Annotated in this window: 49 protein-coding genes and 1 other RNA gene (1 of these 50 running past the window's edge); 26 read left to right on the top strand and 24 right to left on the bottom strand. The window is 56.8% G+C overall.

Annotation, left to right across the window (positions count from 1 at the left end; all coding sequences use genetic code 11):
• Both NR114_RS21940 and NR114_RS21935 read right to left on the bottom strand, forming a co-directional pair.
• Positions 1 to 706, bottom strand: the 5' portion of a protein-coding gene (locus NR114_RS21940; protein ID WP_234529025.1) for a MipA/OmpV family protein. Its footprint begins 107 nt before the window's first position; 706 of the gene's 813 nt are visible here — the first part of the coding sequence; its start codon is at positions 704 to 706; its stop codon lies beyond the left edge, outside the window.
• Between the two features lie 13 nt (positions 707 to 719).
• Positions 720 to 953, bottom strand: coding sequence for a hypothetical protein (locus NR114_RS21935; RefSeq protein ID WP_128865167.1), 234 nt, complete (start codon positions 951 to 953; stop codon positions 720 to 722).
• 187 nt (positions 954 to 1140) lie between these two features.
• Between NR114_RS21935 and NR114_RS21930 the strand changes: the two genes are divergently transcribed.
• Genes NR114_RS21930 through NR114_RS21920 form a run of 3 tightly spaced genes read left to right on the top strand, consistent with a single transcriptional unit; the run spans position 1141 to position 3749 of the window.
• Positions 1141 to 1809 carry a response regulator gene (locus tag NR114_RS21930; protein ID WP_234529024.1) on the top strand — a complete coding sequence of 223 codons (669 nt, stop codon included), beginning with the start codon at positions 1141 to 1143 and terminating at the stop codon, positions 1807 to 1809.
• Positions 1806 to 3212 (top strand): ATP-binding protein, encoded by a 1407-nt coding sequence (locus NR114_RS21925; protein ID WP_256814497.1) that lies wholly within the window; start codon positions 1806 to 1808, stop codon positions 3210 to 3212. Before NR114_RS21930 ends, NR114_RS21925 begins: the two co-directional genes overlap by 4 nt.
• 6 nt (positions 3213 to 3218) lie before the next feature.
• Positions 3219 to 3749: a GNAT family N-acetyltransferase gene (locus NR114_RS21920; protein ID WP_128865169.1), complete on the top strand. Its 531-nt coding sequence runs from the start codon at positions 3219 to 3221 to the stop codon at positions 3747 to 3749.
• Positions 3750 to 3753: 4 nt separating this feature from the next.
• Here NR114_RS21920 and NR114_RS21915 read toward each other — a convergent pair whose 3' ends face one another.
• The 9 genes from NR114_RS21915 to NR114_RS21875 all read right to left on the bottom strand — a co-directional run bounded on the left by NR114_RS21915 (position 3754) and on the right by NR114_RS21875 (position 17849).
• The gene (locus NR114_RS21915) at positions 3754 to 4719 is read right to left on the bottom strand and encodes a zinc-binding alcohol dehydrogenase family protein (RefSeq protein ID WP_256814496.1); all 966 of its coding nucleotides are present in this window, start codon (positions 4717 to 4719) and stop codon (positions 3754 to 3756) included.
• Positions 4720 to 4854: 135 nt separating this feature from the next.
• The gene (locus NR114_RS21910) at positions 4855 to 8139 is read right to left on the bottom strand and encodes an autotransporter domain-containing protein (protein WP_234529021.1); all 3285 of its coding nucleotides are present in this window, start codon (positions 8137 to 8139) and stop codon (positions 4855 to 4857) included.
• Positions 8140 to 8379: 240 nt separating this feature from the next.
• Entirely contained in the window at positions 8380 to 11259 is a 2880-nt protein-coding gene (gcvP, locus tag NR114_RS21905) for an aminomethyl-transferring glycine dehydrogenase (RefSeq protein ID WP_020828493.1), read from the bottom strand.
• 86 nt (positions 11260 to 11345) lie between these two features.
• The gene (gene gcvH / locus NR114_RS21900) at positions 11346 to 11732 is read right to left on the bottom strand and encodes a glycine cleavage system protein GcvH (protein WP_020828494.1); all 387 of its coding nucleotides are present in this window, start codon (positions 11730 to 11732) and stop codon (positions 11346 to 11348) included.
• Positions 11733 to 11776: 44 nt separating this feature from the next.
• The gene (gene gcvT, locus NR114_RS21895; protein WP_048760857.1) at positions 11777 to 12874 is read right to left on the bottom strand and encodes a glycine cleavage system aminomethyltransferase GcvT; all 1098 of its coding nucleotides are present in this window, start codon (positions 12872 to 12874) and stop codon (positions 11777 to 11779) included.
• A gap of 549 nt (positions 12875 to 13423) precedes the next feature.
• On the bottom strand, positions 13424 to 14626 hold the full coding sequence (gene ubiI, locus NR114_RS21890; protein WP_234529020.1) for an FAD-dependent 2-octaprenylphenol hydroxylase: 1203 nt from the start codon (positions 14624 to 14626) through the stop codon (positions 13424 to 13426).
• Positions 14627 to 14712: 86 nt separating this feature from the next.
• Positions 14713 to 15891, bottom strand: a complete 1179-nt coding sequence (ubiH, locus tag NR114_RS21885) for a 2-octaprenyl-6-methoxyphenyl hydroxylase (RefSeq protein ID WP_234529019.1) — start codon at positions 15889 to 15891, stop codon at positions 14713 to 14715.
• A 4-nt stretch (positions 15892 to 15895) separates the two neighbouring features.
• Positions 15896 to 17209 carry a Xaa-Pro aminopeptidase gene (gene pepP, locus NR114_RS21880; RefSeq protein WP_234529018.1) on the bottom strand — a complete coding sequence of 438 codons (1314 nt, stop codon included), beginning with the start codon at positions 17207 to 17209 and terminating at the stop codon, positions 15896 to 15898.
• A gap of 61 nt (positions 17210 to 17270) precedes the next feature.
• Positions 17271 to 17849: a YecA family protein gene (locus NR114_RS21875; protein WP_041414927.1), complete on the bottom strand. Its 579-nt coding sequence runs from the start codon at positions 17847 to 17849 to the stop codon at positions 17271 to 17273.
• A 321-nt stretch (positions 17850 to 18170) separates the two neighbouring features.
• On the opposite strand from NR114_RS21875, the gene zapA reads away from it, so the two are divergent.
• From zapA to NR114_RS21860, 3 genes are all read left to right on the top strand, one after another.
• On the top strand, positions 18171 to 18500 hold the full coding sequence (gene zapA, locus NR114_RS21870) for a cell division protein ZapA (protein WP_012146623.1): 330 nt from the start codon (positions 18171 to 18173) through the stop codon (positions 18498 to 18500).
• A gap of 41 nt (positions 18501 to 18541) precedes the next feature.
• A non-coding RNA gene (gene ssrS / locus NR114_RS21865) (6S RNA) lies at positions 18542 to 18724 on the top strand.
• 28 nt (positions 18725 to 18752) lie between these two features.
• Entirely contained in the window at positions 18753 to 19361 is a 609-nt protein-coding gene (locus tag NR114_RS21860; protein WP_234529017.1) for a 5-formyltetrahydrofolate cyclo-ligase, read from the top strand.
• A gap of 46 nt (positions 19362 to 19407) precedes the next feature.
• Here the strand turns inward: NR114_RS21860 and serA are convergent, their stop codons facing one another.
• A complete protein-coding gene (gene serA / locus NR114_RS21855) occupies positions 19408 to 20646 on the bottom strand; it encodes a phosphoglycerate dehydrogenase (protein ID WP_020828501.1) in 1239 nt (412 codons plus the stop codon).
• Between the two features lie 324 nt (positions 20647 to 20970).
• Positions 20971 to 21627 carry a ribose-5-phosphate isomerase RpiA gene (gene rpiA, locus NR114_RS21850; protein ID WP_122080148.1) on the bottom strand — a complete coding sequence of 219 codons (657 nt, stop codon included), beginning with the start codon at positions 21625 to 21627 and terminating at the stop codon, positions 20971 to 20973.
• A 202-nt stretch (positions 21628 to 21829) separates the two neighbouring features.
• On the opposite strand from rpiA, the gene NR114_RS21845 reads away from it, so the two are divergent.
• Positions 21830 to 22723, top strand: coding sequence for a LysR family transcriptional regulator ArgP (locus tag NR114_RS21845; protein WP_020828503.1), 894 nt, complete (start codon positions 21830 to 21832; stop codon positions 22721 to 22723).
• Between the two features lie 438 nt (positions 22724 to 23161).
• On the opposite strand, the gene NR114_RS21840 is transcribed toward NR114_RS21845, so the two are convergent.
• From NR114_RS21840 to NR114_RS21830, 3 genes are all read right to left on the bottom strand, one after another.
• The gene (locus tag NR114_RS21840) at positions 23162 to 23893 is read right to left on the bottom strand and encodes an oxidative stress defense protein (protein WP_071844535.1); all 732 of its coding nucleotides are present in this window, start codon (positions 23891 to 23893) and stop codon (positions 23162 to 23164) included.
• A 122-nt stretch (positions 23894 to 24015) separates the two neighbouring features.
• Positions 24016 to 24633 carry an arginine exporter ArgO gene (gene argO / locus NR114_RS21835; protein ID WP_020828505.1) on the bottom strand — a complete coding sequence of 206 codons (618 nt, stop codon included), beginning with the start codon at positions 24631 to 24633 and terminating at the stop codon, positions 24016 to 24018.
• Positions 24634 to 24755: 122 nt separating this feature from the next.
• Entirely contained in the window at positions 24756 to 25574 is an 819-nt protein-coding gene (locus NR114_RS21830) for an IclR family transcriptional regulator (protein WP_115058082.1), read from the bottom strand.
• A 362-nt stretch (positions 25575 to 25936) separates the two neighbouring features.
• On the opposite strand from NR114_RS21830, the gene NR114_RS21825 reads away from it, so the two are divergent.
• The 13 genes from NR114_RS21825 to NR114_RS21765 all read left to right on the top strand — a co-directional run bounded on the left by NR114_RS21825 (position 25937) and on the right by NR114_RS21765 (position 39836).
• Entirely contained in the window at positions 25937 to 27490 is a 1554-nt protein-coding gene (locus tag NR114_RS21825; RefSeq protein ID WP_115058081.1) for a sugar ABC transporter ATP-binding protein, read from the top strand.
• Entirely contained in the window at positions 27483 to 28565 is a 1083-nt protein-coding gene (locus NR114_RS21820) for an ABC transporter permease (protein ID WP_046372694.1), read from the top strand. Before NR114_RS21825 ends, NR114_RS21820 begins: the two co-directional genes overlap by 8 nt.
• A 15-nt stretch (positions 28566 to 28580) precedes the next feature.
• On the top strand, positions 28581 to 29681 hold the full coding sequence (locus NR114_RS21815; protein ID WP_046372693.1) for a substrate-binding domain-containing protein: 1101 nt from the start codon (positions 28581 to 28583) through the stop codon (positions 29679 to 29681).
• A 12-nt stretch (positions 29682 to 29693) separates the two neighbouring features.
• A complete protein-coding gene (locus tag NR114_RS21810) occupies positions 29694 to 30554 on the top strand; it encodes an SMP-30/gluconolactonase/LRE family protein (RefSeq protein ID WP_061069032.1) in 861 nt (286 codons plus the stop codon).
• A 256-nt stretch (positions 30555 to 30810) separates the two neighbouring features.
• Positions 30811 to 31809 carry a 3-dehydro-L-gulonate 2-dehydrogenase gene (gene yiaK, locus NR114_RS21805; RefSeq protein ID WP_046372691.1) on the top strand — a complete coding sequence of 333 codons (999 nt, stop codon included), beginning with the start codon at positions 30811 to 30813 and terminating at the stop codon, positions 31807 to 31809.
• Between the two features lie 13 nt (positions 31810 to 31822).
• Positions 31823 to 32293 carry a YhcH/YjgK/YiaL family protein gene (locus NR114_RS21800; RefSeq protein WP_046372690.1) on the top strand — a complete coding sequence of 157 codons (471 nt, stop codon included), beginning with the start codon at positions 31823 to 31825 and terminating at the stop codon, positions 32291 to 32293.
• Between the two features lie 119 nt (positions 32294 to 32412).
• Positions 32413 to 33708, top strand: coding sequence for an MFS transporter (locus NR114_RS21795; RefSeq protein ID WP_234529016.1), 1296 nt, complete (start codon positions 32413 to 32415; stop codon positions 33706 to 33708).
• Entirely contained in the window at positions 33708 to 35186 is a 1479-nt protein-coding gene (locus NR114_RS21790; protein WP_306217762.1) for an FGGY-family carbohydrate kinase, read from the top strand. Before NR114_RS21795 ends, NR114_RS21790 begins: the two co-directional genes overlap by 1 nt.
• A gap of 9 nt (positions 35187 to 35195) precedes the next feature.
• Positions 35196 to 35852, top strand: coding sequence for a 3-keto-L-gulonate-6-phosphate decarboxylase UlaD (gene ulaD, locus NR114_RS21785; protein ID WP_116691795.1), 657 nt, complete (start codon positions 35196 to 35198; stop codon positions 35850 to 35852).
• A 1-nt stretch (position 35853) separates the two neighbouring features.
• On the top strand, positions 35854 to 36714 hold the full coding sequence (locus NR114_RS21780) for an L-ribulose-5-phosphate 3-epimerase (RefSeq protein WP_116691794.1): 861 nt from the start codon (positions 35854 to 35856) through the stop codon (positions 36712 to 36714).
• Entirely contained in the window at positions 36708 to 37409 is a 702-nt protein-coding gene (gene araD, locus NR114_RS21775; RefSeq protein ID WP_234529581.1) for an L-ribulose-5-phosphate 4-epimerase, read from the top strand. Before NR114_RS21780 ends, araD begins: the two co-directional genes overlap by 7 nt.
• A 175-nt stretch (positions 37410 to 37584) precedes the next feature.
• On the top strand, positions 37585 to 38283 hold the full coding sequence (locus tag NR114_RS21770) for an RluA family pseudouridine synthase (RefSeq protein ID WP_234529582.1): 699 nt from the start codon (positions 37585 to 37587) through the stop codon (positions 38281 to 38283).
• 203 nt (positions 38284 to 38486) lie between these two features.
• Positions 38487 to 39836 carry an aromatic acid/H+ symport family MFS transporter gene (locus NR114_RS21765; protein WP_256814495.1) on the top strand — a complete coding sequence of 450 codons (1350 nt, stop codon included), beginning with the start codon at positions 38487 to 38489 and terminating at the stop codon, positions 39834 to 39836.
• 90 nt (positions 39837 to 39926) lie between these two features.
• Here NR114_RS21765 and mscS read toward each other — a convergent pair whose 3' ends face one another.
• Positions 39927 to 40796: a small-conductance mechanosensitive channel MscS gene (mscS, locus tag NR114_RS21760; protein ID WP_020828520.1), complete on the bottom strand. Its 870-nt coding sequence runs from the start codon at positions 40794 to 40796 to the stop codon at positions 39927 to 39929.
• A gap of 205 nt (positions 40797 to 41001) precedes the next feature.
• On the opposite strand from mscS, the gene NR114_RS21755 reads away from it, so the two are divergent.
• The gene (locus tag NR114_RS21755; RefSeq protein ID WP_020828521.1) at positions 41002 to 41670 is read left to right on the top strand and encodes a DUF1345 domain-containing protein; all 669 of its coding nucleotides are present in this window, start codon (positions 41002 to 41004) and stop codon (positions 41668 to 41670) included.
• A 56-nt stretch (positions 41671 to 41726) separates the two neighbouring features.
• Here the strand turns inward: NR114_RS21755 and fbaA are convergent, their stop codons facing one another.
• The 4 genes from fbaA to NR114_RS21735 all read right to left on the bottom strand — a co-directional run bounded on the left by fbaA (position 41727) and on the right by NR114_RS21735 (position 46458).
• The gene (gene fbaA, locus NR114_RS21750) at positions 41727 to 42806 is read right to left on the bottom strand and encodes a class II fructose-bisphosphate aldolase (protein ID WP_020828522.1); all 1080 of its coding nucleotides are present in this window, start codon (positions 42804 to 42806) and stop codon (positions 41727 to 41729) included.
• A gap of 117 nt (positions 42807 to 42923) precedes the next feature.
• On the bottom strand, positions 42924 to 44087 hold the full coding sequence (gene pgk / locus NR114_RS21745; protein WP_020828523.1) for a phosphoglycerate kinase: 1164 nt from the start codon (positions 44085 to 44087) through the stop codon (positions 42924 to 42926).
• 71 nt (positions 44088 to 44158) lie between these two features.
• Positions 44159 to 45175 (bottom strand): erythrose-4-phosphate dehydrogenase, encoded by a 1017-nt coding sequence (gene epd, locus NR114_RS21740; RefSeq protein WP_020828524.1) that lies wholly within the window; start codon positions 45173 to 45175, stop codon positions 44159 to 44161.
• 323 nt (positions 45176 to 45498) lie between these two features.
• The gene (locus NR114_RS21735) at positions 45499 to 46458 is read right to left on the bottom strand and encodes a LysR substrate-binding domain-containing protein (RefSeq protein ID WP_162488645.1); all 960 of its coding nucleotides are present in this window, start codon (positions 46456 to 46458) and stop codon (positions 45499 to 45501) included.
• A gap of 79 nt (positions 46459 to 46537) precedes the next feature.
• Here NR114_RS21735 and NR114_RS21730 point away from each other — a divergent pair, with 79 nt between their 5' ends.
• The 5 genes from NR114_RS21730 to NR114_RS21710 all read left to right on the top strand — a co-directional run bounded on the left by NR114_RS21730 (position 46538) and on the right by NR114_RS21710 (position 53262).
• The gene (locus NR114_RS21730) at positions 46538 to 47617 is read left to right on the top strand and encodes a tartrate dehydrogenase (RefSeq protein ID WP_234529584.1); all 1080 of its coding nucleotides are present in this window, start codon (positions 46538 to 46540) and stop codon (positions 47615 to 47617) included.
• Positions 47618 to 47996: 379 nt separating this feature from the next.
• Positions 47997 to 49595, top strand: a complete 1599-nt coding sequence (locus NR114_RS21725) for a BCCT family transporter (RefSeq protein WP_234529585.1) — start codon at positions 47997 to 47999, stop codon at positions 49593 to 49595.
• Between the two features lie 41 nt (positions 49596 to 49636).
• Positions 49637 to 50761: an aromatic ring-hydroxylating dioxygenase subunit alpha gene (locus NR114_RS21720; protein WP_020828528.1), complete on the top strand. Its 1125-nt coding sequence runs from the start codon at positions 49637 to 49639 to the stop codon at positions 50759 to 50761.
• 44 nt (positions 50762 to 50805) lie between these two features.
• Positions 50806 to 52254, top strand: a complete 1449-nt coding sequence (locus NR114_RS21715) for an NAD-dependent succinate-semialdehyde dehydrogenase (RefSeq protein WP_234529586.1) — start codon at positions 50806 to 50808, stop codon at positions 52252 to 52254.
• A 42-nt stretch (positions 52255 to 52296) separates the two neighbouring features.
• Positions 52297 to 53262, top strand: a complete 966-nt coding sequence (locus NR114_RS21710; RefSeq protein ID WP_176984380.1) for a PDR/VanB family oxidoreductase — start codon at positions 52297 to 52299, stop codon at positions 53260 to 53262.
• 42 nt (positions 53263 to 53304) lie between these two features.
• Here NR114_RS21710 and NR114_RS21705 read toward each other — a convergent pair whose 3' ends face one another.
• From NR114_RS21705 to NR114_RS21695, 3 genes are all read right to left on the bottom strand, one after another.
• Entirely contained in the window at positions 53305 to 54375 is a 1071-nt protein-coding gene (locus NR114_RS21705; protein ID WP_046372679.1) for an ABC transporter ATP-binding protein, read from the bottom strand.
• Positions 54368 to 56137, bottom strand: coding sequence for an iron ABC transporter permease (locus NR114_RS21700; protein WP_256824852.1), 1770 nt, complete (start codon positions 56135 to 56137; stop codon positions 54368 to 54370). Before NR114_RS21700 ends, NR114_RS21705 begins: the two co-directional genes overlap by 8 nt.
• An 82-nt stretch (positions 56138 to 56219) precedes the next feature.
• The gene (locus NR114_RS21695) at positions 56220 to 57275 is read right to left on the bottom strand and encodes an ABC transporter substrate-binding protein (protein ID WP_369982361.1); all 1056 of its coding nucleotides are present in this window, start codon (positions 57273 to 57275) and stop codon (positions 56220 to 56222) included.
• Positions 57276 to 57671: the final 396 nt, after the last annotated feature.

The following is a 57671-nucleotide window of genomic DNA, read 5'->3' as shown; positions in this document are numbered from 1 at the left end:
GAAAGGCAATTTCTGGCGTCAATTGGTAGTTCAGCACGCCGGTAAGCGTGGCTTGCTTAAAGCCGCTACCCGGTCGATACGCGGCGAATGACGTTTGCTGCGCCTGTTGCTGCGTCACGCCAAAATAACCACGCTGGTAACCCTTTTTGGCCCAGGTGGTGCTCAAATCGGTTGAAAACGTCAATGCCTCGCTCAGCGGATAAACTGCCGCGATACCCAGATCGACGTATGCAGTATGCCCCAGGTCCTCATCCCCATAACGCCGTGCTTTGGTGGCCTGCATCCCCTTAACGTAAGTGCGAAAAGGGTCAAATTTATAGCTCAGCTCAATACCGGCTTCAAAAGCGCCATCCAAATTGCCCATGCCTTTCAGCCGCTTGTTGTGACCCCGTAGCGTTTTCACCTCTTCATCCCGTCCACCGTCATAACCCGCCAATAGGGCTATACCGAAGGGCCCGGATAACGGCAACTGCCAGCGAGCACCGTTTTGCAGCCCCAGGCTGAAGTCACCCCAGGCAGACTTCTCGTAACCGGCCTCAATATCGTACAGCGGCACCGCACTGTAGTCTGAAGCTCCCTGATAGTCCGGCGCCACGGCCATGCCGCCGCTGAATTTCAATGACGCCTCTGTGCCATCTTGCGTCAGCCCCTGCAGAGGGAATAACACCAATAACGTCGCCGCGGAATAACCCAGGGTATTTTTCACCGTATCTGCCTTATTATTTAATAAAGGGTTGTAGCGCCACCAGGCGCCGCAATTGTTTTTTAATGCGTGGTTTTAAGCTTTTATAAAAATCCGATGACTCCGTATGCTGAATAAGAGGCAGGGTGGGTAACAATGGGCCGCCACGATCCCCATCTTGCGCATCGACGTGGAAAGACAGCATGGTCAATACCAACAATAAAATTGCGCCTAAGCGGGCAGCCTTCATTGAAAGATTGTCGATACGCATTTTTTCCACCTGAATGATTTATTCAGAGTCGAGCGTACTTGAAAAAGGACGGTGCTCCCTTAACGTCAAATTAATCCCAGATTAAGGTTTGCTTAAGAAGGGGTGAACAAACAGGAGTGCGCCGTTGTCTTCCCCTTGCGGTTGTAGTTATATAGCCGCCAGCGCCGTGACATAAACCGGATACCCCGTGAACATATTGCTTGTGGAAGACGATCTGCAATTGGGCAAAGCCCTGTGCCGTGCTTTGGAGCTGGCCGGGTTTGATTTGTGCTGGGTGCGGCTAATCCATGATGCACAACATAAATTGTCTGAGGGCAGCTTTGATTTAATGCTGCTGGATCTCACCCTGCCCGACGGCGATGGCTTGAAAAAACTGATCGAGTGGCGCGCCGCCGGCCAAAATATTCCGATCATTATTCTCACCGCCCGTGACCGCATTGAAAGCCTGGTCAACAGCCTGGATTCCGGCGCAGATGATTTTCTGGCAAAGCCTTTTGCCCTGCCTGAGCTGATATCCCGCGTAAAGGCGGTAAACCGGCGCATGGCGGGGTTTGCCTCCCAAACCTGGAGCCTGGGCAACCTGTATCTGGACCCGATGAACCACCAGGTCACGCTGGACGACGAACTGCTGCTGCTGTCGAAAAAAGAGTACCGCCTGTTGCACGAACTGATGCGTTGCGCCGGTACCGTGGTGCGTAAGGCCGCCCTGGAACAGCGTCTGTTCGGCAATGGCGATAATGTAGAAAGTAATTCTCTTGAGGTGCACATGCATAATCTGCGACGAAAAATTGGCAAGGAGAGAATTATTACCGTACGCGGCATAGGGTATTTATTGAAAAAAGAGTCTCAGGGATGATTAGCTTCAAATCCTTTTTCATGCGAACCATTGTTTTCCAGGTAATGGCCATACTGGTGCTCTGGGGAGTATTGCTGGGCTGGGTAAAATACCTTTATTATCCAGATGCTGAAAAGTACCTGGATAATCAGCAACGCATTGTCGCACAAGGCATCGCCAATATTCTCGATAAGACTGATATCACCGACAACAATTACACCGACATCATTAAAGATATCGAAGTCATGTATATCGACTCGATTAAAAACGGCATGCAAGACGAGATAGATTATCGCCCGTTATTCGTTGTTTACGACAGCAGTAATCGGATGATCTACGCCTCGCCGCAACAGGACAAAGCATTATTCCTGCCCCCTTCAGTGCTGTCCGGCACCATCAGTTACGCCAACGTGAAGTGGCATATCGCCGGCAGTTGGAGCGATAAACAAAAATATCGGGTGATTGTCGGCGAATCCTTTGACAACCGGACCACCATTTTCGGCAATCCGGCGGAAAGTACCGCGATCCCTTTGCTGGTGATCCTGGCGGCGATCATTGTCACGCTGCTGATCACCGCCTACTTCAGCCTGCGGCCGCTGCGGCAAATTGCCCGTACCATCTCTGACCGTAAACCAGGCAATTTATCGCCGATCAATGTACGGGCGCAATATCAGGAAATTCGGCCTGTGGTGCTGGAAATCAATAAGCTGATGACGCGTATCGATGCCGCCAACCAGCGGGAAAAACGCTTTATGGCGGATGCCGCCCACGAACTGCGCACCCCGATTGCCGCCGTGCTGGCACAGCTGCACCTGTTGACCCAGGTGGCGGATAAAACCGAACGGCAGGAAATTATTGGCGACATGCAACAGGGGCTGGATCGCGCCGCATCGCTGTCGCGCCAGCTGATTGATCTGGCCAAGCTGGAGTCGGAAGACTTCCCACTGAAGATTGAAGCAGTGGATATCTACGCAGAAATCAGCAAATGCATTGCTCAACACGTGCCCTACGCAATGGAGAAGAACGTTGAGCTTTCGCTCGAGGGCAGCGAAAACGTGGTGATCAATACCGATCGCCATTCGCTGATCACCATCTTTACCAACCTGCTGGAAAACGCCATCAAATACGCACCGCCCGGCGGCAGGATCGAAGCCAACATCCGTTCGTTGTCCCCCTTGGGCTGCTATATTACCCTGCGTGACAATGGCCCCGGCGTGAGCCGGGAATACCAAAAACGCCTGTTTGAGCGTTTTTATCGCGTGCCTGGCGTCCAGCAGACAGGCAGCGGCCTGGGGTTGGCCATTGCCAAAAACCTGGCCGATAAAATCGGGGCGCAGCTAAGGATCACCGAAGGGCTTGATGAACGCGGCATCGGGTTTGTCATCGACCTACCGGAAAGTTACCTGATATCGACGGAGAACTAACCCCCCATGACCGATCCCATTTTACTGCAGCAGCACCAGCTTGATGCGCTGTGGCAGATCGACCGCAGTGAAATTATTGATACTCTGTATCGCCTGCAAGACGGGGAGTTACAGCCTTACAGCGACTATTACGATGTACGCGGCTGGGATCCACACGATCGGGAAACCTATACGCCGATCCATGAACAATGCTTTGCCCGCGGCGGGGCATTTTTCGCCCTGTTCGAAAAAGGTCAGATTGTCGCTGCTGCGGCGGTAGATACCTTGCCACGCGGCCCGCAACAGGACTTGCACCAACTGCTGTTTTTCTACGTCGGTGCCGCCCAACGCGGTAAAGGGCTGGGCAAAATCCTGTTCCGCCGTTGTCTACAGCAGGCCAGAAAAGGCGGGGCTCAGGGGCTGTACGTCTCCTCAATCCCCAATAAAAACACCGTGGATTTCTACCTGTCGCAGGGCTGCCAGGTGATTGATCAGCCGGATGCAGAGCTGTTCGCCCGCGAACCGGAAGATATCCACCTGGTTTGCTATTGCCGCTAGCCGCCTATTGGGCAATACGGATCACCGAACGCACGTCGCTTTTCTTGTTCAGATCCCAGACTTCAGCGATCTCTGATAAGCAGTGCTCCTGGGTTTCGACCGAAATCTGCCCTGCCGCCGCCAATGCCAGAATTTCGCTGGCATATCTTTTCATTTCAGCCACCGGCGGGAAGTTGCCGGTGCCGCTGCCCATGATTTGTAGTTGATTACTGCGCAACACCGCCGCCGGCAGTCGGATATCCGGCCCGGCCATCGATCCGACGTTGACCAAACGTATGCCGCGTCCACCTGCGTAGGAAGACAAATCATGGTTGTTAAGCGTCGCAAGCAAGGCTTCGGTCGCTGCCCCCCAGATATAATCGACAATCACCTGATAGCCATGCGGCCCCGCTGCGGCGGCGAAAGCCTGTGTCAGTGCAGCCCCTTCCAGTCCAAGATCGACCGTAGCATCAACGTCCAGCGCATCCAGCACGCTCTGGCGGCGACCGGCTGCGACAATTCGTCCCGCCCCCGCCTGACGTGCAGCCGCCACTGCCAGCTTGCCTGACGTCCCGGTCGCGCCAACAATCAGCACCGTTTCACCGGGCTGTAACTCGGCACGCCAGTGCAGTGGCAGCCAGGCAGCAAACGCCGGGTTAATCAACGCGGCGGCGGTAGCATCATCCACCCCTTTCGGCACCGGCACCGTCCAGGAGGCGAGCGTTCGTTCTGCCAGCGCGCCGTGCGGTTGGCGGAAGGAGGCAAAATAGACCCGTTGACCGTCCGGCGCGTAGCCAACGCCATCGGTGCCGGGCACGATCGGCAGGACCTTCGGGCTTGAGTAATGCGTTCCGGCCACTATGGCGCGATCCAGTTGTTTGATGCCGGCCACGCTCACCGCGATCACCGTTTCCCCTTTACGCGCTACCGGTTCGTCGATATTGCCAAACACCGGTGCCTGCCCTAATGCGTTTACGATTGCTGCTCTCATCATGGATCCTCACGCCGTTCAGATGGCCCTGCGGCGATAATTGAAAAGGGACACTGCATCATGCCGTGTCCCTTGATAATACATCTAGCCGAAAAGTGTTATTGAAATTCGCTCAGCGGCAAGCTGGTTTAAACATCAGAAGCGCCAGGTTACGGCAACGTTACCCTCTAATGAATGACTGCCCTGGCGTAACAGTTCGCTGGAAACGCCGGCGCCCAAAGAGACCGCCTGGTTGAGTTGATACTGCACACCGGCCTGTGCGGCCAACGTATCACGCCCGGCCAAGGTGCTTTCGCTATCAAAGGCAGAGGCGTTATACCCCACAAATTGAGCGCGCTGGGTCACTTTGTTGCTTAACAACTCATGCTGCCAACCCAGGCGCAAAGTGGCTGACAATGCCTGCGAGCCCTGCAACGGCTGCTGGTACAGTGCCTCCACGCCGAGCGTGCTTTGCAGCGAGTCGGCGTAACGCCCCTTAATCTGCAGCGGCGCGGTACCGAACCCGGACTCTTTGATTGTGCGATGAGTGGTCGCGGTATAGTCCAGCGCCGCGACCGGGCCGAGGCTGAAGGTATCGCTTAACGCAAAATGATAGCCGCCGCCCAAGGTCAATGACCCATTCCAGGCCGTCCAGTGACTTTTGCTGGTACCGCTAATGCCGGCAACATCAAACTGGCGCTTCATCTGATTATCCTCCGCCCCTATGCGGCCCAGACCGTAGGCGAAAGGCCCGGCCATCACGTCCTGCGCATAATTGAACTGCATCCCAACATCAAATGAGGTGCTGTTCGTACGTGCCCGATCGGCGCTTTTGGCATTGACCGTTTGCCCGCCGACCGCCGCGTGGAACCCGGTGGTCAGGCCCGCTACCAGCCCGTTACGTTTCTCGGCACCGAACAGCACGCCATAACGCGATGCGTTGTAACCGGCGATATTGCCCGTATTATTTTGCCAATTGCCACCGCCGTAAGGCAGAGCAAAGCTGATCCAATCTGGCTCGTCGCCGGTGGGTGCCAACGTCAGATTGCGTTCCGGTGCAGTCAAGGCACGGGTTAACTGGCGTTCGCGGTCAAATGAGGTCTGAATCAGGCTGTTATAAGCCGACGGCTCCAGTTGAGCCAACGCGCTATTCACCTGCCGGCCTTCGGGGCTGGAGAAGTCCAGCGCGGTCAGTAACGGCCGCAGGTCATCCCCCGCCGTCGCCGCAGCATGGGCTAACGCCAGACCCACATTTCGTTCATTTGCAGTCTGCGCGTACTGGCTGTAGGCCGATGCGTCACGGGTTGCGCTGATTTGATATTGCCCGTCCTCCAGTGGCGCCACCCGGAAGCTCAGCGTCGGTGACTGTGCCTGAATGCTCAACTGCTCGAATTCACCGCTGACCTGGCCTAATTGCAGCAGGGAAGCACTGTTCATCTGCCAGTCCGAGGCATACCAACCTTTGACCGGCAGCAGCTCCAGAGCCCCGCCCAGACTGGATTTACCGCTAACCTGGAGCTGATCCCCCTGCCCCAGACCGTCAAACATCAGTTGCAGGCGCCCTTGTGGCCCTTGAAGATAATTGCCGTCGATCGAAAGTTTGCCAAAAGGAGACCCGGTGGTGAGCAAGCCGTTGTTGGTGAACAGCCCGGCATCCGACAGCGCATAGCGACTATTACCCGCCAATTGGGCGCCCGGTTGGATATCAACGCTATAGACCTGGTGGTCGCCGTTCAGCGTGGTTTTCCCGCCTTCGGCCACCAGCGCCAGGTTATCCTTGCCGCGGATATTGCCGTTATAGGTAAAATCAAAACTGTTATCCGCCACCTCAGTGACCCGCCCCTGCGCATCTGGCTGCAGGCCGAAGGTTAAGCGAGTCAGGCGAGCCTGGTTATTTTCGTCCCATTGTGCGTAGTCGGAAATTATGTCGCCCTGAATATCGGCGCCGCGCATCACGTTAATCGCACCGGCCAATGCATTCACCGACTGGTAGATGGCCGCTTTGGCTCCTTTCAACGAACCGGTGATATCGAAGTTAGACACCAACGGCGCAGCGCGGTATTGAGACAGGTCGACCCCGGCCCACTGCCAGATATACGAGCCACGGTATTCGGTTTCGTTGCCCAGCAGGTTGTTGCCGAAATCCAACCTGGCGGCGATGCCTTCTTTACCGGTGGCTTCCAGGCTGCCGCGTTGAACGATATTGTGGCGATCTCCGTATGCTACCAATAAACCGGTACCGTAATCGCCGTTGGCTTGCACCCGCACGCCAGGTGCAATACTGAGCGTATTCCCTGCGCCATCAATTCTGATACCCGCGGCGGCAACGCCGTCCGCCAAGATATCGCCGCGCTGCTCGACACGATTATTGCTGCCGTAAATGTGCAACCCAACACCCCGTGCTGCGGTATTGGCCTTACCGTCAAGATACGCCGTGCCTGCCGCATTGCGCGCAAAATAACCCTGTTGGTTTACCACTTCCAGGCCGCTGCCGTAAATCGAGCGGCCAAAGAAGTTACGGCGATCGATGTCGTACCCCATGTCCTGCAGCAGCGCCAGCTCGGCCTCCATCATTATGGTGTAATTACGGTAATTTTGGTGGCTCATCAGGCTGCGATCCAGTTCAATGTGGGACATGTAATCATCATCCAGATCGCCCAGTACATCGAGAATACGCACCGGGACACCCGGCATGGCCCCTGCCAATACCTCATTGACGTGGCTGCCTGCGAAATAACCCCGATCTTTGCGTACGTCAAAGGCCGAAGGGTCGTCCGGCCCCTCACACTTAGTACACAAGATAGCCTGCCCCGGCTGCGCCGGATTGCCATTGTCATCAAACAGGTGCGAACTCCAGCTGCCGAACGTCGGGCCAAACTGGGTCACACCATCAGCCACACCGGCATCAGCGCTGATGCCTAATGCATGGGCTATTTCATGAAAAATGATGACTTCCAGATCGGCACGGTGATCGGTGGGGATCAGTGCCGGCGAAGCCTGGCCAGGGGTAAAATCCATTTTCCCGATCTGGACGACGGCATGGGCACCGCTGTTCAATTCGCCGGCATCCTGGCCCTGCAACACTGCCTGAAGCTGGGTCAGGCTAAATGCGGCATCACTGACGTCTGGGCTCATCGCTCCGGCGTTCTCGTCGTCAAAGGTGCCGACGTTGATTACGCCCGGCAATTTGCCCGGTAGGGGTTTGATAATATCGGCCCAGCGTTGCGCGGCGCTGATCACCTGAGCCTTTTGCGCATCATCCAACCCCCAGGAGGAATGCTGGGGGGCACCTTCTTCATTGAAGTAGCTGCCGTCGGTTGGACCGTAGAAGTTCAGTTTAAACACCGTTTGGCCGCTGTTATTCCGAACGTCGTAAGTCTCAATTGCCTGCGCGGAACACAAGGGTAAAGCCGCAACGATTGCGATAGCCAACTTTTTCATAGTGCACTCCCTGTCAGTAAATCTTCCCTGCAAAATAGTTTGCTGATGACAATTTAGCCGCAGGGGTTTAAACGGAAAGTAAACTGGAGAGAGTCTTAAACGATCGGGGTAACAAAATGCAGAAAAATAAAATAACCAGTAATTAATCAAATATATAAGCAAGAAAACTCTCAGGGTTTAGCCATAAAAAAAGCAGCGCATAATGCGCTGCTTCCTGATGGCAAACCTCGCCGAATAAACTTATTCGTAATCGCTCATCGGCACGCAGGAACAGAACAGGTTACGATCGCCGTACACGTCATCCAGACGCTTCACGCTCGGCCAGTATTTGTTCTCACGTACCCCGGCGATAGGGAACACCGCCAGCTCACGGCTGTAGGCGTGCTGCCAATCGCTGACCAGCTCCGCCTGCACGTGTGGGGCATTTACCAGCGGGTTATCTTCCAGCGGCCATTCACCTTTTGCTACCCGGTCAATTTCTGCGCGAATCGCCAGCATCGCATCAATAAAGCGATCCAGTTCGACCTTGCTCTCCGACTCGGTTGGCTCAACCATCAGCGTGCCCGCCACCGGGAACGACATGGTCGGCGCATGGAAGCCGTAGTCGATCAGACGTTTGGCGATATCCATTTCGCTGATGCCGGTTTCTTCCTTCAGCGGACGAATATCGAGAATACATTCATGCGCCACGCGATGATCGCGACCGGTATACAGCACTGGGTAAGCGTCCTTCAAACGGGTCGCAATATAGTTGGCATTAAGGATTGCCACCTGGCTGGCCTGCTTCAACCCTTCCGCGCCCATCATTCGGATATACATCCAGCTGATTGGCAGGATAGAAGCACTGCCGAACGGCGCAGCGGAGACCGCGCCCTGCTGGGTGGTCACGCCGTCGATCTGCACCACACTGTGGCCTGGAACGAATGGGGCCAGGTGGGCTTTCACGCCGATAGGGCCCATGCCTGGACCACCGCCGCCATGAGGGATACAGAAGGTTTTATGCAGGTTAAGGTGCGAAACGTCCGCCCCGATGTAACCTGGGGTGGTGATGCCCACCTGCGCATTCATATTGGCACCGTCGAGGTAGACCTGGCCGCCGAACTGGTGAACGATCTGGCACACTTCACGGATGGTTTCTTCGTACACGCCGTGGGTCGACGGGTAGGTCACCATGATGCAAGACAGTTCTTCGCCCGCCTGTTCTGCCTTGACGCGCAGGTCATGCAGATCGATGTTGCCGTTCTTGTCGCAGGCGACCACCACCACGCTCATGCCCGCCATTTGCGCGGAAGCAGGGTTGGTGCCGTGCGCAGAGCTTGGGATCAGGCAAATATGACGGCCCGCTTCATTGCGGCTTTCATGGTAACGGCGGATCGCCAGCAAACCGGCGTATTCACCCTGTGCGCCGGAGTTCGGCTGCATGCAAACCGCATCATAACCAGTCAGTTGCACCAGCCACTGCGACAGTTGACCAATCATTTGTTGGTAACCTGCCGCCTGCTCCGGTGGACAGAACGGATGCAGTTCGGAGAATTCAGGCCAGGTAATCGGGATCATTTCCGCCGCGGCATTGAGCTTCATGGTGCAGGAACCCAGCGGGATCATCGCCTGGTTGAGCGCCAGATCCTTGCGTTCCAGACGGTGCATATAGCGCATCATCTCGGTTTCGCTGTGATAACGATTAAACACCGGGTGAGTCAGGATCGGATCCTGACGCAGCATGGCGGCAGGGATCGACTGGCTGTTTTTACTCACCGCGGCGTCCAGCGCGTCGATGTCCAGACCGTGGTCGTCACCCGCCAGCAAGGCAAACAGCGTCTGCACGTCTTCACGTGAGGTCGCTTCGTCCAGCGTAATGCCTACGGCACCGTGAATGTCGGTACGCAAGTTGATGCCGAAGCTCAATGCACGTTCCAGCACCGCAGCCTTGTCTTTCACTTCTACCGTCAGGGTGTCGAACCAGGTTTTATGGCGCAATGCCAGCCCGGCTTGTTGCAGCCCGGCAGCCAGAATATCGGTCAGACGATGGATGCGCCCGGCGATGCGTTGCAGGCCCTGCGGGCCATGGTACACCGCATACAGGCTGGCTATGTTGGCCAGCAGCACCTGCGAGGTACAGATATTCGAGTTGGCTTTTTCGCGGCGGATATGTTGCTCACGGGTTTGCATCGCCATGCGCAGCGCGGTGTTGCCGGCGGCATCGCGGGAAACGCCAATGATACGGCCCGGCATTGAGCGTTTGAATTCGTCGCGACAGGCAAAGAAGGCGGCATGTGGGCCGCCGTAGCCCATCGGCACGCCGAAACGCTGTGCAGAACCGAACACCACGTCGGCTCCCTGTTTGCCCGGAGCGGTCAGCAGCACCAACGCCATAATGTCGGCTGCCACGCTGGTGCCGATTTTACGGTTCTTCAGCTCGGCCAGCAGTGCGCTGTAGTCGTGCAGTTCACCGGTGGTACCGACCTGTTGCAGCAGCACGCCGAACACGCCTTGCAGCTCCAGAACTTTCTCGGCTTTATCCACGATCACTTCGAAACCGAAGGTTTCGGCGCGGGTACGCACCACATCCAGCGTCTGAGGATGTACGTCATCAGCCACGAAGAAACGGTTGGCGTCTTTCAGCTTGCTGGCGCGTTTGGCCAGCGCCATCGCTTCGGCAGCCGCAGTGGCTTCGTCCAACAGCGAGGCGGACGCCAGATCCAAACCGGTCAAATCCAGGGTCAGGGTTTGGAAGTTCAACAGCGCCTCAAGACGGCCCTGGGATACTTCTGGCTGATACGGGGTATAAGCGGTGTACCAACCTGGGTTTTCCAGCATGTTGCGCAGGATCACCGGCGGCGTCAGCACCGCGCTGTAGCCCATACCGATATAGGATTTGTAGCGCTGATTCTGCGAGGCAATCGCCTTCAGTTCGGCCAACGCCTGATGTTCAGTTGCCGCATCGCCCACCGGCGGCGGCGCAGGCAGTTGAATGTCTGCCGGCACAATCTGTTGGATCAGCGCGCTGAGCGAGCGTGCGCCCACCGCTTCCAGCAACTGCTGCTGTTGTTCTGCAGAAGAGCCGATGTGACGTTCGATGAACGCTTCGCTGTGTTCAAGTTGGCTGAGTGTCTGAGTCATTGCTACAAATTCCTGAATTCTGGCGTGGTACGGGATATAGCCTTAACTAAAACGCCCCGGCAGAAAGACCTGGGGCGTTGCATGGATTACTCGTCGATAGAAGCCTGATAAGCACCGGCGTCCAGCAGGTTCGCCAGCTCGCTCTCGTCTGATGCTTTAATCTGGAACAGGAAACCTTCACCGTAAGGCTCGCTGTTCACCAGCTCCGGAGAACCTTCCAGTTCAGCGTTTACCGCTACGATTTCGCCGCTGATTGGCGCGTAAATGTCCGATGCCGCCTTAACGGATTCCGCCACGGCGCAATCTTCGCCTGCGGCAACGACACGGCCCACTTCGGGCAAATCAACAAACACCATATCGCCCAGCAGTTCCTGCGCGTGTTCGGTGATACCTACGGTGTAAACGCCGTTACCTTCTGAACGAACCCACTCGTGGGAGGATGCGTATTTCAATTCTGTTGGCACATTGCTCATCGCCAGCTACTCCTTCGAAGAAATAAAGAATCAATAAACAAAAATTAATTAATCAGTGACTTACCGGCACGCACAAAGCCAGGTTTGGTGACCCTGACCGGCATTTCACGGTTGCGGATCTGTACGATAGCCTGTTCGCCGATACCGGCAGGGACGCGGGCCAGGGCGATGCTGAAGCCCAGGGTCGGTGAAAATGAACCGCTGGTGATCACCCCTTCATGCGTCTGGCCTGCCGCATCGGTGAAACGCACCGGCAGCTCATTACGTAATACGCCTTTTTCCGTCATGATCAAGCCGACCAGTTGTTCGGTGCCCTGCTCACGCTGTTTTTCCAGCGCGTCACGACCGATGAACTGACGATCTTCCGGCTGCCAGGCGATGGTCCAGCCCATGTTGGCGGCCAACGGCGAAATACTTTCATCCATCTCCTGGCCATACAGGTTCATGCCAGCTTCCAGACGCAGCGTGTCACGCGCACCCAGCCCGGCTGGCTTAACGCCTGCCGCCAGCAGTTGCTGCCAGAAATCCGCCGCCTGCTCTTTCGGCAGGGCGATTTCATAACCCGCTTCGCCGGTATAACCGGTGGTGGCGATAAACAGATCCCCTGCCTGCACGCCGAAGAAAGGCTTCATGCCTTCAACCGCGTTTTTTTGTTCCGGGGTGAATAAGGTAGCCGCGCGTTCTTTGGCCTGTGGGCCCTGCACTGCAATCAGCGCCAGATCGTCACGCACCGTCAGCGTTACGCCATACGGCGCTGCGTGCTCTTCGATCCAGGCCAGATCTTTGTCGCGAGTGGCGGAGTTCACCACCAGGCGGAAATAGTCTTCAGTAAAGAAGTAAACGATCAGGTCGTCGATTACGCCGCCGGACGCGTTCAGCATGCCGGTGTACAGCGCTTTGCCAGGCTGGGTGAGCTTGGCGACATCGTTCGCCAGCAGGTAACGCAGGAATTCGCGGGTACGGGCACCGCGCAAATCAACAATGGTCATATGGGAGACGTCGAACATACCGGCATCCTGACGCACGGCGTGGTGCTCATCGATCTGGGAGCCATAATGCAGCGGCATCATCCAGCCATGAAAATCTACCATGCGCGCACCGCACGCCACGTGCTGGTCGTACAGTGGGGTTTGCTTTGCCATCTTTTCCCTCATTCCACTCAGAAGCTGAAGATAGGGTGCTGCTACGCAATACGTCAGATTATGGCTCGTGGCCGGATTGCGTGGCGCACTGACTGCCCAACAGAAACGCTGCGTCGAAATTGACAAAAACTGCGGCAAATCGCCGCGACGCAAACGATACCTTTGCTCTGACGTTATCACCGAACGACCACATTAACCATAAGTTAAAATAGGCTGGGCGGCGTTCTACGCCAGTAAAAAGCTGGGCTAGTGTGCAGAGTTTTAAACTGGAAAACTGCGCTTTAAGGCACAAAACCAACAATTAGAGCACCAAAAATCCGAAGTTATATAACAAACCCACGGCCAGAGACGGAATTTCGACTTTTGATAACCGGTTATGGAATTAGAAAAAGTAATGGTAAAAACAGCCTGAAATTAGATTATTTCAAATGAAGGGTTATATAAGGAAAAGCTATGAGCATAAGGCGCAGATCTGCGCCTTTGGAGAGCGATAACGCTACGGGGAAACAAGACAGAAAGACCGGCAAACCGGTCTCTCTCAGGCGGTGATCAGGCCAGCCAATCCGGCAGATCGTTCAGGCCCATAGCCTGGCGCACCAGCTTCGGCTTCACGCCCGGCAGGCTGTCAGCCAGCCGCAGCCCGACATCGCGCAGCAACTTCTTCGCCGGGTGATTGCCGTCAAACAGTTCGCGGAACCCTTGCATGCTGGCCAGCATGACCGCTGCACCGTGTTTGCGACGACGCTCATAGCGGCGCAGATACAGGTGTTGACCGATGTCCTTGCCCTGACGTTGCAGGCGGCGCAATTCGGCGATCAGCTCGGCGGCGTCCATAAAGCCCAGGTTGACCCCCTGGCCAGCCAACGGATGTACGGTATGGGCAGCATCGCCCACTAATGCCAGACGGTGTGCAGCAAAGCTACGCGCATAGCGCCCGGTCAACGGGAAGGTCTGGCGTTCGCTTTCCAACTGGCAGGCGCCAAGGCGCAGATCGAAGGCCATCGCCAACTCACGGTTAAACTGCTCGGGCCCCAGTTGCCTGAGGCGTTCGGCCTCTTCAGGAGCAACCGACCAGACGATGGAGCTTAAATGCGGATCGCTGAACGGCAGAAATGCCAGAATGCCGTCGCCGTGGAATACCTGACGCGCCGTCGCCAAATGCGGCTCTTCGGTGCGAATGGTGGCCACCAACGCATGATGGCGGTAGTCCCAGAAGGTCAACGGGATATCGGCATGCTGACGCAGCCAGGAGTGAGCGCCGTCGGCGCCGATCACCAGCCGGGCGGTCAGCATGCGGCCGTCCTCGAGGGTGATAAACGCGTCGTTTTCGCCCCAGGCTACCTGTTTGAGCGCCGCCGGGGTAATCAGCGTGACATCGCTCAGGCTTGCCGCCCGTTTCCACAACGCCTGCTGGATCACCGAGTTTTCAATGATGTGGCCGAGGTGGCTGAAGCCGCATTCGTCACCGCGGAAGGCAATCTTGCCGAAGCTGTCGCGATCCCACACTTCCATCGCGTTATAGGCACTGGCGCGCAGGTTGAGGATCTCGTCCCAGACGCCAATATGCTGCAGCAGGCGCTCGCTGGCGGCGTTGATGGCGGATACGCGCAGTGCCGGCTGTGGCGACGGCGGTGTCATATCCGGTTGCTGATGCTCCAGCACCGCAATGCGCAGGCCGCTGCCCTGCAATCCGCAAGCCAGTGCCAGCCCCACCATACCGCCACCGGCGATAACCACGTCAAATGATTGCATGCTGCTTAATTTCCTTAAATGACGCGCTGCGCAGTGATTGCCCAGCGCTTTTGGGCGCAACACGCTGCGCCGCTACTGAATATCGCCTAGCGATCTACCCAGCCCAAAGTCCGCTTGGCAAAGGCATCACGCACCGCCGGCAATTGGGCCATCGCCATCAGACCGAGATTACGTCCGACCACCAAAGGACCGTAACGGTTGGCGAACAGCCGGATCAAACCGTCGGTGACGCCAATCGTCGCTTGCTGATCCTGCTGGCGGCGTTGTTGATAACGACTCAACAACGCATAGCCACCGGGATCTTCTCCGTCCTGCTGTGCCTGGGCCAGCGTTTCCGCCAGCGACATCACGTCGCGCAGGCCAAGGTTGAACCCCTGACCGGCGATCGGATGCAACGTCTGGGCGGCATTGCCCACCAGAGCCAGCCGATGGCTGACGTGCTGATTAGCGGTCAATAGGCTGAGCGGATAGCTGTGGCGCTTACCGGCACGCAGGATCCGCCCCAATCGCCAGCCGAACGCCTGCTGCAATTCACTGATAAAGCGTGCATCGTCCCACGCATCAACCTGTTCACGATCTTCGCGTGCATGGCACCACACCAATGAGCTACGCCCCTGGGACATTGGCAACAGCGCCAAAGGCCCGTAGCGGGTGAAACGCTCAAAGGCACGCCCTTGCGGATGCACTGCCGTGGTTACGTTGGCGATGGTGGCAAACTGCGGATAGTCACTTTGCTGCCATTGCAGATTACAGGCCTGAGCCAGCGCCGAGCGCGAGCCGTCCGCTGCCACCAGCAGTTTTCCACTGATACGCTGGCCATTATCCAGCAATACCTCGGCCTGCTCCACCGTGCGCACCACATCGATCACTCTGGCCGGACAATGCAGCGTGACGCCGGGTGCCTTGGCCAGCAACGCAAACAACCGTTGCCCGGCGTCGTGCAGTTCAATCACCTGCCCTAGCGCGTCAACCTGATAGTCTTGCGCGTACAGATTAACGAACCCGGCGTGACCGCGATCGCTGACGTGTACCTCGGTGATGGCCGTCGCACAATCGCGTAGTGCCGGCCAAACGCCGATACGCGTCAACTGTTGGCAGGTGCCCTGCGCCAAGGCAATGGCGCGGGCGTCAAACCCCGGATGGCTACGATCGTCCGGTCGGGTGGCTTCGACCAGATCAACCGCCATTCTTCCCTGAGTGAGCGATGAAATGGCCAGCGCCAAGGTCGCGCCCGCCATGCCGCCGCCAACAATAATTACGCTCATGCCGTTACCTTGCCGCCGCCATCAGTGCTTCGATGGCGTCAGCGTCTTTCACTACGCTGGCGGTCAAGTTTTCATTACCGTTGGCAGTGATCACAATGTCATCTTCAATGCGAATGCCCATGCCGCGGTACTCTTCCGGCACGTCAGCATCCGGCGCGATGTACAGCCCTGGCTCGACGGTAAACACCATGCCCGGCTCCAGCGTGCGGTCACGGTTTGGCGTGCCGTAATGCCCAACGTCGTGCACATCCAGCCCCAGCCAGTGGCCAAGTCCATGCATGTAGAACTGACGATGGGCCTGTTCGGCAATTAGCTGCTCCACTTCGCCCTTCAGGATCCCCAGTTCCACCAGCCCGGTGATCATGATGCGTACCACCTCATCATTAACCTCACGGATACTGGTACCCGGTTTGAACAGTTCCAGGGCACGCGTCAGCGATGCCAGCACGATGTCATACACCGCACGCTGTGGCCGGCTGAACTTGCCGTTGACCGGGAAGGTACGAGTGATGTCGCCCGCGTAGCCTTTATACTCACAGCCAGCGTCGACCAGCACCAGATCGCCATCGCGCAATTCACTTTCATTTTCGGTGTAGTGCAAAATGCAGGCGTTGTCACCGCCGCCAACAATGGTGTTGTAAGACGGATAACGAGCGCCAAAGCGGGTAAATTCGTGATGAATTTCTGCTTCAAGCTGGTATTCGAACATGCCGGGGCGGCATTTCTGCATCGCGCGGGTATGGGCCAGCGCGCTGATTTCACCGACTCGGCGCATGATCGCCAGCTCTTCAGACGATTTGAACAGGCGCATTTCATGCACCCACGGACGCCAGTCGGTCACGGTCGCCGGTGCCTGAAGATTCTGGCGGAAACCCTTACGCAGTTTGTCCAGCGCGTCGAACAGGATTTTATCGGCGTAGTCGTATTGGCCCTGCCCGTGGTAAACCACGTCCAGGCCATTGAGCAGCAGGGGTAATTGATCGTTGATTTCATCGAACGGCAGCGCGCGGTCCACGCCCAGTTTCGCCGGAGCCGCTTCTTGCCCCAGGCGACGGCCAAACCAGATTTCCGCCGTCAGGTCGCGCACCCGGTTGAACAGCACGCTGTGGTTGTGCGTCTCGTCGCTCTTGACCAGAATCAGCACCGAACCCGGTTCGTTGAAGCCGGTCAGATACCAGAAATCGCTGTTCTGACGGTAGGGATATTCGGTATCTGCACTGCGCGTCACTTCCGGCGCAGAGAAAATAATTGCCGCGCTGGCCGGAGCCATTTTAGCCAACAGCGCCTGACGGCGGCCGTTGAATTCCTGCTGAGTCATCACCTTCTCCTGAAATCAATCTGCCTGTGCTCACGGCCGCTAAGGACGTGAAATCGGGTGTTTAGTGCAAGGTCGGTTTGGCATTTTCCGGCGCCGTCGGCTTATGGCGGGTAAATTCGGTGTGGCACAAAATGGCCGCCACACGCACGTACTCCACCACTTCCTCCAGAGAGTGCTCAAGCTCTTCCTGGTCTTCGTCTTCGTCATAACCGAGCTGAGCGATATTGCGCAGATCGTCGATCGCCTCGCCCACTTCGTCTTTCACCTGCGCCAGCTTGGGTTGCATCATGCCCAGCCCCAGCAGGAAATGATTCACCCAACCGGCCAGCGCATCGGCGCGGTCAAACACGCTGACGGTTTCGCCTTCCGGCATCATCAATTGGAACATGAAGTCGTCGTCTTCCAGCGTTTCACGCGTGATTTCATGAAGTTGCTGTAACGGCAGGCTGAGCGCCTGCGGGAAGGCCACGCCTTCATTGGTCAGATCGTAGACCAGCGATTGCCAGCCGGCGTCGCGGCTGCCACCGCACAGCAGGCCGCTGATCAGGCCGTGCATTTCTGCTGCGGTTAACGCCACCGCTTGCTGGTTGAGAGCAACGGTCAAAGATTGGTAACTTGGAAATGTATTCTGTATAGACATGCGCATTCGTCATCGTTGGCAGGATAAGTTCGTGTTATGCTACCACCAAGGTCCGTCGCTGTACCAGATAAGCGCGACACCTCAGTGGCTAGTTATAATCGTGATGTGTCAGAACTCACACGCTGCCGGCAGGGGACGAAATGACGCTAAATACGCATTTTGAAACCCTTTTTTGACTGGTAATGTCTGACGCAGTAGATTACAACCAGGTACTGAAAAAGGGGTTGTATCTTGGTACCGAGGTATATATAGTGGCGCCCGCTTTGGTAGGCCCGGTCAGGGCAAGCTGGGGCTGGCGCGAAATTTAGGCAGGAAGGTGGCATGTCTGCACAACCGGTAGATATTCAAATTTTTGGTCGCTCTTTAAGAGTCAATTGCCCGCCAGAACAACAAGATGCGTTGAACATGGCCGCGGTCGATCTTAACGAACGGTTGCAAGATCTTAAAGTTCGCACTAGAGTCACAAATACTGAGCAGCTCGTTTTCATCGCAGCATTGAACGTTTGTCATGAACTTGCTCAAGAACGGTTGAAAACCCGTGATTATGCGTCCAATATGGAACAACGCATTCGCATGCTGCAACAGACCATTGAACAGGCTTTGCTTGAACAGGGTCGCATCTCTGAACGTCAGGATGCACAATTCGAATAACTTAAGTTGCTGAAACCTCAGGTTTTGGCAATGAGTAAAAAATTTCTCTGAGATGTTCGCCAGCGGGCCAGTCCCCTGAGCCGATATTTAGTACCAACAGAATGTGATGATCCGCGATCGGTGTGCATGCTCGGCCCGCCGAGAAGCCTTAAGATTGCGACAGCACGTTCACCTTGAACCATGGGTTCAAGGGTTACAGCCTGCGACGGCATCTCGGAGATTCCCCCTTCCTCAGCGGTATGTGTGCTGACTATGTCTTTTCAAGCCCAGTATGCCCAGCAGCGGCAAAATATCCGAAATCAAATCCGTCAGCGTAGACGCGCTCTAACGCCTGAACAACAACAACATTCCTCCCTGCAGATAGCTGAACGCATCGCTGCACATCCACGCATCCTGGCAGCGCAGAATATCGCGGTATTTTTGTCGTTCGACGGTGAGCTAAATACCCGCCCGTTGATTGAACGGCTGTGGCAGTTGGACAAGCAGGTTTATCTGCCCGTATTGCACCCGTTCAGCAAGGGTAATCTGTTATTCCTGCATTACACCCCTGAAACGCCGCTGGTGCACAACCGCTTCAATATTCTCGAGCCCGAGCTCGACGTGCGCCACGTGCTGCCATTGGGCTCGCTCGACGTGGTACTGACGCCGTTGGTGGCCTTTGACAGCGCGGGCCAGCGCCTGGGGATGGGGGGTGGCTTCTACGATCGTACGCTGCAAAACTGGCAACACCGTGGCCCTTATCCGATAGGCCTGGCCCATGATTGCCAGCAGGTCGAACAGGTGCCAGTGGAACACTGGGATATTCCGCTGCCGGAGATTGTGACCCCCGCGCAGAATTGGGTTTGGCAGATCGTTAAATAGCAAAAGGCCGGATAAATCCGGCCTTTATTAGTTACAGCACGTTCAATCAGAACAGCAAGCGAGCACGGATAGTGCCGTCAATCGCCTTCATACGTTGCAACGCCGCATCGGCACGCTCGGTTTCCGCTTCAATGTCGATAACCACATAGCCGATTTCCGCACCGGTTTGCAGGTACTGCGCGGCGATGTTCACCCCTTCTTCAGCGAAGATCTGGTTAATCTGCGTCAGTACACCCGGACGGTTTTCATGGATGTGCAGCAGGCGGCTGGCGTTAGGCCCATGCGCCGGCAGGGACACTTCCGGGAAGTTTACCGCCGACAGGGTTGAGCCGTTGTCGGAATATTTCGCCAGCTTGCCGGCCACTTCGTCACCGATATTCTCCTGCGCTTCCTGAGTGGAACCGCCAATGTGCGGGGTCAGGATCACGTTATCGAATTCACAAAGCGGTGAGTTGAACGGCTCGCTGTTGGTCGCAGGCTCTTCCGGGAAGACGTCGATCGCCGCGCCGGCCAAGTGCTTGCTGGCCAATACCTTGCACAGTTCCGGAATATCCACCACGGTGCCGCGCGAAGCGTTGATCAGAATCGAGCCCGGCTTCATCAGTGCCAGCTCTTCTGCACCCATCATGTTTTTGGTTGATGGGGTTTCCGGCACGTGCAGCGTCACCACGTCGCTCATATTGAGCAAGTCTGACAGGTGGCGCACCTGCTGAGCATTGCCCAACGGCAGCTTGTTCTCGATATCGTAGAAGAACACTTTCATGCCCAGGCCTTCGGCCAGGATGCCCAGTTGGGTACCGATATGGCCGTAGCCGATAATCCCCAACTTCTTGCCGCGCGCTTCAAACGAGCCCACGGCCAATTTTTGCCATTCGCCGCGGTGCGCTTTGGCGTTGGCGGATGGAATGCCGCGCAGCATCAGCAGCAGTTCGCCCAGCACCATTTCGGCCACGGATCGGGTATTAGAGAAAGGTGCGTTAAACACCGGAACGCCGCGTTTGGTCGCCGCCTTCAGATCAACCTGGTTAGTGCCGATGCAGAAACACCCTACCGCCACCAGCTTTTCTGCAGCGGCGAAGACTTCTTCGGTCAGATGCGTACGCGATCGGATGCCGACGAAGTGAGCATCGCGGATGGATGCCTTAAGCGCTTCGGTGTCTAACGCACCTTTGTGATATTCAATGTTGGTATATCCGGCTGCCAGCAGATTATCTACCGTGCTCTGATGAACCCCTTCCACCAACAGGAATTTAATCCTGTCTTTCTCCAATGATACTTTTGCCATTTACCCGACCCTATGTTCAGACTTCAGAAGCGGCTGTTGTTAACAGCACGCATCCAACATAACAAAAATAACGCGGGCGGCAATACAAACGATTGCCCGCCCGTCAGTACAAGGCTCAGCGATGTTGGCGGTTTGTGGCAGAAAATGCCATAGGGAAAGAAATAGACAGAAGCTTTGTGGAGCTAACGCTGACAATGTGACATATGTCACCAAATTTGGCGCTTTAAAGAAAAGATATTTTAGCCAGTGAATTATGCGGTCCGCTGGGATCCAAGATCGTATTCCAGAGGGGCGCCATAGCGACGCCCCTGCTAACACATGCGGTTATACGACGACTTTCACACCTTCAGGCGTGCCGACCAACGCCACATCGGCGCCGCGGTTGGCGAACAAACCGACGGTCACCACGCCGGCGATACCGTTGATTTTGTTTTCCAGCGCGATGGCGTCGACGATGCTCAGGTTGTGCACATCGAGGATCACGTTGCCGTTATCGGTCAGCACATTCTGACGATATTCCGGCAAGCCACCCAGCTTCACCAGTTCACGCGCCACATAGGAACGCGCCATCGGGATCACTTCGACCGGCAGCGGGAACTTGCCCAGTACGTCGACCTGCTTGCTGGCATCGACGATGCAGATAAATTTGCGCGCGATGGCGGCAATGATTTTTTCGCGAGTCAGCGCGGCACCGCCGCCTTTGATCATCTGCATCTGGCGGTTGATTTCATCTGCACCATCAACGTAAATATCCAGAGAATCCACTTCGTTGCTGTCGAACACGTGGATGCCGAGGCTTTTCAGCTTGGCGGTGGAGGCGTCGGAGCTGGACACCGCCCCTTCGATCTGATGCTTGATCGAGCCAAGCGCGTCAATAAAGTGGGCGGCGGTGGAGCCGGTACCTACCCCAACGATGGTGCCAGGGGTTACGTAATCCAGCGCGGCCCAGCCAACCGCTTTTTTCAGTTCATCCTGCGTCATAATATGTCCATTGCCTCTGTACGAAAACGTGTGCGTATTATAGGGTAAATCGCTATTTTTCACTCAGGCAGGATCACACTTCTTCACCCTAAGCCGCATTTTTAGGCGCGTCGCGGTAAAGTCGCGCGGTGATTTTCCACCTGTAAAACACCCCAGATGTGGCATAGTGCCTGTATCTATTACTGTAAGGGATATCTTTCCGATGAAACGCCCAGACTATCGAACGCTGCAAGCGCTGGACGCGGTGATCCGTGAGCGCGGCTTTGAGCGCGCCGCGCAAAAGCTTTGTATCACCCAATCGGCAGTATCCCAGCGCATTAAGCAGTTGGAAAACCTGTTCGGCCAACCGCTGCTGGTCCGCACCGTACCGCCGCGCCCGACCGAGCAGGGCCAAAAATTGCTGGCGCTGCTGCACCAGGTCGAGTTACTGGAAGAAGAGTGGTTGGGCAACGACACCGGTATCGACACGCCGTTGCTGCTGTCGCTGGCGGTCAACGCCGACAGCCTGGCCACCTGGCTGCTGCCGGCGTTAAAACCGGTGCTGACGGACTCCCCCATCCGCCTGAACCTCCAGGTGGAAGACGAAACCCGTACTCAGGAACGTCTGCGGCGCGGTGAAGTGGTCGGCGCGGTGAGTATCCAACCGCAGCCGCTGCCGAGCTGCCTGGTAGACCGGTTGGGTGCGCTGGACTATCTGTTTGTCGCCTCGAAGGGTTTTGCCGAGCGCTACTTCCCGAACGGCGTCACGCGTTCTGCGCTGCTGAAAGCGCCTGCGGTGGCGTTCGACCATCTCGATGACATGCACCAGGCTTTCCTGCAGCAGAACTTTGATCTGTCGCCGGGCAGCGTTCCCTGTCATATCGTGAACTCATCGGAAGCCTTCGTGCAGTTGGCTCGGCAGGGCACCACCTGCTGTATGATCCCGCATTTGCAGATTGAGAAAGAGTTGGAGTCGGGCGAACTTATCGACCTGACACCAGGCCTGTTCCAGCGCCGTATGCTGTTCTGGCACCGCTTCGCGCCGGAAAGCCGCATGATGCGTAAAGTGACCGATGCCCTGCTGGAGCACGGTCGTCAGGTTCTGCGTCAGGATTAAAAGGTAAAAAGGTTCGCCGCAGCGAACCTCAGATTACTAACAAAGCTGTTTTAAGTCCGAGATTCCCGGATCTCGCGTACCGAGGGGCTATTACGGGATGCATCCCTGTATTCTCCCCTCCGGGCCGACTGGAAGTCATTCCAATTTGCTCCCGGCAAATTGGTCAACGGCCAAGGTCGTAACGACCACTTCAGCACGCTCTCGCTAATAACAGGTTTTATCAGCAGTTTGAAAAACCTGACTTATACCCTAGATAATCGGAGTTGCATCACAACAAAACCAAGGGTTTTGTTGTGATGCGCTTGCGTTGGCCCCAACGGGGCGAGGCTTTGCCGAGTAACGCGGCCAGGGCGGGAGCCCCCAGGAGCTTACTCAAGTAAGTGACTGGGGTGACTGCCTGCAGTCAACACAGATGCAGCTTCAAGTATGACGGGTATGTTACTGCGCCGTGTTGCGCTGCAGCTCGAAGACTACATCGACCTGATCGTCAAAGTGAATGCTCTGCTGCTCGTAGGTTTGCGCCACGTCGCTTTCCGCAGCGGCTCCCGCCGATTTGTACATGCGCGCTACCGGCATCGGCTGGTAGTTGGCGACATGATAACGAATGCTATAAACCGGCCCCAGTTTCGCGTTGAAGCCTTTCGCCAGTGAAGCCGCCTGCTGCGTGGCGTTCTCGATGGCTTTCTGACGCGCCTGTTCGCGGTAAACATCCGGTTTGGCTACGCCCAACTCAACGGCGCGGATCTCGTTCAGGCCAGACTTCAACGCGCCGTCCAGCAGCTCGTTCAACTTATCCAACTGACGCAGAGTTACCTGCACCTGACGAACTGCACGGTAGCCTTTCAGCACCGACTCACCGGTTTTCAGGTAATCGTATTCCGGCTGGGTGCGCAGATTTGCGGCGCTGATGTCTTTCTTCTCGATATTGTTTTTCTGCAGGAAGTCAAAATATTGCGCTACGCGCTCATCGACCTGCTTCTTCGCCTGTGCCGCGTCTTTAGAAGAAACGCTGACCTCGATCGCCAGGGTGGCGATATCTGGAGTGGCGTCAACGCTTGAAGTGCCAGAGGTCACCACGTGCGGCCCTTCCGGCACTTCAGCCGCTTGCAACGCCAGCGGTAACGTCCCTAATCCAATCATTGCGGCCATAGCCAATGCTTTAAGCTTCACAGAGTCTCCTTGATGACAGGCTGTAACTGATTACCGGCCTTTCTCGACTGAAAACGGTCGGTTCCTTGGCATCAAACGTAGCATATCGCACGGGCTTTTGAATTCGGATTAGTGACAAATTCTTATAAACTTGCGCCCTGCCAGGCCAATTGCAATGCGATGCCCCACATCACCACGCCGACCAGCGTATTGATGACGCGCTGCGCCATTTGGGTCTTCAACCAGGGTGCCAGCCAGGAAGCCAACAGCGCCAGCGCGAAGAACCAAAGAATCGACGCGCTCACCGCCCCCAGCGCAAACCAGGAACGAACGTCCGGCGCCAACTGACCGCCCAGGCTGCCCAACACCACAAAAGTATCGAGATAAACGTGCGGATTGAGCCAGGTGACCGCCAGCATGGTCACTACCAGCCGCCAGCGACTCTGCTTCAGTTCCTCGGCCGTTGCCAGCGCCAATTGGCGGCTGAACGCGGTGCGAAACGCCCCCCAGCCGTACCACAACAGAAAGGCGACCCCGCCCCAGGTGACCAATGCCAGCAGCAACGGCGAACGACTCAACAACGCGCTCCCGCCGAAAATCCCCCCGCAAATCAACACGACATCGCTCAATGCGCACAGTGAGGCGACCATCAGATGATACTGACGGCGGATGCCCTGGTTCATGACAAAAACATTTTGCGGGCCCAGCGGCAGGATCATCGCGGCGCTCAGGGCAAAGCCCTGCAGAAAGACAGCTAGCATGGTATTCCTCACAGAAAGAGTGCGCCGGTCAGCGGCGCGTGTCGGTCAACACGCGCATCATAGGAGGAAAAAATTATTAGGTGAAATTGATATTTCTAATCAACTATCAGCAATGCTAATAATCAGGCGGGAATGACAAAACCCAGCTCCTGAGAAATGCGCTGTGCGGTTGCCAGCACTGGCTTAATCAGGGCTTTAACGCCGATTTGCTGCAGTTTGGCGGTCGGCAACGATACCGATACCGCGTAGGGCACCCGCTGTTGAATATCAAACACCGGCGCCGCTATGCAGGACACGCCCAGCTCATTTTCTTCGCGATCCATCGCCATGCCCTGTTTGCGAATGTCGGTCAATTCCTCATACATCTTCGGTAATTCGGTAATGGTATTGCGCGTCAGCGTCTGGATCTCATGCTGATGTGTCTGCCAGTAGTGTTCCGGATAATCACTGTTGCCGTAGGCCATAAATATCTTGCCCATCGCCGAGCAATACAGCGGCATATGCTGACCGATATAGGCACGAGTGCGCATCATGCCGGTGGTGGGCTCCAGCTTGTAGATCAAAATAACGTGGTCGTCTTCACGGCTGGAGAAGTTTACCGTCTCCCCCACCTCAAGATTGAGCTGCTCCAGGTGCGGTGCGGCAACGTGGATAATATTCAGCGAAGAAAGCGCTTTCTGGCCGACCGAAATGAACTTGGTGGTCAGGCGATAGCTGCCGGGCGACGGCGCCTGTGTCACATATCCGCTGGTATGCAACCCTTGCAGCAGGCGATGGACGGTGCTTTTGTTCATGCCGGCCAACTCAGACAGGTGCGCCAGTGGGCAGCCGTTAGGGAAGTTGCTCAGGATCTCAATCAGTTGCAATCCGCGGAACAGGCTTTGACTGCCCAGGGGTTTGTCTTTCTTGTCATCTTTCTCTTCGACAGCTTTCAAGCTCATTGCGCAATTTCTCCAGTGTCGAACCGCCGGCCAACGCCACGGCGTGGCAAACGGCCCCTTTGCCGGGAATGTTACCCCAAGGCCCGCATCAGGTGAAGACGGAACGCCGTTTCATTGTCAGCAGCAGGTTAAAAATGCGCAACATTCTGCTAACCCCTGAAGTGAGTTGTACGTCACAATTCCGCAAAGACATAAATAACCAGTTGTTTTAAAACAAGAATTAAAACACCTCCGGCTTTGCTTTAGATTGGCGTTCGGCATATTATTTTTGAAATTGAATTTCGCATATTGAAATTTAACGGACATATAAACACCAGAAAGCATAAATCCGATTGCGTATTTCACTACCAGGGGCGCATCACATGACACCAGATAATGCGGAACAACCCATTCTAACCCTCAGCCATATCGTTAAGCGCTTTGGCGGCAACGTCGCGGTAAACGACGTCAGTCTGCAGGTGATGCCGGGTGAAGTCCTGGCCCTGCTGGGCGAAAATGGCGCCGGCAAATCGACGCTGATCAAAGTGCTGGCCGGGGTGTATCCACGCGACGGCGGCGACATTCAGTTCCAGGGGACCAGCATAGCCTCCGCCGCGGCGATAAAAAGTGACAGTCGCCAGCCTATTGCCTTTATTCATCAGGATCTCGGGCTGATCGAATGGATGACGGTAGCGGAGAACATGGCGCTGGTGATGGGATTCCCACGCCGCTTCGGCCTGATCGACTGGCGAGCCATTCGCCGCCGCGCCGCTCAGGCGCTGCAGGATGTCGGCATCGCGCTGGATCCCGACGCCAGGGTGTTCGAACTGTCGCGCACCGAGAAATCGCTGCTGGCGATCGCCCGGGCGGTGGCCGTTAACGCCGAACTGCTGGTGTTGGATGAACCGACCGCCTCGCTGCCCGCCAACGATGTGCGTCATCTGTTTGCCGTCATTAACCGGCTGCGCGACAAAAAGGTCGGCATGATTTACGTCACCCATCGGCTGGACGAAGTGATCGAGATTGCCGACCGGGTATGCGTCATGCGCGACGGCCGCTATGTGGCGGGCGGCAATACCGCCGACTATTCGCTGCGGGATCTGGTGCAGATGATCGTCGGTGAGGCAATGGCAGAAGATCAGCGCGAGCCCCTGCCGGAAAATCAGCCGCCGGTATTGCAGCTCAATCACGTGGTGGTGGGCGATATCGGCCCGGTCAGCTTTAACCTGCAGCCCGGTGAAATGCTGGCGCTGGCCGGCCTGCGCGGCGCTGGCCAAGAAGAGATTGGCCGCCTGCTGTTCGGCCTGCGTCATGCCGATGAAGGTGAAATCCGCTTTCGCGACCAACCCTATAGCGCCAGTAGCCCACAACAGGCCATGGCCTGCGGCGTTTCGCTGGTGGCGGGTGACCGTACCGGCGAAAGCCTGGTGATGTCGATGAGCGTGCGTGAAAACCTGTTTATCAACCCTTGTGCCAGTGGCCACAAGCTGCTTTCCCGCTACAGCCGCCGGGCTGAAATCGGCGCCAGTTGGTGGAAAGTACAGCTGTTCGACGTGCGGCCCAAGGACGTCAATATCGATATCAGCGCCCTGTCCGGCGGGAACCAGCAAAAGGTGGTGATGGCGCGCTGGATGCACCTCGGTGCCCCATTGCTGATCCTGGAAGATCCCACCGCCGGTGTAGACGTAGGGGCCCGGGCGGAAATCTACCATCTGTTAAATAAATCCCTGGCTGACGGCATCGCGGTGTTGGTGATCTCCAATGACTTTGAAGAGATCGCCCATATCTGCAACCGCGCACTGGTATTCAACCGGGGAAAAGTGGTCGGCGAGCTGAAAAATCAGCAGGTGTCATTCGCCAATTTATTGGAACTGGCCTCCGCCAGCTCCGGGGAACCCCTCGCGACAACGTTAGAATCTGAGGTAGGCCATGTCTAAAACATCTGTTAAATCAACGGCACTGGAGCAAAGAGTCAGCCTGTCGCAGGACGGTGCCGGCCCCTGGCTGATGCAGGTTCTCACCCGCTACGGCCTGCTGCTGCTGTGCGTTGCGCTGGTGGTGCTATTTTCGCTAATCGCACCGTCTTTCGCGTCCATGCTGACGCTGCAGGCAATCCTCTCCAGCAAAGCCAAGATTGCGCTGCTGGCACTGGCGGCGACCATCCCGATGATCGTCGGCAAAATTGACCTTAACGTCGGTTTCGGCATCGTGCTGTGGCATATCCTGGCCATCACCCTGCAGGTGGAATACGGCTTTTCGTGGCAGATGGCGGTACTGACGGTGCTGGCCCTTTCCGCTCTGTACGGCCTGCTGAACGGCATTCTGGTGGCACTGGCGGACATCGACAGCTTCGTCGCCACGCTCGGATCCGGCACCGTGCTATATGCCATTGCGCTGTGGCACTCCGGCGGGAGGCAGATCGTCGGCGATCTGCCGGATGCTTTCATCGCCCTGCACCATACCGAGATCGGCGGGATCCCGATCGTTGCATTCTACGTGCTGATCGTCGCCGTGGTGCTGTGGTTGATCACCGAACATACCCCGCTTGGCCGCTGCATGTACGCCGTGGGCGGCAATCCGGCGGCGGCACGGCTGAACGGCATCTCGGTCAATCGCTTCACCATTGGCGCCTTTATCGCCTCCAGCGTGCTGACCGGCTTCAGTGGCGTACTGATCGCCGCCGAACAGGGCGTTGGTCAGGCCAGCGTCGGCATGGACTACCTGCTGCCGGCGCTGGTCGGCGCCTTCCTCGGCAGCACCACCATTCGCCCGGGCCGGGTTAACGTCTGGGGCACCGTGGTTGGCATTGCCATTCTGGCTATCGGCATCGCCGGTATCCAACAGTTCGGCGGTGAATTCTGGGTCGAGCCACTGTTCAACGGTGCGACGCTGTTGCTGTCGATCACCCTGGCGGGCTATGCCCAACGCCGCCGGTTACTCAATCAAAAAGCGGTACAACGCAGCCCAGCCGCTACGGCTGATAAAAATAACCAAAAAGCGATCAATCCTTAACCAGGAGTGCACCGAATGAAACGTCTTTGGATATTACCGACTACCCTGCTGCTGGCCAGCGCTGCTTCATCCGCCTGGGCCGACGCCTATCTGGATCAGGCCACGGCCGCGGTCGCCAAGGCGACTGCCAGCGTGACTCAGTGGGACGGCCCCACCAGCGGGCCACAGCTGCAAGCCAACAAGAAAATCATCTTTATCGCTTCGGACATGAAAAACGGCGGTGTGCAAGGGGTGCAGGAAGGGCTGAGCGAAGCGGCGAAAGCCGCGGGCTGGAAGCTGGAAACCCTCGACGGCGGTGGATCGGTGAAAGATCAGCTGGCCTCGCTCAATCAGGCGATTGCCCAAAAGCCGGACGGCATAGTGATCGGCGGCTGGAACCCTAACGTCGCCAAGATCCCGCTGAAAAAGGCCATTCAACAAGGCATAGTGCTGACGGCCTGGCACGCGGTGCCAGAGCCGGGGCCAATCGCCAAGTACAACGTGTTCTATAACGTCACCTCTGACTCTAACGAAGTGGCGCGCATTGCCGCCCAATATGCCGTGGTGCAGTCCGGCGGCAAAGCCAGCGTGCTGATCTTCACCGATTCGCTGTACCAAATCGCGCTGGACAAAGCCAACGTGATGAAGGAGGAGATCGGCAAATGCAGCGGCTGCAAGGTGGTTGAGTTTATCGATACCCCACTGGCGGACACCGCCAACCGCATGCCCGCCATGACCTTCAGCCTGCTGCAGAAATACGGCGATCAATTCCAGTACGCACTGGCGATCAACGATTTGTATTTTGACTTTATGGCACCGGCACTGAAAACCGCCGGTAAGGGCGGTACCCATGCGCCATACAGCATTTCCGCCGGCGACGGCTCGATTTCGGCCTATCAGCGCATTCGTTCCGGCGGCAGCCAGTCAGCCACGGTACCTGAGCCACTTAAACTGCACGGCTGGCAACTGCTGGATGAGTTCAACCGTGCCTTCGCCAAACAGCCACCTTCCGGCTACGTGACCCCGGCACACCTGGTGACCCGCGACAACATCACCGCCGACGGCGGCGCCAGTAACCTGTATGACCCGCAAAATGATTATCAGGGCCATTACAAAGCCATTTGGGGCGTGAAGTAAGCGGAGGTCAGCATGAACGAACTGATGGCGGGCCCGCCGCTCGAACGCCTGTGCTCACCGGCCATTTGGGCCGAGGGGCCGGTGTGGCTGCCCGCGCAAAATGCGGTGGTGTTCAGCGATGTGAAAGGCAATCGCATGTTCCGCTGGTCGCGACAGGGGGAACTGAGCCTGTGGCGCTCCCCGTCGCATTATGCCAACGGCAACGCACGGGATGCCGAAGGCCGCGTGGTCAGCTGCGAGCACGGACGACGCGGCATCAGCCGAACCGAAAACAACGGTGAGGTGCAAATGCTGGTCGATCGCGTTGACGGCAAGCGTTTCAACTCACCCAACGATCTGGCGGTGCGTTCCGACGGCACCCTTTGGTTTACCGATCCGCCCTACGGCATTATCGGTGACGAAGAAGGTTACAAGTCGGAAAGCCAGATCGTTGGCTGTTACCTTTACTGCTTCGATCCCCGCGACGGTTCGCTGAACATCGCGGCCAGCGATCTCCAGCGCCCTAACGGCCTGGCGTTCTCGCCGGATGAGTCTCTGTTGTACGTGGCGGATATGTCGATCGTCGATTTCCCAACCCTGGGCCGCAGAGAGCTGCGGGTGTATCAGGTTAACGGACGTGAACTGAACGCCGGACGCCGTTTTGCCACCGTGGCCCCCGGCTTCCCGGACGGCTTTTGTGTCGATGCGTTAGGAAACATTTTTTGCAGCTGCGCCGACGGCATACTGATCTTCGACAGTCAGGGAACACAGCTCGGTAAGATCGAAGTGCCAGAGCGGGTCTCCAACTGCACGTTTGGCGGACCAGACGGCAATGAGTTGTACATCACCGCCACCACTTCGCTGTACCGCAAGATACTGAATACGCGAGGGTAATTAGTCATAAAGGCCAAAGCAGAGCGGGCAGTTACCGCTCTGCTTTGCCACGCCTAAAACACCGCAACGACCAAAAACGTGTCTGCGATCACAAAACCACCAAGTTAATTTAACCGTTTGTTTTATATAAATAACTTTCTCTTCCCTCGCTTTGACTTCACCTGGCCGCAGGTATAGCATTTATTTGAAATACAATTTCGTATATTGAAATTCAAAGAACACAAAACAAACAAAAATGCCGTAGCGGAGAACCAGCATGAGAGTGAGTTACACCGATCTGAAACAGGAATTCAAACGCGTGCTGCTGTCGCGGGGCGTGGCGGAAGCCACCGCCGATGACTGTGCGGGCATGTTCGCCGACACCTCTGCCAACGGCGTTTACTCCCACGGCGTTAACCGTTTCCCACGCTTTATTCAGCAGTTGGACGCCGGCGATATCGTGCCGGACGCCGAACCCAGCAAGCTGTTGTCACTCGGAGCCATTGAACAATGGGACGCGCATCAGGGTATCGGCAATCTCACGGCGCGCCGGATGATGGATCGCGCCATGCAGTTGGCCGACAGCCACGGCATAGGTCTGGTGGCCCTGCGCAATGCCAACCACTGGATGCGCGGCGGTGGTTTCGGTTGGCAGGCGGCGGAGAAAGGTTATATCGGTATCTGCTGGACCAACTCGATTGCCGTTATGCCACCCTGGGGCGCCAAGGAGTGCCGGATCGGCACCAACCCGCTGATCGTCGCGGTGCCGGGCAACCCCATCACCATGGTGGATATGTCGATGTCGATGTTCTCCTATGGTGCTTTGGAGCTAAATCGGCTGGCGGGCAAAACGCTGCCGGTGGACGGCGGTTTCGACAACGACGGACAATTGACGCGCGATCCTGCCACCATTGAAGAGAACCGCCGCATTTTGCCTATGGGCTACTGGAAAGGATCCGCGCTGTCGATCGTGCTCGATATGATTGCCACCCTGCTGTCTGGCGGATCCTCAGTGGCGGAAGTGACCGAAGACAACCGCGAAGAGTATGGCGTGTCGCAGGTCTTCATCGCCATTGAGATCGAACGCTTGATCGACGGCGCCACCCGCGATGCCAAACTGCAGCGCATCATGGACTACATCACCAGCGCAGAACGCGACAACCCGGAGATAGCCATTCGCCTGCCGGGCCATAAATTCCCACGTATTCACGCGGAAAACATGCGTGACGGCATTCCCGTGGATGAGCGCGTCTGGGCGCGCATTCAGGCGCTTTAACAGGAGAGTCACCATGATATTCGGCCATATTGCCCATACTTCGCCGGAACAGTACCCGGCGCCGGTGGCCAAAGCCATCGCCTATCTGCAAAGCACCGATTTCAGCGCCCTGCCCGCCGGTCGGTATCAGGATCCTGCCACCGGCTACGTGGTACAGGTGCTGGATCTGCAGACCCACCAGCCGAGCGATCTGCAACCGGAGGTACACCGGGAAAACGTCGACGTGCAGTTTCTGGTCAGCGGCACCGAATTGATCGGTGTGGCGGCAGATCGCGGTAATAACCCGATCCACCAGGATTTGCTGGCGCAGCGCGACATTCTTTTTTATCAGGACGTCGCCGATGAATCCTGGTTAACCCTGCAGCCCGGAAATTTTGCGGTATTTTTCCCGCAGGATGTGCATCGCCCGGCCTGTATTAACCAACAGCCCGGCGATATTCGCAAAGTGGTGGTGAAAATACCGCTGGCATTATTTAGCGCTTAATTAGCAGCAAACGAAAACCTGCAAAAAACACCGGTCCTCAGGCCGGTGCGGGCGCCCTTGTGCCCAACGCAAACCAAAACAATAAAGCCCGACCCTACAAAATAGCGAAAGGTGTATAGATGAATACAGCCTCTGTTTCCGTTAGCCGCAGCCAGGTCATTCCCAAATTACGCTGGTTGAGAATAGTGCCGCCTATTCTTATTACCTGCATCATCTCCTACATGGACCGGGTGAATATTGCCTTCGCCATGCCCGGCGGCATGGACGATGAACTCGGCATCACCGCTTCCATGGCCGGCCTGGCCGGCGGCATCTTCTTTATCGGCTATCTGTTTTTGCAGGTGCCGGGTGGCAAGCTGGCGGTGTATGGCAACGGCAAGAAATTCATCGGCTGGTCACTGCTGGCCTGGGCGGTGATCTCGGTACTGACCGGGCTGGTCAGCAATCAATATCAGCTGTTATTCCTCCGTTTCGCGCTGGGCGTCTCCGAGGGCGGCATGCTGCCGGTGGTGCTGACCATGATCAGCAACTGGTTCCCGGACAAGGAGCGCGGGCGCGCCAACGCCATCGTGATTATGTTCGTGCCCATTGCCGGTATTCTCACCGCGCCGCTGTCCGGCTGGATCATCACCGCCTGGGACTGGCGCATGCTGTTCCTGGTGGAAGGCGCGCTGTCGCTGGTGGTGATGGTGCTGTGGTATTTCACCATCAGTAACCGCCCGCAGGAGGCCAAGTGGATTTCACAGGCTGAAAAAGACTACCTGATCAAAACGTTGCATGACGAACAGCTGCTGATCAAAGGCAAAACGGTGCGTAACGCCTCGCTGCGCCGGGTGCTGGGCGACAAGATCATGTGGCAGTTGATCATGGTGAACTTCTTCTATCAAACCGGGATCTACGGCTACACCCTGTGGCTGCCGACCATCCTCAAGGGGCTGACCAACGGCAACATGGAGCAGGTCGGCATGCTGGCCATCCTGCCCTATATCGGCGCCATCTTCGGCATGTTGATCATCTCCACCCTGTCCGATCGTACCGGCAAACGCAAAGTGTTCGTCGCATTGCCGCTGGCCTGCTTCGCCATCTGTATGGCGCTGTCAGTGCTGTTAAAAGATCACATCTGGTGGTCTTACGCGGCACTGGTTGGCTGCGGCGTCTTTATCCAGGCCGCCGCCGGGGTGTTTTGGACCATTCCTCCCAAACTGTTTAACGCCGAAGTGGCCGGCGGGGCACGCGGCGCGATCAACGCACTGGGCAACCTCGGCGGCTTCTGCGGCCCGTACATGGTCGGCGTCTTGATCAGCCTGTTCAGCAAGGATGTCGGCGTTTACAGCCTGGCGGTATCGCTGGCCATCGCTTCGGTACTGGCACTGATGTTGCCGAATAAATGCGACCAGAAAGCGGGGGCCGAATAATGGAATATTGGTTGGGGTTGGACTGCGGCGGCACCTTTATCAAAGCCGGACTGTATGACCGCCGAGGTAGCGAGCTGGATATTGCCCGCCGCAATCTTGAGATTATCGCGCCACAGCCCGGCTGGGCGGAACGGGATATGCACGCGCTGTGGAGCACCGCCGCCGAGGTGATCCGGGAAGTCTTGGCCCGCAACGAGATTGCCGCCGGCGATATTCAGGCAATCGGCATCTCGGCACAGGGCAAGGGCGCGTTTTTATTGGATAAACGCGGCCTGCCGCTGGGCAACGCCATGCTGTCTTCCGATCAGCGCGCATTGACACTGGTGCAGGAGTGGCAAAAACAGGGCGTGCCGCAGGCGCTCTACCCGCAGACCCGACAAACGCTGTGGACCGGCCATCCGGTGTCATTGCTACGCTGGGTCAGGCAACACCAGCCGGAACGCTATCGCCAAATTGGCAGCGTTTTGATGGCGCACGATTATCTGCGCCACTGCCTGACCGGCGAGCTGGCCTGCGAAGAGACCAATATCTCCGAATCCAATCTTTATCAGATGGCCGACGGCCGCTATGACCCGGCGCTGGCGCAGTTGCTGGGGATTGGCGACATCATGCCCGCGCTGCCACCTATCGTCGGTTCCGCTGAAATCACCGGTCGCGTCAACGCTACCGCTGCCGCGGCCACCGGGCTGCTGCCGGGAACGCCGGTGGTTGGCGGGCTGTTTGACGTGGTGTCTACCGCACTGTGCGCCGGGCTGCAGGACGAAACCCGACTCAATGCGGTGATGGGTACCTGGTCGGTCACCAGCGGCATCACCGACCGCATTACCGCAGGGTTCGATCATCCCTTTGTTTATGGTCGTCATGCCGAAGCCGGCAAATACATCGTACATGAAGCCAGCCCCACCTCCGCCGCCAACCTGGAGTGGTTCTGCCGACAATGGGGCCTGCAAGACTACGCCCAACTCAATGACTGGGTAGCGGCGTTGCCCAAGGCCGACAGCAACCTGCTGTTCGCGCCCTTCCTGTATGGCTCCAACGCCGGGCTGGGCCTGAGCGCCAGCTTCCACGGCCTGCAGGCTTTCCACCAGCGCGAGCACCTGGTGCAGGCGATTTACGAGGGGGTGGTGTTCTGCCATATGACCCATCTCAACCGCATGCGGCAACGTTTCCCTGCGGCCACCGCGCTGCGCGTCACCGGTGGCCCAGCCAAGTCAGTGCCCTGGATGCAGATGTTTGCCGACGTCAGCGGCCTGCCGGTCGAACTGCCGCAGGTGGAAGAAACCGGCTGCCTGGGCGCCGCGATGGCGGCGATGGTCGGCAGCGGCGCATTCAGCGACTTCACCGCGGCTCAACGCGAGCTGGCGCCACGTATTGAGCAGGTGTTGCCGGATACTTCAGCAAGCGCGGCCTACGGCAAAAAATACCAACGTTATCAGGCGCTGATTGCCGCGCTGCAAACGCAGCAATCCGCACAGTAAGGAGGCTTTATGAGCAATAAACCGCGCCTGCAGCTGGCGCTCGATCACACCCGGTTAGATGCCGCTCTGCAGACGGCAGAACGCCTGCGGCCCCACGTCGACATCATCGAGGCCGGCACCATCTTATGCATCAGCGCCGGTATTCAGGCGGTGAGCGCACTGCGCGAGCGCTGCCCGCAACATACGCTGGTGGCCGACCTGAAAGTGGCCGATGCCGGTGGCACGCTGGCGCAGCAGGCCTTCGGCCACGGTGCCAACTGGATGACCGTCATTTGCGCCGCCCCGTTGGCCACCATGGCCAGTGCGCTGGAAGTGGCGCAACGACACAAGGGCGAGATTCAGATTGAGCTGTTCGGCCGTTGGACGTTGGAGGATGCCCAACAGTGGCGCGACCTCGGTATCCGCCAGGCGATATACCACCGTGGCCGCGACGCGCAGGCCAGCGGGCAAACCTGGAGCCATGAAGATTTGGATCTGATGAAGGCCTTGTCTGATCTGGGCATTGAATTGTCGGTGACCGGCGGTATCACGCCGACCGATTTGCCGCTGTTTAAAGACATCGCCGTGACCGCTTTTATCGTCGGCAGAGCGCTGGCGGAGGCTGCCGATCCGCTGGCCGCTGCCGGTCAGTTCCGCTCGGCCATTGATGACATCTGGAGAAGTTGATATGCGTCAGCACCCCTTGGGAATTTATGAAAAAGCCTTGCCGAAGCACCTGACCTGGCCCGAGCGGCTGGCGCTGGCCAAGGCCTGCGGTTTTGATTTTGTCGAAATGTCGATGGATGAAAGCGACGAGCGGCTGGCACGCCTGAGCTGGAGCAAGGAGCAGCGGTTGTCGTTGGTCAGCGCCATGCTGGAAACCGGCATCAGCATCCCGTCGATGTGCCTGTCCGGTCATCGCCGCTTTCCCTTCGGCAGCCATGACGATGCGCTGCGTCAGCGTGCCTTCGAGATGATGGAACAGGCGATTCAACTGGCGAAGGACGTCGGCATCCGCACCATTCAGCTCGCCGGCTATGACGTCTATTACGAGCCGCAGGACGAAAGCACTCTTGCCCGCTTCACCGAGGGTATGCAGTGGGCAGTCGAGCGCGCCGCCGCAGCGCAGGTGATGCTGGCGGTAGAGATCATGGACACCGCCTTTATGAACTCCATCAGCAAATGGAAGGCCTGGGACGCCTGCCTGGCCTCCCCCTGGTTCACGGTCTATCCGGACGTCGGCAATCTGAGCGCCTGGGGCAATGACGTGGCGCAGGAGTTGGCGCTGGGCATTGACCGCATCGCCGCCATCCATTTGAAAGACACTTACCCGGTTACCGATAGCTCGCCGGGACAGTTCCGCGACGTGCCGTTTGGCGAAGGCTGCGTCGATTTTGTCGCCGTATTCCGCACCCTGAAACAGCTTAACTACCGCGGTGCTTTCCTGATTGAAATGTGGACCGAAAAAGCCGAAGAGCCGGTGGCCGAGATTGTGCAGGCCCGCCGGTGGATCGAACAGAAAATGCAACAAGGGGGTATGACATGCTAACGCTGCCGCAGCTTAAACAACAGGTGCTGGAAGCCAACCTAGACCTGCCGCGCCATAACCTGGTGACCTTCACCTGGGGTAACGTCAGCGCCGTGGATCGCGAACGCGGGCTGGTAGTGATCAAACCTTCCGGCGTGGAGTATGAACACATGACTGCGGAGGACATGGTGGTGGTCGATCTCGCCAACGGGCACACCGTCGAGGGCACCAAAAAGCCCTCATCTGACACCGCTACCCATCTGGAGCTTTACCGTGAATTCGCCGATATCGGCGGTATCGTTCATACCCATTCGCGCCACGCCACCATCTGGGCGCAGGCAGGATTGGATATCCCCGCCTGGGGCACCACTCACGCCGATTACTTCTACGGAGCCATTCCCTGTACCCGACTGATGACCGAAGACGAAATTGAGCATGAATACGAGCTGGAAACCGGCAAGGTCATTATCGATACCTTCCGCCGTCGCGGCATCAACCCGAACGCCATTCCGGCAGTATTGGTCAATTCACACGGGCCGTTCGCCTGGGGCAAGGACGCGCACAGCGCGGTGCATAACGCCGTGGTGCTGGAAGAAATTGCCTACATGGGGATTTTTTCACGTCAGCTGACGCCGGGCATTCACAGCATGCAACCGGCACTGCTGGATAAACATTACCTGCGCAAACACGGCAAAAATGCCTACTACGGGCAATAATCCGGCAACGCCTTTCAGTAATTCTTTTGGAAGCCAGACGCCGTTCGGCGTCTGGTGAAAGCCCCTCTGCCGGGTTAGCCGTTCACCCTCCTTTGGCAAGGGGCCGGGTAGCGACAACTGACTGGCGGCCAAAAATTCGTTATTATCCGCTCCCACTTTCCCGTCGGGCAGCCTGATGTCTAAGATTATCGATACCTTTATTGCCCCGCCGTGCCATGACCAGATAGAAACGCTGTATCAGGACGAAAGTCTGGTGCTTATCAATAAACCCGCCGGGCTGCTAAGCCTCTCGGGGAAAAACCCGCAAAACCTCGATTCGGTACATCATCGGCTGGTGCAGCTATTTCCTGGCTGTACGCTGATCCACCGCCTTGATTTCGGCACTTCCGGGCTGATGGTGATAGCGCGTAATAAAGCGATCAATGCCGCCCTTTGCCAACAGTTCAGTCAGCGTACCGTCACCAAGGTGTACAGCGCATTGCTCTGCGGGCACCTGAACGACGACGAAGGGGTGATAGATGCGGCAATTGCCAAAGATCCGGCGCTGTTCCCGCTGATGTCGATTTGCTCAATCCACGGCAAGCCCGCTCGCTCACGCTATCGGGTCGTTGAACGCACTTATCGCGAGTTGAAAGACGGGACGTTACTGCCGTTGACGCGGGTACAGTTAATCCCGGAGACCGGACGCACCCATCAGCTTCGTATCCACTGCCAGCAGTTGGGCCATCCTATTTTGGGCTGTGACCTGTATGGCGGCCGTCTGCTGCCAGGCACCGAAGGGACGCCGCGATTGATGCTGCACGCCAGCGAACTGCATTTCGTTCATCCTGTCAGCGCAGAGAAGATCAAGGCCCACCATGCTTGCCCGTTCTGAGAACCGAGTATTTAAGCCGTTTTGTCTGAAACAGAACGGCTCATCTCAGCGCATCGCTGCAAGCCGCTGGCTCTGGTGTATACTCAGACTTTCTGCACCATGCCAGCCACAGCGGCTTTGGTTCAGGCCCGTTTCAGCAAGAGCCTGATGCCTGCACAGCCCTCCAGCCAGCTCCACACAAGCCTAATTAAAGTGGAACCCCCATGAGCCAAAACACCGCTCGTATCAGCGAGATCATCGACAACGCGAAAATCTCGCCCTATCAAATCCTGATCCTTACCCTGTGTTTCCTGATCGTCCTGCTGGACGGTTTTGACACCGCCATCATCGGCTATATCGCCCCGGCGTTACGCGAAGAGTGGCAACTGCTGCCTGCCCAGTTATCGCCGACGTTTGGCGCGGGATTGTTCGGCCTGCTGCTTGGCAGCCTGATCTTCGGCCCGGTTGCCGATGCCATAGGGCGCAAGCGCGTGCTGCTCGCCTCCATACTGATCTTTGGCGGAGGCACTCTGGCCTCGGCCTATATTAGCTCAATCGAGTCGTTGACCCTGCTGCGTTTAATCACCGGTATCGGTTTGGGCGGGGCAATGCCCACCTGCATCACCCTGAGCTCGGAATACTCGCCGGCACGTCGGCGGATGATCATGGTCACCCTCAGTTGGAGCGGCTTCACCGCCGGTCTGGCGCTGGGCGGCATCCTTGCCGGGCAGGTTATTCCGGCCTTCGGCTGGCGTGGTTTGCTGATGCTCGGTGGCATCGCGCCATTGTTGCTATTGCCGTTGCTGGCCTGGCAGATGCCCGAGTCAGCGCGCTTTATGACTGCCAGCCCGAAACATGCCGATAGCCTGCGCCAGGTGGTCGAGCGTATCACCGGCAAAAGTTGGGCGGGCGTGACGATTATCGATGATGAACGCCCCGCGCTGGCCAGATCGCCAATCTCCCACCTGTTCATCGAAGGTCGCGCAGTGCGCACTTTGCTGCTGTGGGTGGCATTCTTCTGCTCGTTGTTTGTGTTTTATCTGCTCACCAGTTGGCTGCCAAGCATCCTCAAGGATACCGGGTACGATATCGTCCACGCTTCGCGCATCGGGGCGATGGTGCCGCTGGGCGGAACCCTCGGTGCCATCCTTATGGCGCTGCTGATGGACCGCATCGGCCCCTACCGGGTATTGGCCCTGTCGTACCTGGGTGCCGCGCTGGTAATTGGCGCTACCGGTTATCTGATGGGGGACGCCTATACGCTGGCGATCACCGTATTCCTCATCGGTTTCGGCGTGGCCGGTGCGCAGAACGGCCTGAATCTGGTCTCCGCTACCCTTTACCCTACCGCCGCTCGCGTCACCGGAGTCAGCTGGGCGATGGCGAGCGGTCGCTTCGGCTCGATAGTCGGTTCAATGCTTGGCGCCTGGATGATTGTCGCGGCAGGGACGTCGGAGATGTTCTTCATCTGGCTGGCGCTGCCGGTACTGGTGGGCTCTGCCGCTATTTTCCTGCTCTACCGGCTCAGCGTGAACCGCCACGCCCCTGTGCCAGACTCCGCGTTATCAAACTGATAAAACGGAAAAGCCGAGGTGACATCCACAGGATGCAGCCTCGGCCGGCAATAAAAAAAGGGGCCGTGGCCCCTTTTCTCTTGTTCTGCTTTATTCCGCTTTCGCGGTTGCCGCTTCTTCAGTGCGGTACAGATGAACATCCATCTGCGGGAACGGAATGCCGATATTGTTGGCATCCAGCGCGCGCTTGAAGTTCTCCATCAGATCGAAGTATACGTTCCAGTATTCCGCGTTGGTGGTCCAGGAACGGGTGACAAAGTTCAGTGAAGATGGCGCCATCTCGTTCAAGCGTACGGTTACGCCTTTGGCGTGCATGATGCGCTTGTCGGCAGCGATCACATCACCCAACACTTTTTTCACCACGTCGATATCGGCGTTATAAGCCACGCCAACCACGATGTCTACGCGGCGGTTTGGCTCGCGAGAATAGTTGATGATGTTGCCGGCGATGATTTTGCCGTTCGGCACCACGATGGTTTTGTTGTCTGCGGTACGCAGCGTGGTGGAAAAAATCTGCACCTGGTCGACGGTACCGGCTACGCCGCCCAGATCGACATATTCACCGGCACGCAGTGGACGGAAGGCCACCAGCAGCACGCCTGCAGCGAAGTTGGACAGTGAGCCCTGCAGCGCCAGGCCGACGGCCAAACCTGCGGCACCCAACACGGCGATCACCGAGGTGGTCTGAACGCCAACGCGCCCCAGCACGGCGATAAAGGTGAAGGCCAGAATGCCGTAACGCGCCATGGCAGACAGGAAGTCGGCAACCGTGGCGTCAATACCGCGCAGCTTCATCACCCGGCTTAATGCATTGCTGACTACGCGTGCAATGATCGAACCGATGATGAAAATAACGATCGCCGCGACGATGTTCACCGCGTACTGAATCAATAAGTCCTGGTTCTGCACCAGCCAGTTACCGGCACCATTAATGCCATCTACTACATTCAGATCTTTCATTCGTGTCGTCCTAACTTGTCCCTAAGGGGATAAACTCGCAAAAAAACTGACATCAGCCGTCAGTCGGAAACCACCGCCTTAGGTTAACCAACATTTCCACCGCATGCCAACCGTAAGCGTCAAAAATAGCCGAAACAGCCGCCACGCTTCTTCTATGCTGAACACAGCGCTATCGCCTTTATAACGATAAGGAACTTCATCGGTTATGCACATTCCATCGTCAATCAAACACTACTGGCAGGTTCGGCCAAGGCTGCTGCTGTCCGTCGGTGCGGGCATCTTGTGCTACCTGCTGCTGCCCGCCACGCTTTCTGAGCTGCAGCGACTGATGCTCGGCTGGAACGTTTTGGCCTGGTGCTATCTGCTGTTTCTCTGGCGACTGATGCTGATCAGCACGCCAAAACACATCCGCCAACTGGCACGGGCACAGGATGAGAGCGCCAGTATGGTGCTGGCACTGGTCAGCATCGGTTGTCTGGTGAGCATTTTATCCATTCTGTTTGAGCTGAGCACCGCCAAACAGGTCAGCGATTCTCTGAAGACGCTGCATCTGGCGCTGACCGGCGCGACGCTGGTGGTGTCCTGGTTACTGCTGCCCACGGCATTTACCATGCACTATGCCCATCAGTTTTATCGTCAGGGTGCACAGCAGGATCCGCTGCCGCTGTTGTTTCCCGGCGACCTTAAGGAGCCTACCTATTGGGACTTTGCCTATTTCTCGTTCACCATCGCGGTGGCTTCGCAAACTGCCGACGTGGCCGTCGGTGCGGCCGAGGTGCGCAAAGTCGCTCTACTGCAATCGGTGATTTCTTTTGTTTTCAACCTGGTGATCCTGGGGCTGTCGATTAACGTCGGCGCCAGTCTGTTGGGCTAGCAACAAAAAAGGCTCCCCGAAGGGAGCCTTTCAATATGGCTAACAGCTGACAGAGATTACAGAACGTCTACTGCGTTCAGATCTTTGAAAGCCTGTTCCAGACGAGTAATCATGGAAGTCTGGGCTGAACGCAGCCATACGCGTGGATCGTAGTATTTCTTGTTCGGCTGGTCGGCGCCTTTCGGGTTGCCCAACTGACCCTGCAGGTAAGCTTCGTTCGCTTTGTAGTACTGCAGGATACCGTCCCAGGTTGCCCATTGGGTGTCGGTATCGATGTTCATTTTGATCACGCCGTAACCTACGGATTCTTTGATCTCTGCGTCGGTAGAACCGGAACCGCCGTGGAACACGAAGTTCAGGCTGTTGTGCGGCAGATTGAATTTCTTGGACACGTAGTCCTGAGAATCGCGCAGGATGGTCGGAGTCAGTTTAACGTTGCCTGGCTTGTATACGCCGTGCACGTTACCGAAGGACGCTGCGATGGTGAAGCGTGGGCTGATGGCGTTCAGTTTTTCGTACGCGTAAGCCACGTCTTCCGGTTGGGTGTACAGAGCGGATGCGTCCATATGGCTGTTGTCCACGCCATCTTCTTCACCGCCGGTGCAGCCCAGTTCGATTTCCAGGGTCATACCGATCTTCGCCATGCGAGTCAGGTATTTGCTGCAAATTTCGATGTTTTCTTCCAGGGACTCTTCAGACAGGTCGATCATGTGAGAAGAGAACAGTGGCTTACCGGTAGCCGCGAAGTGTTTCTCGCCAGCGTCCAGCAGGCCGTCCAGCCATGGCAGCAGTTTCTTCGCACAGTGGTCGGTGTGCAGAATAACCGGCACGCCGTAATGCTCAGCCATCTGGTGAACATGATGTGCACCAGAGATAGCGCCCAGAATTGCTGCACCCTGAGGAACGTCAGTCTTCACGCCTTTACCGGCGATGAACGCGGCACCGCCGTTAGAGAACTGTACGATAACCGGAGCACGCACCTTCGCTGCTGTTTCCAGCACGGCGTTGATGGAGTCGGTACCTACGCAGTTCACTGCTGGCAGAGCAAAGTTGTTCTCTTTAGCTACTGCGAATACTTTCTGAACGTCATCACCAGTGATGACACCCGGTTTTACGAAATCAAAAATTTTAGACATGTTACTTTGTCCTGTTTCGTCGGCCGTAGATGGATGTAAATCGATTTTTTCATGCCGCGCCGCATTATGCCGCGCGGTATAAAACAAACGGGCGGCTTTCGCCTCCCGTTGTCTGAATTACTGCTTAGCGCGCTCTTCCAGCATCACGACCGCCGGTAACGCTTTACCTTCCACGAATTCCAGGAAGGCGCCGCCGCCGGTTGAGATGTAGGAAATCTTGTCAGCAATGCCGAACAGGTCGATTGCTGCCAGGGTGTCGCCGCCGCCTGCGATAGAGAAGGCTTCGCTGTCTGCGATAGCGCGAGCGACAATTTCGGTGCCCTTACGGAAGTTAGGGAACTCGAATACGCCAACCGGGCCATTCCACAGAATGGTTTTGGCGTTCTTCAGGATAACGGCCAGACGCTCGGCTGAGACGTCGCCCATATCCAGAATTTGCTCGTTGTCCTGAATTTCGTTCGCCTGCTTCACGGTCGCAACCGCAGTTTCAGAGAACTCGGTCGCCACGCGCACGTCGGTCGGAACCGGAATGTCGCAGGTTTCCAGCAGTTTCTTGGCGTTGTCGATCAGATCAGGTTCGTACAGAGACTGGCCCACGTTGTTGCCCTGCGCCGCCACGAAGGTGTTGGCGATGCCGCCACCGACGATCAGCTGATCGGCGATTTTGGACAGGGAATCCAGTACGGTCAGTTTGGTGGAAACTTTAGAACCACCCACGATGGCAACCATCGGACGGGCAGGGTTGCCCAGCGCTTTACCCAGCGCTTCCAGCTCTGCGGACAGCAGCGGGCCGGCACAGGCAACAGGCGCGAACTTGCCCACGCCATGGGTGGAAGCCTGTGCACGGTGTGCGGTGCCGAAGGCGTCCATCACATATACGTCACACAGTGCCGCATATTTCTTGGACAGGGTTTCGTCGTCTTTTTTCTCGCCCTTGTTGAAACGGACGTTTTCCAGCACGACCAGCTCGCCTTCTGCAACATCAACGCCATCCAGGTAGTCTTTAGCCAGACGTACCGGGTTTTTCAGGTGTTCTTTCAGATAGTTGACAACAGGCAGCAGGGAGAATTCTTCGTTGTACTCGCCTTCGGTAGGACGACCCAGGTGGGAAGTTACCATCACGCGGGCGCCTTGTTTCAGCGCAGCTTCAATAGTCGGCAGGGAGGCACGGATACGTGCATCGGAAGTCACTTTACCGTCTTTCACTGGAACGTTCAGATCGGAGCGGATCAGAACGCGTTTACCTGCCAGATCCAGATCGGACATGTTAATTACAGACATGGTGAACCCTCTTGGTTGATTCTCTATAAAGTTGCCTGAGCGGCGCACCGGCCAGTGCCGATGCCGCCGTACTAGAAACCGCTTGCGGCCATTGCCCGTGTTGTATCCAACATCCGGTTGGCAAAGCCCCATTCATTATCACACCAGACCAAGGTCTTGATCAGGTGTTGTCCGCTGACCCGAGTCTGCGTACCGTCGACGATAGCGCTGTGCGGGTCATGGTTAAAATCGATCGAGACTAATGGTAGTTCCGTATAGTCAACTATACCACGAAAAGATCCCCGTGCGGCCATTTGCAACAGCTGGTTGACCTCTGCCACTTTCACCGCCGAACTGACGCTGACGCTGAGATCGATGGCCGTCACGTTGATGGTCGGCACACGTACGGAAATCGCTTCAAAACGATCGCAAAACTGCGGAAAAACGCGGGTAATACCGGCGGCCAGCTTGGTGTCGACCGGAATAATCGACTGGCTCGCCGCGCGGGTGCGCCGCAAATCCTGGTGATAGGCGTCTATCACTGGCTGATCGTTCATTGAGGAGTGAATGGTGGTCACCGTGCCCGACTCGATGCTGTAGGCATCGTCCAGCAGTTTGATCACCGGAATAATGCAGTTGGTGGTGCATGACGCATTGGACACGATGCGGTGTTCCGCCAGCAGCGTCTGATGGTTGACGCCAAACACGATGGTGGCGTCCAGATCGTTGCCGCCGGGGTGAGCGAACAACACTTTTTTCGCTCCCGCCGCCAGATGGGCCTCGCCATCCGCCCGACTGCCGTACACGCCGCTGCAGTCCAGCACCACGTCAACGCCCAGCTCGCCCCAGGGAAGCTGTTCCACCGCCGGCTGATGCAGCAAACGAATGGTATCGTCCCCGACGGTCAACATGTCGCATTCCTGGCGAACATCCCAGGCAAAACGGCCATGGCTGGAGTCGTATTTCAGCAGGTGGGCCATCCCCTCGGCGTTCGCCAATTCGTTGATCGCCACCACGGAAATTTCCGCTCTTCGTCCCGATTCATACAGTGCGCGTAAAACGCTGCGGCCTATGCGGCCAAAGCCGTTTATCGCTATGCGGATTGTCATGCTGCTCCTGAAAAAGGGCCTTCTCACACCGGGCATGCTCACCCTATCTGAGAGAGCGCTGATAGGTTATCAAGCTCACTCGCATAGAGTACTTTAGCGCACCGCCTGCTGTGAATCGCCACGTCGCATTATTCCTTCCATCAGCCGCGTGTTCATCACCTTCACTCCGGCGTTTCAGTTGAATCCTGATGCAACTGAAACGCTTCAGCTGAGCATAAACCAAAGTTTTGCCAAAAGGAACAGATGCGACAGCTCGCCTGACAACTGATCGACACTTTGCGGGAATAAAATGATCTGGCGCACACTTTTGCCTCCTCCTTGCCCTAGCGACGCGCCAGGTATTCCGACAACAACGAGGCTTCGCCATAGTGTTGGCGGAAATAATCGCGCAAAAATTCGACGGTCACCCGCACTTTGGCCGAGGTCGCCAGGCGTGAAACGTACACCGCCCAAATATCTGCCGGCTGGTAGTAGTCCGGCAGGATATGCACCAACCAGCCATTTTCAATACTCTCCCGTACGTCCCAAAAGGAACGCAGCGCCACACCCTGTCCGTCCAGGCACCATTGATGCACAATTTCACCGTTGTTGGATGACAGCCCGCCGGTCACCTTCACCGCCTCCTCCCCTTGTGGCCCCTGCAGTCGCCACAGGCCAAAAGGATGGTCACGCTCTTTAATTGCCAGACATGCGCGTCCGGAAAGCTCGCTCAAGGTTTTCGGTGTGCCATAACGCTGCAGGTATTCCGGAGACGCGCACAAAATGCGTTGGTTCTGCGCCAGCTTGCGGGCAATCAGATTGGGGGCAATGTCATCACCGATGCGGATATCCAGGTCAAAACCTTCGCTGACCAAATCCACCAGCCGATCGGAAACGTCCAGTCGCAGTTCAAGCGCCGGGTATTCCAGCGCCAGCGCCGACAGTGCAGGACCGACAAAACGCCGACCGAAGCCGAAACTGCTGACAATACGCAACGTACCTTGCGGTGCCTGACGGGCGTCGGAAAGCTCATCCATCATTTGATCGACGTCGTTCAGAATGCGTTGTGCCCACTCGTAAATGCGCTCGCCATCTTCGGTGATCGCCACCCGGCGCGTAGTGCGGTGCAGCAACGACACGTCCAGCGCCTTTTCCAACAGCGCAATACGTTTGCTGATGAATGCCGGTGAAACGCCCAGCTCGTCGGCGGCGGCGGCAAAACCGGCGCGGCGCGCCACCAACACAAACACCCGCAGGTCACTCAGGATAGGTAGATTATTCATGATTCGTGTTTTATGTTTCACCGTTTCCAGCATTGATTAACAGTTAGTCAATTATAGGATGGAAGGGATGTCAATCGCCCCTCTTCACAAGTGAGATCCTATGAGCAAAAGCTATAAAATCGCCGCCATACCGGGAGACGGTATTGGCCAGGAAGTGATGCCGGAAGGCATTCGGGTGTTGCAAGCTGCTGCCGCGCGTTGGGATTTGTCCCTGGAGTTTGAAACCTTCGAATGGGCCAGCTGCGATTATTACCTGCAGCACGGCCAGATGATGCCGGACGATTGGTTCGAGCAACTACAAGGCTTCGACGCCGTCTATTTTGGTGCCGTCGGCTGGCCGGACAAGGTGCCGGACCATATCTCGCTGTGGGGCTCATTGCTAAAATTCCGTCGCGATTTCGATCAGTACGTCAACCTGCGTCCGGTGCGCTTGTTCCCCGGCGTGCCCTGCCCGCTGGCAAATAAGAACCCGGGGGATATCGATTTTTACGTGGTGCGTGAAAATACCGAAGGGGAGTACTCGTCGCTCGGCGGCCGAATGTTTGAAGGCACAGAACGCGAAATGGTGATCCAGGAGTCGGTGTTCACCCGCCACGGCGTCGACCGCATATTGAAATACGCCTTTGAACTGGCGCAACAACGCCCGCGCAAGACGCTCACCGCCGCCACAAAATCCAACGGAATGGCGATCAGCATGCCGTATTGGGATGAACGCGTAGCCGCCATGGCGCAGCAGTATCCGGACATTAGCTGGGACAAACAGCATATCGATATTCTGTGCGCGCGCTTCGTGCTGCAACCCGAACGTTTCGACGTGGTGGTGGCCTCCAACCTGTTCGGTGACATCCTGTCCGATCTTGGCCCGGCCTGCGCCGGCACTATCGGTATCGCGCCTTCGGCCAACCTTAACCCCGAGCGCAATTTCCCTTCACTGTTCGAGCCGGTGCACGGTTCCGCACCGGATATTTTCGGCAAAAACATCGCCAACCCTGTCGCCATGATCTGGGCCGGCGCCATGATGCTGGACTTCCTCGGTAAGGATGAACCACGCTATCGCCAGGCGCACGACGGTATTCTCGCCGCCATCGAACAGGTTATCGCCTGCGGGCCACGCACCCCGGACATGCACGGTGACGCCACCACCCAACAGGTCGGTCAGGCGATCGCCGCCCTGCTTTAACCTAAACATTCACACCATAAATGACTATGCAGAGCGATATATATCGCTCTGCATAGTCACGTGCTAATTTTGTATTCCTCCATAAATTCTCATCGTAATTCGCTGAAAAGCCCCCGAAAAGCCACACTAATTCTCCGGTCAAGATCACAACAAATTATTTACATACCGTGTTTTATCCCTTCACAGATACCTCAATTGTGGCAGTTGGGTAATTTGTGCACACTCTCAAATGTTAATGAAGGGTAAAAACTCATGGCATCTAGCGTGTCGAGATACCTGCCCTACGTGGTCTAACAAACGGCTTAACGCCAATCAATAAGGCCGATAAGCGTGCTGATTGCACGCAACGGCCAACCACAAATAACAGGAGTTCACTCCCATGCAGAGCACGCCTAAAAAGGATGTCATGCTCATCGCGATCAGTCTGTGCAGCATCACGCTGATCGCTATCTGCCTGATGCTATTTCCAGCACAATCCGCACTGGTAGCCACCACCATTTTTAACGCGGTCACCCGCCTGTTCGGTTCGACCATTCAGGTGCTGGTACTGATGGCACTGCTGGTGGTGCTTTATCTGGCCTTAAGCAAATATGGCAATATCCGCCTTGGTGAAGGCAAGCCGCAGTACTCCACTCTAGCCTGGGTGTTTATGTTCATCTGCGCTGGGCTGGGTTCCTCAACCCTGTACTGGGGCGTAATGGAATGGGCCTATTACTATCAAACGCCCGGGCTGAATATCGCACCACGCACGCCAAAAGCATTGGAATACAGCATCAGCTACTCGTTCTTCCACTGGGGGCTGAGCGCTTGGGCAACCTATGCCTTGGCCTCACTGATCATGGCCTATCACTTTCATGTCCGTAAAAATAAAGGCTTGAGCCTGTCCGGCATTATCTCGGCCATCACAGGTGCACGCGCCGACGGCCCTATAGGGCGAGCGGTAGATCTTATTTTCCTGGTTGCTACCGTGGGTGCATTGACTATTTCACTGGTGTTAACCGCCTCCACCTTCACCCGCGGGCTGACGGCATTAACCGGTATTCCAGACACCTTCGCAGTACAGGCCACAGTGATCCTATTGGCCGCAGTAATTTTCTGCCTCAGCTCGTACATTGGTATCGACGGCGGCATGCAGCGACTGAGTAAAATGGTCGGCTGGGGGGCGTTTATCTTCGCCGCACTGGTACTGTTGGTCGGACCGACCGAATTCACCATTAATAACACCGTTAACGCTATCGGTCTGACGGCGCAGAATTTCCTGCAGATGAGTCTGTTTACCGACCCCATGGGAGACGGCAGCTTTAGCCGCAGTTGGACAGTGTTCTACTGGCTGTGGTGGATTTCCTATACGCCTGGCGTGGCCATGTTTGTGACCCGGGTTTCTCGCGGGCGCAAGATCAAAGAGGTGATTTGGGCCCTGCTGCTCGGCAGCACCCTCGGTTGCTGGTTCTTCTTCGGTTCGCTGGAAAGCTTCGCCATGCATCAATTCATCAGCGGGCAGTTGAACGTACCGGAGATCCTCAACGCTCGGGGCGGAGAAACGGCGGTGCAAATGCTGCTGATGTCTCTACCACTCGGCAAACTGTTCCTGGCGGGCTACCTGTTTATCATGATTATTTTTCTGGCGTCGCATATGGATGCCGTCGCCTACACCATGGCGGCCACCAGCACCCGGAATCTGCAAGAGGGGCAGGATCCCAGCCCGATGCTGCGCCTGTTCTGGTGTGTGGTGATCACGCTGATCCCGCTGTCGATTCTGTTCACCGGTGCCTCGCTCGACACCATGAAAACCACCGTTGTCCTAACCGCCTTACCGTTTCTGTTGGTGCTATTGGTCAAAACTTACGGGTTCGCCCGCTGGCTGAAACAGGACTACGCCGCGATACCGGCGCACCTGATCGACGTCAGCCGGCCGACGTTGAGCACACCGTCAGAACCTCCGGCCGTTAACCCGTTAAACAACACAACCGTCGTCTGAAACACTCCCGTGGAATAAAAATAAAGAAGAGGAAGGTTATTATGAGCACAGTAATCCCCGCATTGACGTTACCCAAAGACTTCTGCGCCGATGCCCGCGAGGCGTATACCATTCCGGCTCAGTTTTATACTCACCCGGCCGCATTCGATCATGAAAAAGAACGGGTGTTCGCCAACAGCTGGATCTGCGTGGCGCACGGCAGTGAAGTGGCGCAGCCGAATGAATACATCACCCGCGAGATCATCGGCGAAAATATCCTGGTGGTACGCGGTCGCGACAAGGTGTTGCGCGCCTTTTACAACGTTTGCCCACACCGTGGGCATCAATTGTTGTCCGGCGACGGCAAGGCCAAAAACGTCATTACCTGCCCGTACCACGCCTGGGCGTTCAAGCTCGACGGCGAACTGGCCCATGCGCGCAACTGCGAGAACGTGCATAACTTCAATAAAGACATCGCCCATCTGACGCCGGTACGGGTAGAGGAATACGGCGGATTTATTTTTATCAATATGAACCCGCAGGCCGGCAGCGTAGAAGATCAACTGCCCGGCCTGGCAGCCAAGGTGCGCGAGGCCTGCCCGGCGGTAGACGACCTGAAGCTGGCAGCACGTTTCACCACCCTCACCCCGGCCAACTGGAAGAACATCGTCGACAACTATCTCGAGTGTTATCACTGTGCCCCGGCGCACCCCGGTTTCGCCGATTCGGTGCAGGTCGATCGCTACTGGCACACCCTGCACGGTAACTGGACGATGCAGTTTGGCTACGCGCGCCCTTCCGAGCAGTCATTCAAATTCGAAGAAGGCAAAGACGCCAGCTTCCACGGCATCTGGCTATGGCCATGCACCATGTTCAACATCCCGCCGCTGGAAGGCATGATGACGGTGATTTATGAGTTCCCGGTCGATGCGGAAACCACCCTGCAACACTATGACATTTATTTCACCAACGAGGAGCTGACCGCCGAACAACAGAAGTTGATCGAATGGTATCGCGACGTGTTTCGCCCAGAGGATCTGCGGCTGGTGGAAAGTGTACAGAAAGGGCTGAAGTCACGTGGCTATCGCGGGCAAGGACGCATCATGGTTGACGGTGCGGGCAGTGGCGTTAGCGAACATGGTATCGCGCACTTCCACAACCTGCTGGCGCAGGTCTTCCAACCTTAAATGTACAGGGGCCCCTCGGCCCCGTTAACCCATGAGGTCATCCGGTGAATATTTCCGATCAATCACTGTTCCGCCAGCAGGCGTTTATTAACGGCCAATGGTGCGATGCATCCAATCACGAAATCTTGCCGGTCAGCGATCCGGCGACCGGCCAACTTATAGGCCAGGTGCCGAACATGGCACAACCCGAAGCACAACACGCCATAGCCTGCGCACAGCAAGCGCTGGCAGGCTGGCGTAGTCTGCCAGCCCAACAACGGGCACTGCATCTGCGCCGCTGGTTCGAATTGATGCTGGAGCACCAGCAGGATCTGGCGTCACTAATGACGCAGGAACAAGGTAAACCGCTGGCAGAATCGTTGGGCGAAATCCGCTATGCCGCTTCGTTTGTCGAGTGGTTCGCCGAACAGGCAAAGCGCACCAACGGCGATATCATTCCTTCACCCAGTGCTGACAAACGCCTGATGGTGATCAAACAAGGCATCGGCGTTTGTGCCGCCATTACGCCGTGGAACTTCCCAGCGGCAATGATCACCCGAAAAGCGGCACCGGCACTGGCGGCCGGCTGCACGCTGATCGTTAAGCCCGCCAATGAAACGCCTTATTCGGCGCTGGCAATGGCGGAGCTGGCTAACCGTGCGGGCATTCCCGCTGGGGTTTTCAACGTGATCACCGGCAATTCACAGATCATCGGTGCCGAGCTGACCAGCAATCCGCTGGTCCGTAAGCTGAGCTTTACCGGTTCCACCCCGGTTGGTCGCGTGTTGATGCGCCAAAGCGCCGACACCATCAAAAAGGTCTCTCTGGAACTGGGTGGCAATGCGCCCTTTATCGTGTTCAAGGATGCGGATATCGACGCTGCCGTTGAGGGTGCATTAGTCGCCAAATACCGTAACGCGGGGCAAACCTGTGTTTGCGCTAACCGTTTCTATATCCACCGTGACGTTTACCCGCAGTTCACAGAAAAATTTGTCGCTCGGGTAGCGGCGCTGAAAGTGGGTAACGGCTTCGATCACGATGTGCAAATAGGTCCGTTAATCAACCGTAAAGCACGAGACAAGGTCATGGAACTGCTGAACGATGCACAAAACAAAGGGGCCATCCTACTCACCGGCGGTCATCCGCACCCGCTGGGCGGCAATTTCTTCACGCCGACGGTACTGGGGGACGTTCAAGCCGGCTCACTCTTGCTGGAAGAAGAGATTTTCGGCCCGGTCGCACCGCTGGTGGTCTTTGACGATGAAGCCGAAGTGCTGCAACGCGCAAATGACACGATCTATGGGCTGGCGGCCTATTTCTACACGCGCGATGCTGCGCGCATCTGGCGGGTTTCGGAGCAGTTGGAATACGGCATGGTAGGCATCAACACGGGCCTGATATCCAACGAGGTGGCACCGTTCGGTGGCGTCAAACAGTCCGGTCTGGGGCGTGAAGGCTCCACCTATGGCATAGACGATTATCTGGAACTGAAATATCTGTGCCAGGCGGTATAACCTGTTATGCGCGGGCGCAGCCCGTGCTCTGGAGTGAATAACATGTCCAGTTATCGGATGTTTGATGTCCGCGTGATCGAAATCGAAACCATTACCGCGCAGGTAAAGCTTTTTACTCTGGCGGACCCGATGCAGCGGCCGTTGCCGGCCTTCAGTGGCGGCAGCCATATCATCGTGCAAATGCAACAGGGGGAACAGCGCTACAGTAATGCCTACTCCCTGCTAAGCTCTCCTTTCGACTTGCAGCACTATCAGATCGCCGTACGACGCGAGTCGCCCTCGAAAGGCGGGTCGAATTTTATGCATGACAACCTACAGGTAGGCGATACGCTGACCATCAGCACGCCGAACAATCTGTTTGCATTGGCCCCGATGGCGGAACAACACCTGCTGATTGCCGGCGGCATCGGCATTACGCCGTTTATGGCACAACTGCATGAACTGCACCAGCGCGGTCAACGTTACCGGCTGCACTATTGTTTCCATAGCGAAGAACAGAATGCTTTTCAGGCACAGCTGCTGACTTCCCCCTTTGCTGAACATGTCCACTGCCATGTTTCCACCCAGGGTAGCCGTTTAGATTTGGCACGCCTGCTGGCAGACATCGAACCTGCAACCCATATTTACGTGTGTGGCCCACCGGCGTTGAACGATGCGGTATTGCAGGCGGCTTCCGCGCACGGGATTGAGAAGGCACGTCTGCACCGCGAGGCCTTTGCCGTCACTGACAGCCAAGGGAAAGCCTTTACGCTGGTGTTGGCTCGCTCAGGGATTGAGCTGGAAGTGGCACCAGAGATGACCATTCTGCAGGTGCTGGAAAACAGCAAGGCAGCGAAAGTGGAATGCCTATGCCGGGAAGGTATTTGCGGCACCTGTGAAACGCGAATTATTGAAGGGGAAGCTGACCACCGCGATCAGTATCTGAGCGAGGAGGAACGAGAAGCGCAGCAGAGCCTATTGATATGCTGCTCAAGGGCCAAGGGGCAACGGCTGGTACTGGATTTGTAGTTCAACCAACCGCGCCCGCCACAGGCGCGGTTATTGTTGAAGCTAGGCCTTGGGGAAAATCCACAGGTGCTCTGCCGGTAAGGACAGCCGGCAAAGCGTCTGTCCACGCACTTCGGTGCCATAAGCCCGCACCACGAAATCTTCAGCAACGGTGCGGAACAGGTATTCCCAACGATCGCCCAGGTACATGCTGGTCAGCAGTGGCAACTCCAGTTGGTTGCCCTGGGGATCCTCACCCAGGCGCACGCGTTCTACCCGGATCACCGCCGTGGCTTCATCGCCAACCTTTACCCCTGCCCCTGCCATGCCCCACAGCGCCCAATCTTTCCCTTCGATGCGCGCCTTGCCCTCGCTCATCTCGGTGATTTTGCCGAACAGGCGGTTATTGCTGCCCATAAACTCGGCGGTAAACAGGGTCGAGGGGGAGCCGTACATTTCCTGCGGCGTGCCCTGCTGTTCGATCTTGCCGTTGTTGAGCAACAAAATGCGATCGGAAATGGCCATCGCCTCGTTCTGATCGTGGGTCACCATCAGCGCCGACAATCCCAGCTTGATAATCAGTTCACGCAGGAACACCCGCGCCTCTTCGCGCAGCTTGGCATCCAGGTTGGATAGCGGCTCATCCAGCAGGATCACCGGCGGGTTGTACACCAACGCCCGACCAATCGCCACGCGCTGCTGCTGGCCGCCGGACAGCTGATGCGGATGGCGTTTGCCCAGATGCCCCAGTCCCAGTTGATCCAGCACCCCTTGCACCCGCTGGGTAATTTCCGCCGTGGAAACTTTGCGTAATTTCAGTGGATAGGCGACGTTCTCAAACACGGTTTTATGCGGCCACAGGGCATAGGACTGGAATACCAGCCCGAGGTTGCGCTCCTCCGCCGGGATCTCGCTGCGCGCAGTGCCGTCGTACACCTTATTGCTGCCAATGATAATGCTGCCCTGGGTTGGCTTTTCCAGCCCGGCGACCGCCCGCAACAGCGTCGTTTTACCGCTGCCCGACGGCCCCAACAGCGAAACCACCTCGCCGCGCTTGAGCTGCATCGAAACGCCTTTCAGCACCGGGTTGTCACCGTAGGTCAAATGCAGGTTCTCTACCGAAAGTTCAATCATGTAATTTCACTCCAAAGCGCAAGGCGATCCCCAGCCCCAGCACCACCAGCAGGATGTTAATGAAGGAGAGCGCGGCCACGATATCAATGGCACCCGCCGCCCACAGCGAAACCAGCATCGAACCTATGGTTTCGGTGCCTGGAGACAACAGGTAAACCCCGGTGGAATACTCTCGCTCGAAAATCAGGAACATCAGCAACCACGAGCCGATCAGGCCGTAGCGCGACAGCGGAATAGTCACGTGACGAGTGATCTGCCCACGGGAGGCACCGGCACTGCGCGCCGCCTCTTCCAGTTCAGGGCCGACCTGCAACAGCGTCGAGGAGATCAACCTCAGGCCGTAGGCCATCCACACCACGGTATACGCCAGCCAAACGCTGAAGATGGTGCTGCGCAAAGAACGTAGCCAGACAATCAGGTTTTCCCGCAGCCATTCGGCGACCGGCAGGGCCGATAACCAGCCCTCTTTCAGCGACTTGTCCAGCCACATCGGCAGGAACAGGAACACCCAAAGGAACGCCAGCCCCGCCAGCAAACCCGGCACCGCACGCGGTACCAGCACGCTGTAATCGAGAAAACGGGTAGCACCGTCGGGTTTGCGATGCATGGCAATGCCGATGAACAGATAACAGACTACCGCCAGAGCACCGCCGATCACCCCTATCGCCATCGAGTTGACGATCGCTCGCAACAGGTTGGGTTGCTGCCAGATGGTGCGGAAGGTATTGAGCGACAGCTCGTCCCAGATCGAAACACCCACGCCCCAGTTGGAAATAAAGGCACGCAGCACCACGCCCACCAGTGGCACACCTATGGTCACCGTCAGCCAAAACACCACCACCGCACCGGCGACCCAGCGCCATTTGCCAAGCGGCAGCGCCCGCGCCTGCGACGCCTTGCCCTTGACGGTGACGAAACGGTTGGCGGTACGCATCAGACGGCGCTGCAACATTACCAGCGGAATGGTGATGCAAATCAGCCCCACCGCCACTGCCGCCATCAGGTGGTAAGACGGCGTGCCCAGCTTGTTGGTCAGTTGATACAGGTAGGTCGCCAGCACCAGGTTCCCTTCCGGATCGCCCAGCACCAGCATCAGGCCGAACACCTCCAGCCCGAGAAAGAACAGCAATACGCCGGCATACAGAATCGAAGGGCGCACCATCGGCAAGCTGACGGCCGTCATGACCTGCAAGGGCGAAGCCCCTGCCGTACGAGCGGCCTCCTCCACGTCGGAGCCGACGCTGCGCAAGGCCGAGGAAATATAAAGATAAGCGTGCGGTACGTGGGTTAATCCGGCAATGACCACAATGCTGGCCATCGAGTAGATATTCCAGGGCACAAAGCCCAGCAGCGATTCCGCCCATAGCGAGAAGAAGCCGACCGGCCCGGCGGCCACCACGTAGCCAAAGCCCAGCACCATCGGTGAGACAAAGATCGGCACCAGGATCAGCGGTTCAATAAACCGACGACCGGGCAAATCGGTTCTGACCATCAAAAAGGCCAGAATACCTCCCAGCGGAATGGCGATCACCACTAAGCCAAAGGCCAGGATAAAGCCACTTTTCAGCGCCTTGTAAAAGTCAGGATCGGTGAAAATAAACTCGAACGCCTCAAGGCTAAAAACCTTGGAGGGCGAAAAAAAAGGTGCGGAGAGAAAACTTTGAATCACGATAAATGACAGCGGCACATAGATAACCAGCGCGGTTATCACCACCACCAAGCCACGCGGCAGGCTCTGCCACTTTCTGCGCCATGTATTCATAATCTATCCCAATGGTTGTAAACATCGACCACCAAAGGGCGCGCGCCTCCCTGGCAGACGCGCGTCCGGAGCCTGTCCTAATTTATTTTGCCGCGGCGGTACGCCATTGCTTGATGTAGTCCAACCGTTTGGCCGGCTGCAGGTACTCCAACAGGCTCTCGTCCACCGGAATAGGCTTCAGCGCGTTGCCAAGCATTTTGGTCATGCCGTCGATGTCGTTTTTGCCTTCAATGTCATTACGGATAGAGGGAATATCCGCCTGGTTGGCGAGAATGCTCTGGCCCTTTTCCGACAATACGTAGTTAAGCCAAAGTTTTGCCGCGTTGCTGTTGGCAGCCTCTTTGCTGATAAAGGACACGCGCGACAGCACCAGGGTGTAATCTTTCGGGTAAGCGATGCCCAGAGAAGGGTCAGTTTTGGCGCGGGCTTCGGCGTAGGAACCCAGAATGTTGAAACCAATCAGATTTTCACCGGACGATACCCTTTCCATCATGGTACCGGTGGACGACTGCACGGCCAGACCGCCTTTGGCAACGTCAGCCAGCGTAGCGAAATAGTTCGGATCGGCCTTGAAGTCCTGCACCGACAGCATGAAGCCCAACCCTGATTTTTCAATGTCATAGGTCGTGACTTTCTTTTTAAACTTGTCGGTTTGACTGGCGATCAGCTTTGCCAGCGCAGCGTGCGAGTCCGGCACATCCCCCTGCGGGATCAGCCGTTTGTTATAAATGAAGACCACCGGCTCATAGGTGGTGCCGTAAGCTCTCTCTTTCCAGACCGCCCACTTGGGCAGTTGGCCCTGTTCCGGCGAGGCGTATTCTTGCGCATAGTCGGTTGCCAGCTTCAGCGCGGTATCCATCGACGAACTCCACACCACGTCACCGCTGGTGCCACCCGCCGCCTGTTCGCTGATATAGCGGTTATACAGCTCGGTGCTGTTCATGTCGTTGTATTCGACCTTAACGCCCGGATACAGCGCTTCGAACCCCTGAATCAACGGTCCTGCGGCTTTGGTATCCGTGGTGGAATACACCACTACCTTGCCCTCTTTCTTCGCGCCATCCACAATTTTCTGATAGTCGGCTGGATAGCCTGCAGGGAACTCAGCGTAAGCAGGCACTGCACCCAGTACCGCCATCGCCACCACCGACGCGCCGATTCTTGTTAACATAATCAACTCCTGGTTACATTTAATAAACTAAAAATTAACATATAGTTAATAAGTGTTCTTAAGCAACGCCGTTGATTTTTTATCTTCGTATTTTGTGAGGTTGGGCGATTTTTGGGCAAGAAAAAGCCCGGCAAGATGCCGGGCTCAGATTGATGACAAAGTCCTTTGCAGTTAAAAATTCCGATCTGGGGACGAATAAAAACAAAGGATTATGTCTTCAGATTTACCCCAAACAGCCGAAAACCACGTTTTTCGGCTGTTTGTCATTAGACTAAGCCCGGCAAGGTGCCGGGCCTGGGGTAATGCGACGCGAGATGCCTTATTTCAGCAGTGCCTGCGCCTTGGCCACCACGTTATCCACGG

This window comes from Serratia sp. Ser99 (assembly GCF_024519545.1).
Classification (GTDB): domain Bacteria; phylum Pseudomonadota; class Gammaproteobacteria; order Enterobacterales; family Enterobacteriaceae; genus Serratia; species Serratia liquefaciens.
The sequence above is the reverse complement of the archived record's forward strand: the minus strand, read 5'-3'. Positions and strand labels throughout refer to the sequence as shown.

What these genes read in the sequence shown, in the direction of transcription:
- ubiH (WP_234529019.1), bottom strand. Translation starts at nt 15,891, where the DNA reads ATGAGCGTAATTATTGTTGGCGGCGGCATGGCGGGCGCGACCTTGGCG.
- NR114_RS21845 (WP_020828503.1), top strand. Translation starts at nt 21,830, where the DNA reads ATGAAACGCCCAGACTATCGAACGCTGCAAGCGCTGGACGCGGTGATC.
- NR114_RS21695 (WP_369982361.1), bottom strand. Translation starts at nt 57,275, where the DNA reads ATGGCGGTACTGGGTGCAGTGCCTGCTTACGCTGAGTTCCCTGCAGGC.
- araD (WP_234529581.1), top strand. Translation starts at nt 36,708, where the DNA reads ATGCTAACGCTGCCGCAGCTTAAACAACAGGTGCTGGAAGCCAACCTA.
- NR114_RS21810 (WP_061069032.1), top strand. Translation starts at nt 29,694, where the DNA reads ATGAACGAACTGATGGCGGGCCCGCCGCTCGAACGCCTGTGCTCACCG.
- yiaK (WP_046372691.1), top strand. Translation starts at nt 30,811, where the DNA reads ATGAGAGTGAGTTACACCGATCTGAAACAGGAATTCAAACGCGTGCTG.
- NR114_RS21815 (WP_046372693.1), top strand. Translation starts at nt 28,581, where the DNA reads ATGAAACGTCTTTGGATATTACCGACTACCCTGCTGCTGGCCAGCGCT.
- argO (WP_020828505.1), bottom strand. Translation starts at nt 24,633, where the DNA reads ATGCTAGCTGTCTTTCTGCAGGGCTTTGCCCTGAGCGCCGCGATGATC.
- NR114_RS21925 (WP_256814497.1), top strand. Translation starts at nt 1,806, where the DNA reads ATGATTAGCTTCAAATCCTTTTTCATGCGAACCATTGTTTTCCAGGTA.
- NR114_RS21725 (WP_234529585.1), top strand. Translation starts at nt 47,997, where the DNA reads ATGCAGAGCACGCCTAAAAAGGATGTCATGCTCATCGCGATCAGTCTG.
- pepP (WP_234529018.1), bottom strand. Translation starts at nt 17,209, where the DNA reads ATGACTCAGCAGGAATTCAACGGCCGCCGTCAGGCGCTGTTGGCTAAA.
- serA (WP_020828501.1), bottom strand. Translation starts at nt 20,646, where the DNA reads ATGGCAAAAGTATCATTGGAGAAAGACAGGATTAAATTCCTGTTGGTG.
- NR114_RS21830 (WP_115058082.1), bottom strand. Translation starts at nt 25,574, where the DNA reads ATGAGCTTGAAAGCTGTCGAAGAGAAAGATGACAAGAAAGACAAACCC.
- NR114_RS21780 (WP_116691794.1), top strand. Translation starts at nt 35,854, where the DNA reads ATGCGTCAGCACCCCTTGGGAATTTATGAAAAAGCCTTGCCGAAGCAC.
- pgk (WP_020828523.1), bottom strand. Translation starts at nt 44,087, where the DNA reads ATGTCTGTAATTAACATGTCCGATCTGGATCTGGCAGGTAAACGCGTT.
- mscS (WP_020828520.1), bottom strand. Translation starts at nt 40,796, where the DNA reads ATGAAAGATCTGAATGTAGTAGATGGCATTAATGGTGCCGGTAACTGG.
- NR114_RS21790 (WP_306217762.1), top strand. Translation starts at nt 33,708, where the DNA reads ATGGAATATTGGTTGGGGTTGGACTGCGGCGGCACCTTTATCAAAGCC.
- NR114_RS21765 (WP_256814495.1), top strand. Translation starts at nt 38,487, where the DNA reads ATGAGCCAAAACACCGCTCGTATCAGCGAGATCATCGACAACGCGAAA.
- NR114_RS21915 (WP_256814496.1), bottom strand. Translation starts at nt 4,719, where the DNA reads ATGAGAGCAGCAATCGTAAACGCATTAGGGCAGGCACCGGTGTTTGGC.
- NR114_RS21795 (WP_234529016.1), top strand. Translation starts at nt 32,413, where the DNA reads ATGAATACAGCCTCTGTTTCCGTTAGCCGCAGCCAGGTCATTCCCAAA.
- NR114_RS21700 (WP_256824852.1), bottom strand. Translation starts at nt 56,137, where the DNA reads ATGAATACATGGCGCAGAAAGTGGCAGAGCCTGCCGCGTGGCTTGGTG.
- NR114_RS21720 (WP_020828528.1), top strand. Translation starts at nt 49,637, where the DNA reads ATGAGCACAGTAATCCCCGCATTGACGTTACCCAAAGACTTCTGCGCC.
- NR114_RS21710 (WP_176984380.1), top strand. Translation starts at nt 52,297, where the DNA reads ATGTCCAGTTATCGGATGTTTGATGTCCGCGTGATCGAAATCGAAACC.
- gcvT (WP_048760857.1), bottom strand. Translation starts at nt 12,874, where the DNA reads ATGGCAAAGCAAACCCCACTGTACGACCAGCACGTGGCGTGCGGTGCG.
- epd (WP_020828524.1), bottom strand. Translation starts at nt 45,175, where the DNA reads ATGACAATCCGCATAGCGATAAACGGCTTTGGCCGCATAGGCCGCAGC.
- gcvP (WP_020828493.1), bottom strand. Translation starts at nt 11,259, where the DNA reads ATGACTCAGACACTCAGCCAACTTGAACACAGCGAAGCGTTCATCGAA.
- gcvH (WP_020828494.1), bottom strand. Translation starts at nt 11,732, where the DNA reads ATGAGCAATGTGCCAACAGAATTGAAATACGCATCCTCCCACGAGTGG.
- NR114_RS21920 (WP_128865169.1), top strand. Translation starts at nt 3,219, where the DNA reads ATGACCGATCCCATTTTACTGCAGCAGCACCAGCTTGATGCGCTGTGG.
- NR114_RS21875 (WP_041414927.1), bottom strand. Translation starts at nt 17,849, where the DNA reads ATGTCTATACAGAATACATTTCCAAGTTACCAATCTTTGACCGTTGCT.
- zapA (WP_012146623.1), top strand. Translation starts at nt 18,171, where the DNA reads ATGTCTGCACAACCGGTAGATATTCAAATTTTTGGTCGCTCTTTAAGA.
- NR114_RS21825 (WP_115058081.1), top strand. Translation starts at nt 25,937, where the DNA reads ATGACACCAGATAATGCGGAACAACCCATTCTAACCCTCAGCCATATC.
- NR114_RS21910 (WP_234529021.1), bottom strand. Translation starts at nt 8,139, where the DNA reads ATGAAAAAGTTGGCTATCGCAATCGTTGCGGCTTTACCCTTGTGTTCC.
- NR114_RS21705 (WP_046372679.1), bottom strand. Translation starts at nt 54,375, where the DNA reads ATGATTGAACTTTCGGTAGAGAACCTGCATTTGACCTACGGTGACAAC.
- fbaA (WP_020828522.1), bottom strand. Translation starts at nt 42,806, where the DNA reads ATGTCTAAAATTTTTGATTTCGTAAAACCGGGTGTCATCACTGGTGAT.
- NR114_RS21935 (WP_128865167.1), bottom strand. Translation starts at nt 953, where the DNA reads ATGCGTATCGACAATCTTTCAATGAAGGCTGCCCGCTTAGGCGCAATT.
- NR114_RS21755 (WP_020828521.1), top strand. Translation starts at nt 41,002, where the DNA reads ATGCACATTCCATCGTCAATCAAACACTACTGGCAGGTTCGGCCAAGG.
- NR114_RS21860 (WP_234529017.1), top strand. Translation starts at nt 18,753, where the DNA reads ATGTCTTTTCAAGCCCAGTATGCCCAGCAGCGGCAAAATATCCGAAAT.
- NR114_RS21800 (WP_046372690.1), top strand. Translation starts at nt 31,823, where the DNA reads ATGATATTCGGCCATATTGCCCATACTTCGCCGGAACAGTACCCGGCG.
- NR114_RS21820 (WP_046372694.1), top strand. Translation starts at nt 27,483, where the DNA reads ATGTCTAAAACATCTGTTAAATCAACGGCACTGGAGCAAAGAGTCAGC.
- ubiI (WP_234529020.1), bottom strand. Translation starts at nt 14,626, where the DNA reads ATGCAATCATTTGACGTGGTTATCGCCGGTGGCGGTATGGTGGGGCTG.
- ulaD (WP_116691795.1), top strand. Translation starts at nt 35,196, where the DNA reads ATGAGCAATAAACCGCGCCTGCAGCTGGCGCTCGATCACACCCGGTTA.
- rpiA (WP_122080148.1), bottom strand. Translation starts at nt 21,627, where the DNA reads ATGACGCAGGATGAACTGAAAAAAGCGGTTGGCTGGGCCGCGCTGGAT.
- NR114_RS21770 (WP_234529582.1), top strand. Translation starts at nt 37,585, where the DNA reads ATGTCTAAGATTATCGATACCTTTATTGCCCCGCCGTGCCATGACCAG.
- NR114_RS21730 (WP_234529584.1), top strand. Translation starts at nt 46,538, where the DNA reads ATGAGCAAAAGCTATAAAATCGCCGCCATACCGGGAGACGGTATTGGC.